Here is a 54,645-nt window from a genome sequence, read left to right on the forward strand (position 1 = left end):
GGCCTTCAGTTCCGGATTGGTTTTCTTGATCGCCGTCGAGACGACGACGACCTCTGCATCGCCAAGATTTTCGGCCTTGTGACCGACGAAGCATTCGATGCCCTTGTCGCGCAGCCGCTGAACATTGGCGCTGTCGGCCTGGTCGGATCCTTGCACCTTGTAGCCGAGATTGTGCAACACCTCGGCAATGCCGCTCATGCCGATGCCGCCAATGCCGATGAAATGCACAAGGCCGATGGTCTGCGGCATCTTCATGCGTGCGTCCCCTTCCTGAAGTCCGAAATGTTCTTTTTGGACGCAATAGCCTCTGTGAGATCGGCGAGCAACCGTGCCGCGTTGGGCCGGCCGGCCGATTTTGCTCCCGCGGCCATGGCCACCAGCCGCTCAGGGCTGTCCATCAACCCGCGGAGGAGGGTTGCGATGCGCTCGGGCGAAAGCGAGGATTGCGGGTGCACTTCGCCACCGCCGGCGGCGGCAAGGGCGGCCGCGTTCGCCGCCTGGTCGTGGTCGAGCGCATAGGGATATGGCACCAGCAGCGCCGGCCGGCCGATGACGGCGATCTCCGAAACGGTCGAGGCGCCGGAGCGCGAGATCACCAGATGCGCCGCCGCCATGCGCTGCGCCATGTCGGTGAAGAAGGGCGAGACTTCGACGGCGACGCCTAGTGCCGCATAGGCCGCCTTCACCCGCGCCACATCATCGGCGCGCGCCTGTTGCGTGATCACCAGCCGCTTGCGTTGCACTTCGGAAAGCATGGCGACAGCTGCCGGCACGGCGTCGGAGAAGAACTGGGCACCCTGGCTGCCGCCGAACACCAGCAGCCTGAACGGCTGCTCTCCGCTCGATGCCGCATAAGGCGTCTTGGCCGCTTCCAGCACGGGAGGCCGGACCGGATTGCCTGTCGTCACCGTCTTGGCGCCGGCCGCACTGCTCTCGTCGTGCGGCAGGAAGCCGCCGGCGATCGCATCGACGCGGCCGGCCAGCGCCCGGTTGGCGCGCCCCATCACCGCGTTCTGCTCATGGATCAGCGTCGGCACCTTGCGCCTTGTCGCCGCATAGAGCGGCGGCAAGGTCGGATAGCCGCCAAAGCCGACGACGGCATCCGGCTTGATCCTGGCGATGGTGGCGGAGGCCTGGCGCACGCCGCGCCAGATTTTCCAGAAGGCGCCGAGCATGGCGAAAGGATTTTTCGAGCCCATCGTCGCGGACTGGATCGGATGGATGGCCGCGGCCGGGAAGCGGGCGGCAAAGCGCTCGGCGCGGTCGTCGGTGGCCAGATGCACCGTCCAGCCGCGCTCGTTCAACTCATGCGCCAGCGCTTCGGCCGGGAAGAGATGCCCCCCGGTTCCGCCCGCGGCGAGAAGGATGACGCCTCTCGCCATATCACTCCGCCGGCAGGGCGCGTTGCGACAGGGCAAAGCCCATCTGCTTGCGCTTTTCAGGCCGCTTGCGCGTCAGCGCCAGCACCATGCCCATCGAGATGGCGATGGCGATCTGCGAGGAGCCGCCATAGGAGATGAAAGGCAGCGTCATGCCCTTGGCCGGCACCAGCTGCAGGTTGACGCACATGTTGATGACGGCCTGCAGGCCAAACACGGTGACCAGCCCGCCGACCGCATAACGGGTGAAGTCGTCATGCTCCTTCAGCGCCGTGTTGAGGCCGCGCAGCACGATGAAGGCGAAGATCGACATGATGAAGAAGCACATGATCAGCCCGAACTCCTCGCCGGCGACCGAGAAGACGAAGTCGGCATGGCTGTCGGGAATGACCCGCTTGACCGTGCCCTCGCCCGGCCCGACGCCGAACCAGCCGCCATTGATCAGCGCCTCGCGCCCCATGTCGACCTGGAACGTGTCGCCTTCGCCGGTGAGGAACTTGTCGATGCGCAAGGCAACGTGCGGAAACACCGAATAGGCGGCGAACACGCCGCCGACGCCGGCGCCGCCAAGCGCGATGATCCACAACCACGGCAGTCCCGCCATGAAGAACATCACACCCCAGGTTCCGGTGATCAGCATGGTCTGGCCGAGATCCGGCTGTGCGACCAGCAGCGAGACGACCAGGGCAAGCAGCAGCATGGCGAACAGATTGCCCGGAATGTCCGGCTGGCGCTTGTGTTCGGCAAACAGCCAGGCGCACATGATGACGAAGGCCGGCTTGAGGAACTCGGACGGCTGGATCGACAGGCCGGCAAGCGAAACCCAGCGGCGCGCGCCCTTCACCTCGACGCCGATGTAAAGCACCGCCACCATCAGCACCAGCATGATGCACAGCATCACCAGCGCCATGCGCCGGATTTGCCTGGATTCGAGGAAGGAAACCGCCAGCATCACGCCAAGCGCCGGCACGGTGAAGATGATTTGCCTGGTGGCGAAGTGGAAACTGTCGAGGCCAATGCGTTCGGCCACCGCCGGGCTGGCGGCGAAGGACAGGACGATGCCCAGCCCCATCAGCGACAGGAACGCCGCCAGGAACCAGCGGTCGATCGTCCACCACCAGGTCGCAACCGGGCTTTTGTCGAGACGGCTCTGCATTATCGTGCCCCTCCGATGGGTTTCACACCCTCGATAGCATTCGCAGCTTGCCTGAAGGCTTCGCCGCGGACTTCGAAATTCTTGAACTGGTCGAAACTGGCGCAGGCCGGCGACAACAGCACCACCACCTCGCCGCTGTCGTCGCGAGCCGCATCGTGTGCGGCATGCTCGACCGCGGCACTCAGCGTGCCCGATATTTCGTAAGGCACGGCCTCGCCCAGGGTCGCCGAGAAGGCGGGCGCGGCCTCGCCGATCAGATAGGCCTTGGCGATGCGCGGGAAGAAGCCCCGCAACGGCTCGATGCCGCCCTCCTTGGGCAGTCCGCCGGCGATCCAGTAGATGCGCGGAAAGCTCGACAGAGCCGGTGCCGCCGCATCGGCATTGGTCGCCTTGGAATCGTTGACGAACAGCACATGGTCCTTGCGGCCGACCTGCTCCATGCGGTGCGCCAGGCCGGGAAAGCTTTCCAGCCCCGACTGGATCTCGCCAAGCTCCAGCCCGACCTTGAGGCAAGCAGCGACCGCGGCCAGCGCGTTTTGCGCATTGTGCTGGCCGCGCAGCGAGCCGATGCCTTCGAGGAAGGCGACGCGGCTGTAGCGGCCGTGCACGGCCTCCATCAGATTGCTGCCGTCGGCGAAATAGCCGTCGGTCAGCGGCAGCCGCTTGGAAATGCGGATGACATGCCGCCCCGCCCGTTCCAGCCGCTCGGCGATCTGCGCGCACCAGGAATCGTCGATGCCGATGATCGCCGTCTCGCTGCCGGCCACCAGCCGCTCCTTGATCGCCGCGTAATGCTGCATGGTGCCGTGCCGGTCGAGATGGTCGGGCGTCAAATTGAGCAGGATGCCGGCCGTCGGGTTGATCGAAGGCGCGAGGTCGATCTGGTAGGACGAGCATTCGACCACATAGTGCCGATTGGGCTCAGGCGGATCGAGCGTCATCACCGCGCGGCCGATATTGCCGCCCATCTGGGTGTCGCGTCCCGCCGCTTTCAGGATATGCGCGGTCAGCGCGGTCGTCGTCGACTTGCCGTTTGTGCCGGTGATGGCGATAAACGGTGCTGCCGGCGCGGCGAGCACCCGCTCGCGGCAGAAAAGCTCGATGTCGCCAATGATCTCGACGCCGGAACCGCGCGCCAGCTCCACCGTCCAATGCGGCTTGGGATGCGTCAGCGGCACGCCCGGCGACAGCACGAAAGCCGAGAACTTCGCCCAGTCGGCGCCGCGCAGATCGCCGGTCGCGATGCCGACCGCCGCCGCCTTGGCAACGCTGTCGGGATTGTCGTCCCAGGCCAGCACGTCTGCCCCGCCTGCGATCAGCGCGCGCGCCGTCGCAATCCCCGAGCCACCGAGCCCGAAGAGCGAAACGCGCTTGCCTGCGAAGGATGCGGCGGGGATCAAGCGGCCTCCTATCTCAGCTTCAGGGTGGACAGGCCGACCAGCGCCAGGATGACGGCGATGATCCAGAAGCGGATCACCACCTGGCTTTCGGTCCAGCCGAGCTTCTCGAAATGATGGTGGATCGGCGCCATCAGGAACACCCGCTTGCCGGTCATCTTGAAGTAGCCGACCTGGATGATGACAGACAGGATTTCCACGACAAACAATCCGCCGACGATGACCAGCACGATCTCATGCTTGGTGGCGACGGCGACCGTGCCGATCAGGCCGCCCATCGCCAGCGAGCCGGTGTCGCCCATGAAGATCGCCGCCGGTGGCGCGTTGAACCAGAGGAAGCCGAGACCAGCGCCGATGACCGAGCCAAGCACGACCGCCAGTTCGCCGGTGCCCGGCACGAAATGGATCTGCAGATATTCGGCGAACACCGCGTTGCCGGAGAGGTAGGCAATGACGCCGAAGGAGGCCGCCGCGATCATGATCGGCACGATCGCCAGCCCGTCGAGGCCGTCGGTCAGGTTCACCGCATTGCCGGCGCCGACGATGACGAAGCAGGAGAACGGAATGAAGAACCAGCCGAGATTGACGATGAATTCCTTGGCGAAGGGGAATGTCAGCGATGAGGAGAACGGCGCCTGCCCGTTATGCATGATCGCCCAGGCGGCGATGCCGGCAATGACGAATTCGAGCGCCAGCCGCGCCTTGCCGGAAAAACCGAGATGCGACTGCTTGGTTACCTTCAGATAGTCGTCGTAGAAGCCGATCAAGCCGAAGCCCAGCGTCACCAGCAAAACCACCCAGACATAGATGCTCGACAGGTTCGCCCACAGCAGCGACGAACCGATGATGCCGGAAAGGATCATCAGCCCGCCCATAGTCGGGGTGCCCGCCTTCTTGAAATGCGTCTGCGGCCCGTCGGCGCGGATCGGCTGGCCCTTGCCCTGGCGCAGCCGCAGCGAATTGATGATGGTCGGTCCGAAGATGAAGACGATCAGCGCCGATGTGATCAGCGCCCCGCCGGTGCGGAAGGTGATGTAGCGGAAGACATTGAAGACCGAGATCTTGTCCGCAAAATCGACGAGCAGTGTGAACATGCGCTTATCGTCCCCCGACCTGGGTCTGTTTGCTGGTTGTCGTTTCAGCCGGGAACTTACCCAGCAGCGCATCGACCAGTTTTGCGAAACCGATGCCTTTCGACGATTTGATCATCACCACGTCGCCCGGCTTCAAAGCGGCAAGCAGCAACGGCTTCAACTCCTCGACGCCGGCGCGGTATTCCGTCTTGATCTCGGCCGGCAACGCCTGCGCCAGCGCCCGCATTTCCGGGCCGCCGAGAAAGACGATCTGCGTCCCGGTGCCGACAATGAGATCGGCAAGGGCGGCATGCAGCTTGGTCGAATGGTCGCCGAGCTCCAGCATGTCGCCGAGCACGGCGATGCGGCGGCCCTCGCCCGTTACCGGCGTCGCGTTGAGCAGCGCCATGGCGGCGCCCATCGACGCCGGATTGGCGTTGTAGCTCTCGTCGATCAGCGTGATCGGCCCGCCGGGGTGGTTCGAAGTCGAGCCGCCGGGGTGGCGCAGCACATGGCGCTTGCCGCGCCCGCGCTCGGCCGAAAGATTGGCCAGCGCACGCGCCACCTGGTCGAGATCGGCACCGACAAGATGCGCCGCACCGAGCACCGCCAGCACGTTCTGCACCATATGGCGACCGGGCGCGCCGATGCGGGCCGTCACCTCGTGGCCGCTGATCCTGGCGGTGATGTCGGAATGGTCGGCATGGAGTTCGCATTTGACCAGCTTGAAGGTCGAGCGCGCATTCTCGCCGAAGCCGAAGACATGCTCGACGCCTGCGGCATGCGCCATCTTGTCCAGAAGCTTGAAGCGCGCATCGTCGCGGTTGAGGATGGCGGCGCCCTCCGGCTCCAGGCCTTCGAAAATCTCGGCCTTGGCCTTGGCGATCTCGTCGAGATTGCGGAAGAAACCGAGGTGGGCGGCCGCGATCATGGTGACGATGGCGACATGCGGCCTCACCATTTTGACCAGCGGCCGGATCTCGTCGGGATGGTTCATGCCGATCTCGAACACGGCGTAGTCGCAATCATCAGGCATGCGCGCCAGCGTCAGCGGTACGCCCCAGTGGTTGTTGAACGACTGCGCCGAGGCATGCACCTTGCCGACGACCGACAGCACGTGGCGCAGCGCTTCCTTGGTGGTCGTCTTGCCGGCCGAACCGGTGACCGCGATGATCTTGGCCTCAGAGCGGGCGCGCGCCGCGACACCAAGCTTTTCAAGTGCGGCCAGCACGTCTTCGACGACGATCATCGGCGCCGTCAGCCGGCCGAGCGACGGCAGCTTGCCTTCCGCCACCACCAGCACGCCGGCGCCGGCCTTGATGGCTAATGTGGCGAAGTCATGGCCGTCCATCGCTTCGCCCTTGATGGCGAAGAAGGCGTCGCCCGGCTGCAGGCTGCGGCTGTCGATGGAAATGCCTGATATGCCTTCCGGCATCGGCCCGAGCGGCCGCCCGTCCATGGCGGAAACCAGCGCCTCGGAGGTCCACAGCAGGCTCATGCGGCACGCTCCCTGAGCGCGGCGCGGACTTCCTCATGATCGGAGAAATGCAAGGTCTCGGTGCCGATCGTCTGGCCCTCCTCGTGGCCTTTGCCCGCCACGATCAGCGTGTCGCCGGCATGCAGCATGGCGACCGCCTCGTGAATTGCCTGGCGCCGGTCGCCGATCTCGATGGCACCGGGTGCGGCGGCAAGAATGGCGGCGCGGATCGTTTTCGGCACTTCCGAGCGCGGATTGTCGTCGGTGACGATGACGACATCGGCAAGCCGGGTCGCGATCTCGCCCATGATCGGCCGCTTGCCGCGGTCGCGATCGCCACCGCAGCCGAACACGACGATGACGCGGCCGGTCGTGAAGGGACGCACTGAAGCCAGCACATTTTCCAGCGCATCGGGTTTGTGGGCATAGTCGACATAGACCGGCGCGCCATTGGCGGTGGTGCCGACGAGATCGAGCCGGCCCGGCGCGCCCTTCAGTTTCTCCAATGCCATCAAGGCTTTGGCGACGGGCGTTCCGGTGGAAATGGCAAGCCCGGCCGAAACCAGCGCATTCGATATCTGGAAATCGCCGGCCAGCGGCAGGTCGACCTCGTAAAGCACGCCGCCAGCCTCGACCTCGGCGCGCTGGCGATGGCGTTCGTGCTCGACCCGCTTCAGCTTGAGGAAATCGCCATGGCGGCCGACCGTCAGCACGTCGAGCCCGGCAGCCTGTGCTGCCTTGATCGTCGGTGCCGACCACGGATCGTCGGCGAAGATGACGGCCGGCGCGCCTTTCGGCAGCAGCGTGTCGAACAGGCGCAATTTGGCGCGGTGATAGTCCTCGACGGTCGGATGATAGTCCATATGGTCGCGGCCGAGATTGGTGAAGCCGCCGGCCGCCAGCTTGACGCCGTCGAGGCGGCGCTGGTCGAGCCCATGGCTGGAAGCTTCCATCGAGGCATGGGTGACGCCGGCATCCGCCAATTCCTTGAGCAGCTGGTGCAAGGCGACCGGATCGGGCGTCGTCAGCGAGCCATAGTCGTTGCGACCCGGCGCCACCACGCCGGTGGTGCCGATCGAAGCGGCGGCATAGCCGGCCTGCTCCCAGATCTGCCTGGTGAAGGCGGCGACCGATGTCTTGCCGCTGGTGCCGGTCACCGCGACCATGGTCTCGGGCTGCTTGCCGAAATAGCGGGCCGCACTCAGCGCCAGCGCCAGCCGCGGATCGTCGACCGCCAGCACCGGGGCCTGCAGCCCGGCAATGGCGCTGACCGCCACGATCGCGGCAGCACCTCGGCCGGCAGCGTCGGCGGCATAGGTCGCGCCGTCCGCCTTGGTACCGGCGAGCGCGAAGAAGACGACGCCGGGTCTTACCTGGCGGGAATCCGACGAAATCCCGGTAACCTCCAGATCGGCGGAAGCTGTTCCTTCGACTGGCAGGATACCGGCTAGATCTCTGAGCTTCATCGGGTCCCGTTCACCACAACAAAATAGCGCGCAGTTACCGGCGCGCCCTAAGAATCACTGATAGGAAACCAGCGTTGCACCATTTTCATGGCTGAAATCTGGCTTCACGCCAAGCATGGCCGCGGAACGCCTGATGATGTTACCGGCCATAACCCCCGCATTCGCGGCCGCGACGTCTGTCATGCCAGGCTTTTCCGGGTGCGGGGCGTCGGCAATCGTAAACACGAGGTATTGCGGATCGTCCATCGGGAAGGCGGCGACGAAGGTATTGAAATTCAAATCCTTCGAGTAGCGGCCATTGATGACCTTCTCGGCTGTTCCGGTCTTACCGCCAACGCGGTAGCCGGGCACTCTGGCGTTTCTGGCCGAGCCCTTCTCGGCGTTGAGCGTATAGAGGTAGCGCATGCCCTCGACCGTCTTGTCGCTGACCACTTTCTTGGCCACTGCCATCGCTTCTGCCTGTGTGCGGACCAGGAAGGTAGGGTTCATCAGGAAGCCGCCATTCATCAGCGCCGCGCAGCCGACAGCTGCTTGCAGCGGCGTCGTCGACACGCCATGGCCGAAGGCGATGGTGAACGAATTGACCTGTTTCCAGACCTTCGGTTCGGTCGGGCGGGCGACTTCCGGCAGTTCGGTCAGCATCCTGTCCAAAATTCCAAGGCGATGCAGGAATTCGCGGTGCCCCTCGATGCCGACCATCTCGGCCTCCCTGGCCGACCCGATGTTGGACGAATAGAGGAACACTTCCGGCAACGACAGCACACGGTTCTTGCCGTGGAAATCGTGAATGGCCTGATGGCCGACCCGGATTGGATGCGAAGCGTCGAAGCGGCTCGCCATCGTCGCCTTGCCGGAATCGAGCGCCATGGCCGAGGTGAAGCTCTTGAAGGTCGAGCCCATCTCATAGAGACCCGCCGACATGCGGTTCAACCGCTCCTTGTCCTGTGCGTTGTACGGGTTGTTCGGATCGAAGTCCGGCACCGAGGCCATCGCCACCACTTCGCCGGTCTTGACGTTGAGCACGACGGCGCCAGCGCCTATGGCGCGATAGCGCTCCAGGCCGGCGGCGATCTCGTCGCGCACCACATGCTGGACGCGCAGATCGATCGAAAGCTTCACTGGCTTCAGATCCTTGGCGACCGCCAGGCCCGATGCCTGCAGGTCGCTCAAGCCCTGCTCGTCGACATATTTCTCCATGCCGGAGATGCCCTGGTTGTCGATGTTGGTGAGCCCGACAATGTAGGACGAGGTCTCGCCGCTCGGATAGAAGCGGCGCTTTTCGGTGCGGAAGCCGAAGCCGGGAATGCCAAGCTGCATGATGTCGGACTGCTGCTTGGGCGTCAGCTGCCGCTGCAGCCAAACGAAGCCGGCGCCGCTTTTCAGCTTGCGGTAGGTCTGCTCATAGTCGATCTCGGGAAGCACCGTCGACAGCTTCTCGATCGCCTCGTCGGCGTCGACGATGCGGCGCGGCTCCGCGAACAGCGACGCCGTCTTGATGTCCGTCGCCAGCACTTCACCGTTGCGATCGACAATGTCGGGCCGCGAGGCCGTCACCCGGCTCTGCGGACCGCCCGACATGTCGGGGGTCTGGAAGCCGAGATAGACCAGCCGCCCGGAGATGGTCGCGAAGATGCCGAAGAACACCGCCATCGTCATCGCGATGCGCGTCTTGCCCTTGCCGCCGGTCGCCTTGCGGGCGCCGTCGACCACGATCGACCCGCCTTCAACGGTCCTGGCGCGGCGCTTCAGCAGTTTGCCGATCATTGGGCGATGCCTCCGGTCACCACGGGGTCCTTGCCGCCCGCAGGCGCCTTGTCGGAATTGTCGGCCATGCCGCCCTGGCGTCCTTTCAGGATGTCCTGAATGTCCAGGGCCTTGGCCGGCAGGTCGCCGATGCCGACGATCTGGCGGGCGCTGACCGGCTGGAGTTCGAGCTGCGACTTGTAGAGTTCGGCCAGCCTCTGCAGCCGCGATGGCTGGGTGAGCAGGCTCCAATCGGCCTTGAGCAGGTCGATCGTGTCCTCCTCGTAGCGGATCTGCGCATGGATCTTCTGCACCGCCGCCAATTGTTCCTCGGCCTCGCGCTTGGTCTTGTAGGTAAGGGCCGCCGCCGAAACCATGACGGCGATCAGGACGATGTCGCTGGTACGAAACACGTGCTTATCTCTCCCCCGGCCGGTCGATGCCGGGAAGCTTTGGAAGGCCGAAAATCGAAAAATCGGTGTTGCGCGCCGGCGCCTCGGTGCGGATTGCCGCGCGCAGCCTGGCCGAACGGGCGCGCGGATTGACCGCGACCTCGGCGTCGCCGGCAGTCACGCCGCCGCCGGCCTTGCGGAAGGTTGCGGTACGCGCCTGCGCCTCGGGCATATGGCGCGAGCCGGTCACGGCGTCGGCGCGATCTGCGATGAAGCGCTTGACGATGCGGTCTTCCAGGGAATGGAACGTCACCACGGCGAGACGCCCGCCAGGCTTCAGCGCGCGTTCGGCGGCGAACAATGCCTTGGCCAGTTCGCCAAGCTCGTCATTGACGAAGATGCGCAGCGCCTGGAAGACCCGCGTTGCCGGATGGATCTTGTCCTTCGGCGCGCGCCCGACATGCGTCTCGATGGCGTCGGCGAGTTCCAGCGTGCGCTCGAACGGCCGCTTTTCACGGCGAGCCTCGATCATGCGGGCAATGCGCCCGGCATGACGCTCCTCGCCGAGGAAGCCGAAGATGCGGGCAAGGTCGCCCGGCTTGAAGCTGTTGACGACATCGGCGGCGCTCAAACCCGCCTGTGCCATGCGCATGTCGAGCGGCCCATCGGCGCGGAATGAAAACCCGCGCCCGGCCTGGTCGAGCTGCATCGAGGACACGCCGATGTCGAGCACGACGCCATCGACGCTTTCGACGTGCTCATCCAGCGTCGAGAACGGCGCCTGCACCAGCCTCAGCCTGCCGCCCGATTGCGCCTCGAGGTCGCGCCCGGCAGCGATCGCATCGGGATCACGGTCGATCGCCACGACGGAAGCCCCTGTCGCCAGTATGGCCCTGGTGTAGCCGCCGGCGCCGAACGTGCCGTCGATGATGATGTCGCCCTGCGCCGGCACTAGCGCTTCGAGCACTTCGCCAAGGAGGACCGGAATGTGGCGGACCGATCCGCCAACGGCGTGAAGGTCATCGCCGTGGCCCACCGTCATTCCGGTCGCTCCCCAGGCTTCGTCCCCTGCCGAAGCTGCAACAGCCGGGCCCGCGCCTGCGCCCCATAGGCCGCTAGCCGTCCCGGCTCCCAGATCTGAAAGAAATTGCCGCGCCCGACAAAGGCCACTTCCGCCGAAATGCCGGTGTGCTCGCGAATGAAATCGCTCATCGTGATGCGGCCGTCCTGATCGAGCTTCAGGAACGTGCCGTCGCCATGACAGAAGAACGACATGTCGTCCGCCGTCTGCAGGAAGGGATCTTCGAGCGCGATGCGCTGCTCGTAGCGGTCGAGCAGATCGAGCCCGCCGACATCCATCGCCGGCTGGTCGAGGCAACGCAGCGCATAGAGTTCCGAATAGCCGCGCTTCTGCACGACGGCACGGAAATGCGCCGGAACGGACACCCGTCCCTTCGCATCGATCCTGCTCACCGTGTTTGACAGAAACCGGTCCATTGAACGTCACAGCCGCTTGCGCCGCCGCACCCCTCTCCATCTTGTCGCACGCGCCGCCGCGACGCGTTCCCTGCCCCGTATCGGCCTCGTCCACACGGGCAAGAACCGGCAAACGCGCAGCCACCGCGGCTGCCCGATTGGCGTACGCTTTACCCTGACGCGGAACGAAGGCTTTGATGTCTGAATGGGATATCATGGGGCACTATGGGCGTCAACGGGAATAGGCTTCACAAACACGCGCGCCGCGACCAATGGGACAGCCTTGACGGCACGTCTCGTTTTTATGATCCATTAAGCCTAACGAACCGTTTAGACGGATCTTGCAGGCTGACTTGAGGCCGTCGTTGCAGGCACAACAAGACTGGCTCCCGCCATGCAAAATCCGTAATCTCCGATGCGGAGTTGTATCTCCTGGGGATCCAGCATCGCCAAGGTGCGAAACGTCAGGTGCAAGGAAACTGGAATGGACGAGCAGTTACACGCCCCCACAAAGCGTCGTGTCGTATACACCTGCCTGTTTGGCTATTCGGAGAAATTTGCCGATGCTGAATATGAGAGTGACGGCAGGACTGATTTTGTCTGTTTTACGGATGACAAAAGCCTTCACTCGAAGATTTGGAATTTCCGGTACATAGATGCGGATCTCCTTGGGCCCGTCAGGGTAGCGAAGATGGTGAAAATCCTGGCGCATCGTTTCCTGGGCAACTACGAGGCCAGCCTCTATTTGAACAACACGGCTATGCTCAACTCACCGATATCGACTATCTTTGATTATCTGAGGGACGACCAATCCCCGATGATCTGCTTTCAACACTCGGAGCGGTCCTGCATCTACGCCGAGGCCGAGGCGGTTATCGCATTGGAGTACGACAATGCGGCCGTCATTCGGGAGCAAATGAGCCACTACCAACGAATCGGCCACCCAGTGGATGGCGGCCTGATCTTCGGTGGGGTGCTTCTGCGCCGCCACAACGATATCGCCCTGCGGTCAGTAATGGAGCAGTGGTTCTACCAGGTTTGCAGATACTCCTATCGGGATCAGCTTTCCTTCAATGCCGTTGCTAGAAAAATGGCTTTTACGCCGAATTATTTCCCCGGAAATATAAGTGACGGAAAACTTTTTAGGTCTCCGCTGGTGCCGGATAGCATGAGACTTCCACGGGGTTTTAGTGACAATGTCTATCTTGACTTGCACGAGGACGTCAGGCTCTCCGGCATGAACCCGCGCGAACATTATCTGAAACATGGTATGGCCGAGGGGCGCCCCTACCGCCCCGTTCCGCGACCCGAATAGGCGATCAGGCAATTGATGACACGACCGCCGGCTGCCGATAGCCTCATCACCATGACTTGCACTGGAATGAACATCGATGTCTGAAACAGCGAACGCACGCGCTGCGGCACTTCCCCATCTGCGCAACAACGGGCTCGCCAAGGGCGATCCGATCCCCCTGCCGCTGACCATGGCCGCGATCTATCACACGCCCGGCGACGCCACTGGTTTCGACCAGTACGGCCGCTTCAGCAATCCGACCTGGGATGCGGTCGAGCACATGCTGGCGCATCTGGAAGGTGCGCCCTGCGTCGCCTTTCCATCCGGGATGGCTGCGATCTGTTCGGTGTTTTTCGCCCTGCTCAAGACCGGCGACCGTATCCTGCTGCCTTCCGACGGCTATCACACGACAAGGGCACTGGCCGATCGCTTCCTGAAGCCGTTTGGCGTCACCTATGATGTGAGGCCGACATCGACCTTCCTCGATGGTGGCTTCGACGGCTATCGCCTCGCCTTTGTCGAAACCCCCGCCAATCCGGGGCTGGATATCTGCGACATCGCCGCTGTCGCCGCGGCCGCTCACAAGGCCGGCGCGCTGCTTGCGATCGACAACACGACGATGACGCCTTTCGGCCAGCGTCCGCTCGACCATGGTGCCGACATCGTCGTCGCCGCCGACACCAAGGCGCCCAATGGCCATTCCGACGTGCTGTTCGGCCATGTCGCCAGCCGCAATGCCGATATCATCACCGCCGTGACCGGCTGGCGTGAGGTTTCCGGCAGCATTCCCGGGCCGTTCGAGGCGTGGCTGGTGCATCGCGGCCTCGAAACGCTGGATGTGCGCTTCGACCGCATGTGCTCTTCGGCGGAAGTGATCGCACGGCGGCTGAAAGGCCACCGGGCGATCAGCGGCCTGCGTTTTCCCGGACTGGAAAGCGATCCGTCGCACAACCTTGCCCGCGCCCAGATGGAGCGCTTCGGCTTTCTCATCTCTTTCGAGCTCGCCTCGGAGGACAAGGCCGAGGATTTCATCAACAACTGTGCCTTGATGCAGGCCGCGACATCCTTCGGCGGCGTCCACACCTCCGCCGAACGCCGCACGAAAAGAGGCGATGCGGTACCCGCCGGTTTCGTTCGCCTCTCGGTCGGCTGCGAACCGGTGGAAGAACTCTGGAAGGCGATCGAGACGTCGCTGGACAAGATCAGCGGCTGATCAGTCGACTACGAATCGATGTCGTCGGCTTCGATGTTGCGCTTGCCATGCAGCACGCGGATGATTTCGATCACGTCGTTACCGACCCGGTACAGGGTAAGGTAGTCGCCCACGACCAGATGACGGATGCCGGGTGCAATGTCGTCGCGCGGCGCGCCTGAGAAGGGATGCAATGTCAGCAAATCCCACCGTCGTTCCAACGCATCCACGAGACGGACTGCTGCCCGGGGATCGTGGCCGGCAATGTAGTCACCGATATCTTCAAGGTCGACCTCTGCCTGAGGAAGCAGGCGGTATTTCACTCCTGGAGGTCCTTGGCCTCCGCCAGTTTCAGATATTTGGCGCGCAATCGTTCCATGAGTGGCGGCCCCTCCAATGCCGGCCCGCTGTCGATCCCTTCCTGCACCAGCTTGCGCAGTTCCTCGACCGTGTAGCCATACAGATCGCGTCGGTCCTTCCATTGCCTGAGCGCGTCGCGGATCACTTCGCTCGCCGAGGCATATTCGCCGGCGGCGACCACGTCGTCCACCGCCTGCGCCAGTTCCGGCGACAGCGTTATGCTGCGTTTGTCGACCTGTCCCATCGCGGGGCTCCTGATGCCATTTCTGGCGATGGTACGATTTAATCGCACCAATTTCAAGCAACCGGCGGGCTCCCGCTGCTGGGATAAACAGCTGAAGAGCTTGAATCGGCAGGCGCGCCCGAGGGCGCAACCTGCTGATCTCAAAAGACTTCTCTTCGATATCGTAGAGAGAATTGCCAGCTGGCCTGTAAGCCGGGTTCTGTATGGCCCTCGCCCCTTGCGGGGCGATAGCGTGGCGGCCATTCATCTTGGGCGCATGTTGCCATGCGCCTCACGCAACCTACCCGGACGGTGAGCCGGAAACAGCCCTCGAGGGTTTCCCCTCGCACCGCCCCTATTCGGTCTTGCTCCCGGTGGGGTTTACCGTGCCGCTCCTGTTGCCAGTCGCGCGGTGGGCTCTTACCCCACCCTTTCACCCTTGCCCCGAATCCGGCAAGCCGGGTCGTGGCGGTTTGCTTTCTGTGGCACTTTCCCTGGGGTCGCCCCCGCCGGCCATTAACCGGCACCGTGTCTCCATGGAGCCCGGACTTTCCTCACCCGCGGCCTTTCGGCTGTTGCGGGTGCGGCCGCCCAGCCAGCTGGCAAGGCGTATAAAGGGGTTCACGCTCGAAAACGCAAACGAAAAAGCCGGCTATTGCGGCCGGTTCCTCGCAGGCAGTCGGCTAAAGCGCCGCCATCTGCACCTTGACCTTGCTGCAATAGGCGGCCGACACCGGGTTCATCCGCGTTGCGGCGTGGCCGGCATTGTATTTCAGGATCGTGCCGCATGTGGTGCCGCCGCCGAGATCCTGCGCCATGGCGAGGTACTTCATGCCGTATTTGATGTTGGTGTCGGGGTCGAAGAGCCCCTTCGCCGAACCGTTGTAGCCCATCATCCGCGCCGTCGCCGGCTTGATCTGCATCAGGCCGACCTCGCCGGCGCTGCCGACCATGTTCGGCCGGTAGTTGCTCTCGATCCTGATGACGGCGTGTGCGAGCGAAACCGGTACGCCATAGCTTGCGGCATAGCGCGCGACGATCGCCGAATACTGACCGCCGCTGGCCACCGCGGCCGTCGACGCCGCCGCGTTCCTGAGGCCGATCGACGCCGTTGTCGTCATGTCCACGGTCTTGCGGCCGCGCTTGGTCTGCCTTTTGGCGGATTTCTTCGGCTTGGTCCAACTTGCCTTTTCCATTTTCGCGGAAGCCCGCTTCGTCGCCTTGGCGTCGTGGCCTGCCTTGCCGCTTTTTGCGGACACTGTAACGAGCCCTTGATCCACCCGCGGGCTGAGTGACGCGGCATTCGCCGTGCTCAAGGCAAAAGTCATTACGCCGGCAGCAAGAGCTGCCGTTAAAACGGTCAATTTCTGCATGTGATCCTGTTCTGTCTGAACCGCGTGAAGATGTTCACGCAGCAACGCTTAATCAATATCGGAACATCCGGGGGGCTGGGGGTCCGACAACTTGCACGCCAGCCGTTTGACGTTCGAATTGGTGCCAAACAAGGCCAGGCAAGTCACTTTGAGTGACAGCTTGTAATTTAAGGATTTGGAAAGGACTGCTTGGGCGAGGTCTTCCGCAGGGTCAGGACCTTGCGGAACCAAGCAGCCTTTGCAGCGTCCGCAGTGTCGAACCGTCGGCAATGCCATTGACCAGGCGCGGCCGGAAATGCCGCTGAAATGCCTCGACGACAATCTCCGTCAGCCGGTCGAAAGTGCCCGAAATTTCAATACCATAGCCGTAGAGCGCCAGCATCGACTGCAACGCCTCGACATCGGCGCCGGTGTCACCGGCCTTGAGCACGGGGCCTCGCCTGACCGGTGCGGCTGCCACGAGATGGCCGACACCGGCCTCGAACAGCGTCCTCCACGGAAACTTCTCGCCTGGGTCGATCTTGCGTCCCGGCGCCACATCGGAATGCGCCAGCACCCGCTCTGAGACAATGGAATGGCGCTCGGCGATGCCCGTGCACAGGCCGATCACCGCATCGATCTGCCGCCTGGGGAAACCGGGATAGCCCAAAGAATGGCCCGGATTGACGATTTCGATGCCGACCGAACAGGAATTGATGTCGGCGCGTCCGAACCACGAACTCTTGCCGGCGTGCCAGGCGCGGTCGCTTTCCCTGACCATCTGCACGATGTGGCCGTTCTCATGCACGAGATAGTGCGACGAAACCTCGCTGGCCGGGTCGCACAGCCACGCCTCGGCCCCGGCGCCTGTCGCCATACCGGTGTAGTGCAGCACGATCATGTCGGGTCTGAGCGTGTCGCGACGCGGACCGAAATTCGGCGATACCCTGACCTCGGCACTGGGCTCGTCGGGCAGGAAGCCGCTCATGCGTGCCGCAGGCCCCGCTCGATCATCTCATAGGCGGCATTGATCGCCGCCACCCTCGTCGTTGCGATCTTGATGAATTCCTGCGGCAGGCCGCGCGCGATCAGCCGGTCCGGATGATTGTCGGACACCAGCTTGCGATAGCGTTTCCTGACCTCTTCGAACGGCTTGCCGCGTTCGATGCCGAGCACGACATAGGGATCGCCGGCGCCGAGATTGACGTGTCGCGCCAGGATGCTTTCGTAGTGCGCCTCGTCGATGCGGAAAATCTCGGCGATGCGATGCAGGAACAGGCCTTCGCGCTCATGCACCAGCCCGTCAGCCTTGGCGATGTGGAACAGACCGTCGAGTATGTCTTCCAGCATCACGCAGTTGGAATGCCCTGACCCGCACATCTGCGCCATCCGCTCGGCATAGATCTCGAATCCTGCCACGTCGCGCTGAGCAAGATCGAAAAGCCGCGCCACGTTGCGCGTCTCTTTCGCCGGCACCTCGAATATTTCCTGGAAGGCGCGCACCTCATCCTGGGTCACGATGCCATCGGCCTTGGCCATCTTGGCCGACAGCGCGATCATCGCCACCGAGAAGGCGACCCGCCGGCGCAAATCCGCGTCGCCGGAGAAAACCGTGCGCACGGCTTCGACGACGTCGGCGACGCCCGACGAGGCTGACGACGACACGCGCATGATGAAGTCGCCGAGGCGGTCCCAAATCGACATGACCGCTTCTTAGTGCGAGCGCCCGCCGCTATCAAGCCGGGACAGTGCCGCAGGCTCGGCGCATCCGGTCGGCCTGACGCCGAACGGGATGTGGCCGCGGTGCGCGGACAGTGTGAGGAAGGCCAGCGCGGTGCCAGCCTTCCTCATTCATCACACGAAGTACTGCTTACTCACTACTGCGCGGGTGCAGGAGCCGGTGTTGCCGGAGCCGGTTCGGTGGGCTTTGGTGCAGCAGGTGTTGCCGGCTTCATCGGCTGCTCGGCGGCCGGCGGATTGGTGCTTTGGGTGGTGGTGTTGTCCGTGCCGCTGTTGCTGCAGGCAGCAACGCCGAGCAGGGCCAAGGCGGAAACGGACGCAAGAATGAGCTTTTTCATAATTTCTCTCCTTCAATACGCGTTCACGTTGCGGTGAACGGTCGAAGAGGAAATGCATCAGATGGCTATGAGTTTCGTAACATTGCGTTTCCGCATGTAACATCGCCTGGTCCGTTTGCGATTGCCGGCCGGACGGCGGCGAACTAACAGGACGTGTTGCACAGATGAACTGAAAGATGCCGGGAGCCGCCATGACCGCGAAGTGGGATTTCTGGATCGATCGCGGCGGCACGTTCACCGATGTCATCGGCCGCGACCCGCAAGGCGGGCTGCATCCGCGTAAGCTCCTCTCCGAAAATCCCGAAGCCTATGCCGACGCCGCCATTCAAGGCATTCGCGACCTTCTCGGCCTGCCCTCCGGCGGCGCGATCCCGTCCGGCCTGATCGGCGACATCAAGATGGGCACCACGGTCGCCACCAATGCGCTGCTGGAGCGCAAGGGCGACCGGGTCCTGCTGCTCATCACCAAGGGCTTTCGCGATGCGCTGAAGATCGCCTATCAGGCGCGCCCGGACATCTTCGCCAAAGAAATCATCCTTCCCGAACAGCTCTACGAGCGTGTCATCGAGATCGACGAGCGCGTGCGCGCCGATGGCTGCGTCGAACGATTGCTCGACATCGCCGCTTGCCGGCCGGCGATCGAACAGGCCAGGGCCGATGGCATCGACGCCGTCGCCATCGTCTTCATGCACGCCTGGAAATATCCCGATCACGAGAAGGCGGTGGCAAGAGTCTGCCGGAAGCTCGGTTTTGGCCAGGTCTCGGTCAGCCATGAGGTGTCGCCGCTGATCAAGCTGGTCGGCCGCGGCGACACCACCGTGGTCGACGCCTATCTGTCGCCGATCCTGTCGAGATATGTGCGCAAGGTGGCGGGGGAACTGGGGATTATTGGAAACAGCGGCGGCGCTGCCCCTCATCCGCCTGCCGGCACCTTCTCCCCGTATAATGACGGGGAGAAGGGAGAGGCTCCAACGCTGGCGCCCCCCTCTCCCCGTCCTTCACGGGGAGAGGGTAAGGGAGAGGGGCAGCACCAACCCCACCTCATGTTCATGATGTCTTCCGGCGGCCTCACCGCCGCTGACATGTTCCAGGGCAAGGACGCGCTGCTGTCAGGGCCGGCCGGCGGCGTTGTCGGCATGGTCGAGACGGCGAAGCTCGCCGGCTTCGGAAAAGTCATCGGCTTCGACATGGGCGGTACCTCCACCGATGTCGCCCACTATGACGGCGAGTATGAGCGCGCCTTCGACACCGAGGTCGCCGGCGTGCGCATCCGCGCGCCGATGATGCGCATCCACACCGTCGCCGCCGGCGGCGGCTCGATCCTGCACTACGAGGCCGGCCGCTTCCGTGCCGGACCGGACTCCGCCGGCGCCAATCCCGGTCCGGCAGCCTACCGCCGCGGCGGCCCGCTCGCCGTCACCGACGCCAATGTCATGCTGGGCAAGCTGCAACCCGATTTCTTCCCGGCCATTTTCGGACCCGGCCAGGACCAGCCGCTCGATGTAGAGACCGTGCGCGCAAAATTCACCGCATTGTCCGCCGAAATCGGCGATGGCCGCACGCCGGAGGCTGTCGCCGAAGGGTTCGTCACCATCGCCGTCGAAAACATGGCTAACGCCATCAAGAAGATTTCCGTCCAGCGCGGCTACGACGTCACCGAATATCTGCTCAATTGCTTCGGCGGCGCCGGCGGCCAGCATGCTTGCCTGGTTGCCGACGCGCTCGGCATGGAGGCGGTGCTGATCCATCCCTTTTCCGGCCTGCTGTCGGCCTATGGCATTGGCCTGTCCTCGGTCTTTGCCTCGCGCCAGCAGGCGCTGCTCAAGCCTCTTGCCGAAGAGTCCAGAACCGAGATCGGCAACCTCATCGCCATCTTGAGAAAAGCCGTCATCGCCGAGCTCGCGGCGCAAGGCATCGCCGAGGATGCGGTTGCCGCCAAGCCGGTGCTGCACATTCGCTATGACGGCACCGACACGACCCTGCCGGTGAATTTCGAGGAGGACTCGATTTTCCAGGCCAAGCGCGACTTCGAAATCGCCCACAAGGCGCAGTTCGGTTTCGTTTATGACGACAAGCCGATGATCGTCGAGACCGTTGGCGTCGAAGGCACCGAAATCAGCGAGAGCAGGCCAGAGGCCTGCGCACCTGCCGGACCTGCACGGGTCGAGGCCATATCTTCAGAAAGCCGGCGCATCTATTCCGAGGGCCGGTGGCACGAGGCCGGCGTCTACCGCCGCGAAACCCTGCGTCCGTCCAATCTGGTCACCGGCCCTGCCCTGATCATCGAGCCGAACCAGACCATCGTCGTCGAGCCAGGCTGGCGGGCCGAAATCACCAATCTGAACCATGTGGTTGTACGCCGTGTGGAAAAGAAAGCGCGCACCGCGGCGCTCGGCACCGAGGCCGATCCGGTGATGCTGGAAGTCTTCAACAATTTGTTCATGTCGATCGCCGAGCAGATGGGCGTGACGCTGCAGAACACCGCCTATTCCGTCAACATCAAGGAAAGGCTGGATTTCTCCTGCGCCGTGTTCGACCGCAACGGTGCGCTTGTCGCCAATGCGCCGCACATGCCGGTGCATCTGGGCTCCATGGATCGTTCGGTCGAAACCATCATCCGATTGAATTCCGGCGACATCCACCCCGGCGACGTCTTTGCCCTCAACGCGCCTTACAATGGCGGCACGCATCTGCCCGATATCACCGTGGTGACGCCGGTTTTCGACGACACCAAGCAGAAAATCCTCTTCTGGGCCGCCTCGCGCGGTCACCATGCCGATATCGGCGGCACCGCCCCTGGCTCGATGACGCCGCTTGCCACCACGGTCGACGAGGAAGGCGTGCTGTTCGACAATTTCCGCATCGTCGACCGCGGCCGCTTCCGCGAGAAGGAGCTGGAAACGCTGCTCACCGACCACCTTTGGCCGGCGCGCAATCCGCACCAGAACATTGCCGACCTCAAGGCGCAGATCGCCGCCAACGAGAAGGGTGTCGCCGAACTGCGCAAGATGGTCGCGCATTTCGGCCTCGATGTCGTCGAGGCCTATATGGGCCATGTCCAGGACAATGCCGCCGAAAGCGTGCGCCGCGTGCTGGAGCGGTTGCCGGACGCCTCCGAATATGAATATCCGACCGACACCGGCCAGCTCATCAAGGTGAAGATCACGGTCGATCGGCAAAAGCGCGAGGCGACGGTCGACTTCACCGGAACGTCGAAGGTCGAGAAGAACAATTTCAATGCGCCGGAGCCGGTCGCCCGCGCGGCCGTCCTCTACGCCTTCCGTGTCATGGTCGAGGACATGATCCCGATGAATGCCGGCTGTCTCAGGCCGATCAACATCATCATTCCCGACGGATCGATGCTGAAACCCGCCTACCCGGCTGCCGTCGTCGCCGGCAATGTCGAGACCTCGCAGCACGTCACCAATGCCCTGTTCGGCGCCATGGGCGCCATGGCCAACGCGCAAGGCACGATGAACAACCTGACCTTCGGCAACAAGACGTACCAGTATTACGAGACGATCTGCTCCGGCTCGCCCGCCGGCCAAATGAACTCCGGCCGCGGCTTTGCCGGAACCTCCGGCGTCCACACCCACATGACCAATTCGCGCCTGACCGACCCGGAAGTCCTGGAATTGCGCTTTCCCGTGCTGCTCGAGGATTTCCACATTCGGGAGGGTTCCGGCGGCAAGGGCAGATGGAGCGCCGGCGACGGCACCAAGCGCACCATCCGCTTCCTCGAGAAGATGGAATGCGCGATCCTGTCCTCGCATCGCAACCGCCCGCCACAGGGACTAGACGGTGGTGGCGACGGCGAGGTCGGCTCGACCAGGGTCCGCCGCAAGGACGGCACGATCGACATGCTGAAGGCCTGCGACCAGACCGTGCTAGAAGCGGGCGACGCTGTCATCCTGACGACGCCGACGCCGGGCGGATTTGGCAAGGCCTGAACTCACGTCAACAGGCTGTCACCGGCCTGTCATGACCCTGCGCTACCCGCTTGCGGCAAAGCAAATGGGGAATCACCTTGCCATGACGGACGTTTCCGCAGATCTGGTTTTTCGCCGCGGTAAGGAAGTTGGAAAAGCCGTCTACCAGAACCGCCCGCTGTCGAAGGCAGGCATTTCTGAACGGCTGTTCGCCTTCCTGTTTTCCGGCCTCGTCTATCCGCAGATCTGGGAAGATCCCGATGTCGACATGGAGGCGATGCAGCTTGGCCAGGACCATCGCGTCGTCACCATCGCCTCGGGCGGCTGCAACATCCTGGCCTATCTCACCCGCTCGCCGGCACGGGTCGACGCGGTCGACCTCAACGCCGCCCACATCGCGCTCAACCGCATGAAGCTGGAGGCCGTGCGCCACCTGCCTTCGCAAGGTGACCTGTTCCGCTTCTTCGGCGCCGCCGACACCAGCCACAATTCGGAAGCCTACGACCGTTTCATCGCGCCGCACCTCGACCCGGTCAGCCGTCATTACTGGGAGCGCCGCAACTGGCGCGGCCGCCGGCGCATCGCTGTCTTCGACCGCAATTTCTACCAGACCGGACTGCTTGGCCTGTTCATCGCCATGGGCCATCGCACGGCAAAGTTCTTCGGCGTCGATCCTGCCGGCATCATGCAGGCCCGCAACATCGGCGAGCAGCGCCGCTTCTTTTACGAGGAGCTGGCGCCGGTCTTCGACAAGCCACTGCTGAAATGGGCGACATCGCGCAAGGCCTCGCTGTTCGGCCTCGGCATTCCGCCGGCGCAGTATGATTCGCTGATCACTTCAGGTGACGGCACCATGGCCAGTGTCTTGAAAGCCCGGCTGGAAAAGCTCGCTTGCGATTTTCCGCTGGAGAACAACTACTTCGCCTGGCAGGCTTTTGCCCGCCGCTACCCGAACCCCGGCGAGGCCGCCCTCCCCGCCTATCTCGAAAAAAAGAACTACGAGACCATCCGCGGCAATGTCGACCGCGTCGCCATCCACCATGCCAATCTGATCGAGTTTCTTGCCGGCAAGGACGCCGGCGCGGTCGACCGTTTCATCCTGCTCGATGCGCAGGACTGGATGACCGATGACCAGCTCAATGCGCTGTGGGCGGAAATCACCCGCACCGCCTCAGTCGGCGCCCGCGTCATTTTCCGCACCGCCGCAGAGCCCAGCCTGTTGCCCGGCCGGGTCTCCAGCTCGCTGCTCGACCAGTGGAATTATCAGGACGAGGCGTCACGCGAATTCTCGGCCCGCGACCGTTCGGCCATCTATGGCGGCTTCCACCTCTACGTGAAGCGTGCCGCATGAGCACGACCGAGCTGCCGGCCAGCCATGCCGAACTGATGGATGGGGTCTACCGCTGGCAGCGCCACATCTACGACCTGACCCGCAAATACTACCTGCTCGGTCGCGACCGGTTGATCGCCGGGCTCGACGTACCGCCCGGCGGCACCGTGCTGGAACTCGGTTGCGGTACCGGCCGCAACATCATCCTGGCCGCCCGTCGCTATCCCGATGCCCGCTTCTTCGGCCTCGACATTTCGGCCGAAATGCTGGAGACGGCCGGCGCGGCGATTGCCCGCGAAGGCTTGTCGGGCCGCGTCATGCTGGCCAGGGGCGACGCCACCGATTTCGATGCGGCCGCGCTTTATAGCATCGAGCGGTTCGACCGCATCTTCGTATCCTATTCGCTGTCGATGATCCCCGGCTGGGAGAAGACGGTGTCGGCAGCACTTGCCGCACTCGCCCCCAGCGGTTCCCTGCATGTCGTCGATTTCGGCCAGCAGGAAGGCCTGCCAGGCTGGTTCCGGGCAATGCTGCGCGGCTGGTTGAAAAAATTCCACGTCGCGCCGCGTGAATCGCTGCGTGAGGTTCTGGAATCGGAATCTCGGCGGACCGGCGCAAGCTTCCGTTTCCGCACGCTTTATCGCGGCTATGCCTGGCTGGCCGTGGTTGGGCCGAGCATCTTCACCTCCCCCTCGATGGCGGAGGCCGCGCCAAAGGCGCGGGTTGGGTGAAGCGCTAGGCACCCCACCCCGGCGCTGCGCGCCGACCCTCCCCATGATGGGGAGGGTAAGGAAGTTAGTGCAGCGCCGTCACCAGCGCCCCTACCATCGTCTGCGGGCGGTAGCCGAGCTTGGCCGGCGTCAGGCCGAGCCGCACCACCACCAGCTGCTCCGAGGGAATGATGGTGACCGTCTGGCCGTCATGGCCTTCCATCCAGATGGTGTCCTTGGGTAATCCCGCCGCAACGCCGGCGCCGGGATTTTCCTCATCGCCCGGTGCCTCGATCCACAATTGGCCCTTGCCGTAGACTTTCGAGGCGGGTGCCGGCTCCCGCATCCAATCGACGAAGCCGGCCGGAAGCACCTGGTTGCCGTTCCACATCCCACCTTGCAGCAGGAACTGGCCGAAGCGCGCCCAGTCATGCGCCGTCGCATAGAGGTAGGATGAGCCGACGAAGGTGCCCTGCTCGTCCGTCTCCAGCACCGCGCTGTGCATGCCGAGCGGCTCGAACAGCGCGGTGCGCGGCCACGTCAGCGCCTTGCCCTTGTCGCCGATCGCGTCCTGCCAGAGGCGCGACAGCATCACCGCCGTGCCGCTCGAATAGGAAAACACCTTGCCCACCTCGGCCGCCAGCGGCTTGGCTGCGGCGAAGCCCGCCATGTCGGGTTCGAGATAGAGCATGCGCGTGACGTCGGCGACGTCGCCATAATCCTCGTCGAACTCCAGCCCGCTCGACATCGCCATCATGTCGGCAAGGCTGATCGCGGCGCGGCCATCCGCCTTCCAGGGCGCGAACAGCCCCTTGTTGTCGACCGCCATCTTGCCCTCCTTGACCAGCGTGCCGATGACCGCGGCGTTCACCGTCTTGGTCATCGACCAGCCGAGCAGCGGCGTCTTTGCCGAAAAACCGGCGCCATAGCGCTCGGCGACGACGCGGCCGTTCTTGACCACCACCACCGCGCGCATGCCGGTGCCGGTCAGCGCCGCATCGTCCAGCAGCTTTGCAATCACCGGGTCCTGTGATGCTTCGACCCGTTCACCCTCCGGCCACAGCGCGTCCTGGTTGACCGCCGATGGATCGGCATGGATCGCGGTGCGCCGCACCTTGCCGACATCGCCATCGGGAACCGAGGCGCAGCCCAGCCCGTCGCGGGCGACGGCGATGCTCTTGCCAAGGAAGCCTAGCAGGCCGGCAGAGACAGTACCCCGGTTCTTGTCCACCGACACCCGCATCAACCGCAGCAGCGGGTGCCCCGGGGCCTGCACGTCGACGGCGAGCACCTCATTGGGGTCACGCCCGGCGATGAAGACGTTCGAGCAGACGATCTTGGCCGAATAGCCCGAGCCGACGCGGATCAATTCAGGCGGCGCGATATAGAGCCAGGCAAACAGCGCGGCGACCGCCAGCACGATCAGGCCAAGCAGCCATTTGACGATCTTGACGACGATCCGCATTTTTCACCCTCGTTCGACCGGAGCTCCGCCCCGATGACATCGATTTGCCGCCATTGCTTCAGCAAATCGGAGCTCTTGTCGAGCGCCGTGAACCGATTATCAACCATGATCGGCGATCACAGGACATACCGGACGATCCTGTGGGGTGATCGTCCAGTGGGCCAGGCCGAGGGGCCATCAGTGCACAGACCCATCAGCGACCGGCTGAATCCGGCTCGGGAGTTGCCATGCGCCGTCTTGCGGCCCTCTTCATGCTGACGCTGCTTGGCGCCTGCTCGACCGTGGACGATCTCACGCCGCTGTCGCCATCATCGAGCAGCCCGACGGTTGCCGTCCGCGCGCCTCGCTTCTCCGATTCCAAGCCGCATGAATGGGTAAGCGGCGCGCCGTGGAACTACGCCGTTCACGGCACCGACGTCTCCAAGTACCAGACCTCGGTCGACTGGCCGGCGGCCAGGGCCAGCGGCATCTCCTTCGCCTTCATCAAGGCGACCGAGGGCGGCGATCGCTTCGATGAATATTTCAACGAACACTGGGCACGCACGAAAGCCAACGGGATCCCGCGCGCGGCCTATCATTTCTTCTATTTCTGCACGCCCGCCGCCCAGCAGGCGCGCTGGTTCATCCAGAATGTCCCCGTCGATCGCTCGGCGATGCCGCCGGTCCTCGACATGGAATGGAACCCGAAATCGCCGACCTGCAGGCTGCGTCCCGATACCGCCACGGTGCGCGCGGAGATGACCACCTTCCTCGAAATCGTCGAACGGCACTATGGCAAGAAGCCGATCATCTACACCTCGGTCGACTTCTTCGACGACAACGAGCTGTCGACCTTCCGCGGCTATCCCTACTGGCTGCGCTCCGTCGCCGGCCATCCGCGCGAAAAATATGGCAGCCACCCCTTCACCTTCTGGCAGTACACCGGAACCGGCATTGTTCCCGGCATGACCGGCAAGTCCGACATCAACGTTTTCAACGGCAGTGAAACCGCCTGGAACAAGTGGCTGCGGCAGAACACCCGTTGAACACCGGGGCAACGGCAGCGAAGCCGCCTGGAACAAGGGCTGCGGCAGAACACCCGTTGACACCGGGGCAACGGCACCGAAGCCGCCTGGAATAATGGCTGCGGCAGAACAACCGTTGACACCGGGCGTGCCGCCTGCTTTTCGACACAGCCGGCGGTAAGGAGTGCAACCGCCGGTAATTCAGGGCGTTGGGCTTCCGAGGGGAGCATGATAAATGCCCTCATTCGTTTCGAAAGGAAGCTGATGCGACTGCGTTCCCAAGCCCTCGCGGCGCTGTTCCTGTGCGCCACGGCGTTGCCGGCGATGGCGCAGGAATGCGGCGGCGACTTCGAAGCCTGGAAGCAAGGCGTGGCGGCGGAAGCCAAGGCGGCCGGTGTCGGCGCCGTCGGTCTCGACGCGCTGGAAGATGCCACCCTTGACGACAAGGTGCTGGCGCGCGACCGCGCCCAGGGCGTCTTTACCCAGACCTTCATCGAATTTTCCAGCCGCATGATCTCCGCCTACCGGCTGAAGCAGGGTGCGGCGAACCTGAAGAAATACGCCGATGTCTTCGCCCGTGCCGACCAGCAGTTCGGCGTCCAGGCGCCGATCATCGCCGCCTTCTGGGCGCTGGAGACCGATTTCGGCGCCGTTCAGGGCGATTTCCACACGCTGAGCGCCCTGGTGACTCTGTCCCATGATTGTCGCCGCCCGCAACTGTTCCGGCCTCAGCTGGTGCCGCTTCTGGAGCTGATCGATCGTGGCGTGCTGCCGGCCGACGTCAAGGGCGCCTGGGCTGGCGAGATCGGCCAGACGCAGATCCTGCCTTCCGACTATCTGGCGCGCGGCGTCGACGGCGATGGCGACGGCAAGGTCGACCTGCGAAACAGCGTGCCGGATGTGATCATGACCACCGCCAACAAGGTGCTGTCGCGTGGCTGGAAACGCGACGAGCCCTGGATCCAGGAAGTCCGCGTGCCCGACAACATGCCCTGGGACCAGACCGGGCGCACCAACAAGCTGCCGCTGACGCAATGGGCGCAATGGGGCGTCACCTACCCCAGCGGCGCACCGCTGGTCGACAATGGCCTGAAAGCAGGGCTGGCGTTGCCGATGGGACGCAAGGGGCCAGCCTTCCTCACCTACGACAATTTCGACGTCTATCTCGAATGGAACCAGTCCTTCACCTACGCGCTGACCGCGGCCAACCTCGCCGCCAGATTGGCGGGCGCACCACAATTCGATCCGCGCAACCCCGAGACCGGCCTCAACAACGAGCAGATGAAGGCGCTGCAGACCAAGCTGGAAGCCAGGGGCTATGATGTCGGCACGGTCGACGGCATCCTCGGCACCAACACCCGCGAAGCAATCCGCAAGGAACAGATGCGCCTTGGCTTGCCCGTGGACGGCTGGCCGACGCCGGAGCTTTTGGGAAAGCTGTGAAGAGCGAGTAGCGAGTAGAAGGTAATCCCCTTCTTTCCTGCCGTCTCGGCAAATTTTCGCTATTCCCTATTCGCTATTCCCTAATCCGCCATCGTCTCCAAACTCGCAAACCCTTGCGGCGCGTCGCCTTCGTCGAAGGGCGTCGTCACCTCGACGAAGGTGTCGGGATAGAAGCCGTTGAAGCGGGTCCGGAGCGACAGCGAATAGGCGCCGATGTGGCCGATCTCGATCCAGTCGCCGGTGTCGACCGTCTCCGGCAGCCAGAACGGCCGCGACAGGATGTCGACGGAATCGCAGGTCGCCCCGCAGACCTTGAACGGCACGATGTTCTTTTCCTCGCCGTTGCGCGAGCGGATTGCCGGATCGGGAATGAAACGCGCCGGCAGCGTGATCTTGCCCGTCCATGAATCCGACAGCGATGCCCAGATACCGTCATTGATGTAGAGCCGCTTGCCCTTGCGCAGCAGCACACGCACGATCAGCGACAGGCAGCGTGCCACGATCACCCTGCCGGGCTCCGCCACCAGAGGTATCTGGTCGAACTGATATTCCTTCAGATCACCCGACAGCCGTGACATGATCTGCCCGAGCGATGGCATCTCGATCTGCTTGCGGTTGGGATCATGCCCATATTCGGCTGGAAAGCCGCCACCGACATCGAGCCCGGCAATATCGAAGGTCAGCCGGTTGCGCACCCAGTCGGCCGAAGCCAGCGCCCGCTCATAGGTGTCGGGATCCTCGATCTGGCTGCCGACGTGGAAACACAGGCCAACCCTGTAGCCGGTGCGGTTCAGCCGCTCCGCCAATTCGACGGCATAGGCCGGCCCGGCGCCGAACTTCTTCGACAGTTCGTAGGCGGCATGCCCCTTGGTCTGCACCCGCACGAACACGCTGATCGAGCCCGGATCGATGTCGAGCGCCCGCACCACCCGGGTCAGCTTGGTGATCTCGTCCTCATGGTCGAGCGAAATGACGCGGATGGCGTACTTCTCCAGCGCCAGCTTGATATCCGACTGCGCCTTGACCGGATGCATATAGAGCATCTCGGCATCGGGTGAGACCGCGCGCACGGCGGCGAACTCGCCGGGCGAGGCCACGTCGAAAGCTGTAACGCCGGCCTCGACCAGCGCCTTGAGCACGATCGGCTCGCCATTGGTCTTGACCGCATAGGCCGTCTTGCCGGGAAACATGCCCATGAACTGCCTGGCATCCGCCATCAGCACCTGCGGGCGGAAACAGTAGACCGGATCGTCCGGGCGAAGCGCCAGTGCCGCCTCGCGGGCATTCTCGAATCGCTGCATGGACGAATCCTCACCTCGGCTGCGCACAATTAATCCAAGCTAGCGGCTAATGAAAACAATTCTGTGTCTCGTGCACCTGGCGCAGCGGCGCTAGGTCATTGGGGGGAACGTTTGCCATCAGTCAGGTTTCGGGTGGCCCTTGTCGCCGGATCCGATATGCGTTCTGCCTGACCGGCTGGCATTCAGGCCGTCTGGGAGGACGATCACATGGCAATAGCCGCGACATCAGCACCACGTGGGCCGATGGTGCTCAAGGACTGGGGACAGCTCCTGCTGCTTGGCGCGATCTGGGGCGGCTCGTTCTTCTTCGCTCGCATCGCGGTGGCGGAACTTCATCCGCTGGTGCTGGTGCTGTTTCGCGTCGCCATCGCGGCGATCGCTCTCCAGCTCTATCTGGCCATTCGCGGACCATCCTTCCGCCTCGCGCTTCCCCATGCCGGCCTGTTCTTCCTGCTGGCGTTCACCAACAATGTCGTACCCTTCTCGCTGATCTTCGCCGGCCAGACGCAGCTTGGCGCCGGTGTCGCCTCGGTGCTCAACGCAACGACGCCGTTCTGGACATTGATCCTCGCCAACGCGCTGACATCAGATGAAAAGCTCTCGTGGAACAAGCTTGCCGGTATTGCGCTCGGCGTCGCCGGCACGGCCGTGATGATCGGCCCCGGCCTGCTTGCCGGGCTCGGCGGTCCGGTCTGGGCCAAATTCGCGCTGATCGGCGCTTCGCTGTCCTATGGCATCGCGCTGATGGTCGCCCGCCGCTTCAAGGGCGTGCCCTCGCCGGTCCTCGCCACCGGACAATTGACCGCGTCGACCATCATCATGATCCCGATCGTGCTGTTCACCCATGGTCCGGCCGGCCTGTTCTCGGCCTCGCCCCCGGTCTGGGCCGCAGTGCTGGCGCTGGCGCTTTTGTCCACGGCCTTCGCCTACATCCTTTATTTCAACCTCGTCGCTTCGGCCGGCGTCACCAACGCCTCGCTGGTCACGCTCATCGTGCCGGCCAGCGCCATGCTGCTCGGCTTCCTGTTCCTTGGTGAACGGCTCGAATGGTTCGAAATCGGCGGCGTGGTGCTGATTGCACTAGGCCTCATCACCATCGACGGGCGGCTGTTCGGCCGACGTTAGGGCGCCGCGCGTCCAACTGGACGCGCAAAGTACACTCTGACCACTTTGATTGAATCTCCGCATCGTGCTTTCCGAAAGTCGAATTCGACGTTAGGGGCCGATGCGGTAGCGCTGCCATGACACGGCAACGACACGAGTCCGCCACAATTTATTCACAGGCCCTAAGCGGGTTTTTGCCGAAGAGTTTCAATGCTTAACGGCAAAAGGCGGGTCGCAAATCTAGCAATCACGTCGCAATGCAGCACATTTTCCGCTTGCCTGTGGCACAAATGAACCTAGACTCTTAGGCATAGCTCTTTAAGAGGAGGCTATGTCATGGGACTTACGAGGCCTATCAACGCATTGATGATCTGTGCTGCGTTCGCCTTCATCGGAGCCCTCATTATGGGCTTTCTTCCCTGACCCGCCAAGACGGGGAAGACCAGCACCAAATAGTCTAACCAATTTAAAAGGCCGGGTTTTTACCCGGCCTTTTTGCATTTCCGACGCTCTTGGGGCCTAAAGCGTGTCGCGATTAATTGGCCTCATATCCGGCAGCCTTGAAGAAGTTTCTGCATTCGGCTGGCTCGAACAGGTGGCAGATATCGCCGAGAGCGTCGCAGAGGGCATCGAAAGTTCTGGCCGCCTTCTTTCGCAGCCGCGCCTTGAGTTTTGAGTAGGCCATCTCGATCGGATTGAGATCGGGTGAGTATGGCGGCAGGAACAGGAGCCATGCGCCCCTTTGGCGAACCAGTTGGGCAGCGCGCTCGTTCTTGTGGAAGCCGACATTATCGAGAATGACGACATCGCCGGGCGACAGTTCGGGAGCGAGCTGCGTTTCGACGTAGCGTTCGAAGATGGCGGCATTCATCGGCGCGTTGACGATCCACGGCGCGACAAGACCGTGACATCGCAGCCCGGCGATGAAGGTCTGCGTCTGCCATTTGCCGAATGGCGCATGCGTCCTGAAGCGCTCGCCCTTCGGCGCCCAGCCGGTGCGTTTGGTCAGTTTGGTATTGGTCGACGTCTCATCGATGAAGATCAGCCGCGCCAAAGCCTTGTTGAAGAAGCGCTTTCGCCGCCCGATCCACAGTTCACGCGCCTGGCGCACGTCGGCCCGCTGCTGCTCGCTGGCCAGTAGAGTTTTTTTTATGACTGAGCCCAAGGCGATTGAGCAGGCGACCGACATTGGAGCGGTGCACGCTCACCCCGCGCACCTCCAGCTCGACGCAAAGCTCATCTAGCGTCAGTTCGCCGGTCTCGGCCAACCGCGAGCGGACAAACTCGGCATGCGGCTCAAGCTTGCCGCCGCCCACATGGCCCTGCCGACGCGCTTCAAGCGAACCGGTCTGCCGCCGCAGGTTGATCAGATTGTTCACAAAGCGAGGCGAAACGCGGAAATGGCGCGCAGCCTCGCGGTGACCATGTCCCTCATCGACATACGCAACAACACGCCGACGCAACTCAAGCGGTAGCGGCTTGCCCATCGCGGTCTCCTTTCAGCCGCAATGAATCACGAACTCAAATCTATGGGAATCCTGAATCCCTTAAATCGCGACACGCTTTAATGCATGTCGCCCAAAAGTGGCCCCGGTTTTGGGGCAACGACATGCATAAAAACAAAGACTTAAAGCGCGTCGCCTGAATCCGTTTCAATGCGACGCGCTTTAAGCCGCAGCCGAGCCCGCCGCCTCTGCTTCGTGCGAACGGATGCCGATCATGTGGCAGATGGCAAAGACCAGATCGGCTCGGTTCATCGTGTAGAAATGGAAATCGCCGACCCCGCGCTCGACCAGATCCATGACCTGTTCGGCCGCCACCGCCGAAGCCACCAGCGCATGCGTCTGCGGGTCCCGGTCCAGGCCCTCGAACCGCTCCGCCAGCCAGCCAGGCACATGCGCGCCCGCTCTCGCGGAAAAATTTGCGACCTGCTTGAAACTGTGAACCGGCTGGATACCCGGCACGATGGGGATGTAGATGCCGGCGCGGCGGACGCGCTCGACATAGCGCTCGTAGAGATCATTGTCGAAGAAGAACTGGGTGATGGCGCGCGTCGCGCCATTGTCGACCTTGCGTTTCAGCATCTCGATGTCGGTGGCGAAATCGGGGCTTTGCGGATGCTTTTCCGGGTAAGCCGCGACCGAGATGTCGAAATCCGAGATCGCCTTAAGCCCGGCGACCAGTTCGGCGCCATTCTCGTAGCCGCCTGGATGCGGGCGATAGGGTTCGCCGACACCGGAAGCCGGGTCGCCGCGCAGCGCCACGAACCGGTTGATGCCGATCGACTTGTAATCCTGGATGACCGTATCGACCTCTTCACGCGTTGCACCGACGCAGGTCAGATGCGCCGCGGCCGGAATACCGGCTTCCGTCAGGATGCGCTTTACGGTGCGCGCGGTGCGCTCACGCGTCGAGCCGCCGGCGCCATAGGTCACCGAGACGAATTTCGGCTTCAGCGGCTCCAGCCGGGTGACCGTATCCCATAGCCTCGCTTCCATCTCGTCGGTCTTTGGCGGGAAGAATTCAAAGGAAACCCGGACCTTGTCACCAATGTCGGGGCGGCGGGAAAAGCGGAACTGGTTCATCAGGCAACTTCCCTTATCTGCCTTGTGTCGTTGGAAGGATCGGCGATCAGCAGCCGCCGGTCGCGGCCAAGCCAGAGTTTTACGGTGAGCCTGGCCTCGTTGCCGCCGCGCGGCTCGAACTCCTGGCTGTCTTCGAGATCGAGGCCGGCTTCCGAAAACCAGTCGGCGATCTGCCGGTCGGAAAAGCCGAGCCGCATATGCGCGTGCTCGTCGCGCAGGAACTCCAGCGCATGCGGCGCGAAGTCGACGATGACCAATCGCCCGGCCGGGCGCAAAAGCCGCGCCGCCTCGTGGATGGCGCGGGCGGGATCGTCGAGATAGTGCAGCACCTGATGGATGGTGACGAGATCGAAGGCATCGCGCTCGACCGGCGGCGCGAAGATGTCGCCTTGCCGCACCTGCGCGTTCGAAACACCGGCCTTGTCGAGATTGGCGCGCGCTACCGTCAGCATCTCGCGCGACATGTCGATGCCGACGCCGCGCCGGTAGAGCGGCGAGAAGATTTCCAGCAACCGACCGGTGCCGGTGCCAAGATCAAGCATCGACTGGAACGGCCGCTTGCCGACCAGCTTCAGCATCGCGGCTTCGACGGCGCGGTCCGGCACGTGCAGCGAACGGATATGGTCCCAGCTCGCCGCGTTCACCGAAAAATATTCGGCCGCGCGGTCCTGCCGCTTGCGCTTGACCGAGCCGAGCCGCTCTTGATCGCGCTCGACCTGCGGATCGGCGCCGCGAATGCCGGAAACCAGCCCCAGCACGAAATCGCGCGCTGAATCCGTATCCGACAGCCGGAAGAAGGCCCAAGACCCTTCCTGGTAGCGGCAGATCAGCCCGGCCTCCAGCAGCAGCTTGAGATGCCGCGAAACGCGCGGCTGCGACTGGCCGAGAATTTCGGTAAGATCGGAAACGGTGAGGTCGCCGCGCGACAACAGTGCCAATATGCGCAAGCGGCTGGATTCGGCCGCCGCCTTCAATGTGTCCACCATGGTGTCGAGCGAGACATGCATCAGCGTATTCTCTTTGAAAAAGATATAAACATATGTTTATGTCGATTTTCGAGACCTTGCAAGCACTATGTCGCTTCCGGACAAGAAAATGCCGCTTGCGTGGCGTTCGCGGAAACCTGGACCAAATGACCGGACCGCTCAAAATGTTCGAAATGCGCGAAGGCGAGCAGAGGCTGGAACATGATCCAGCGCTGATGCCGCCGGATGGCGGGATCGTCTTCATCGGTCGCATCGCATCGCCATGGACGACACGGGAGACCTGCCCGAAGAACATGCGCACCGCGCGCGAGACCGGGCAACCGGCGGTTCTGATCATCGACGCGCCCTATCGCAGCGGCCTGCAGGGGCTGGAGCGCGCCAGCCACGTCATCATCCTGTCCTGGCTGCACCATGCGCCGCGGTACCTGATTGTGCAGAAACCCCGCCATGCGGCTGAAGCGAAAGGCGTATTCGGCCTGCGCTCCCCTGCCCGGCCGAATCCGGTCGGCCTGCATGTAGCAAAACTCGTCGGGCTCGATATCGGCACCGGCCGCATTGATCTCGACGCCATCGACGTGCTCGACGGCACGCCGGTCATCGACATCAAACCTTACTTCGCCTCGCCACCGACGCCGTTGCCGAGGCCACCATCGAAGGGCGCGACGAGCCCAATCGGATTCGGCGATGAAAGCGCCGACCGGCCGACGCCGCGCCATCGCCAAGGGGCTGACGGCACTTCTTCCGCTGGCGCCCTATGCCGACATGGAGAAGATCCGCGCTGATGCCGGCTCGGTTCATATGAAGACGTTGCCGCCGACCATCGCCGTGTGGCTGGCGACCATTGCCCACATCCGCCACGTGCACACCGATTACGAAAAGCTGCTGAGCGAAGGCTACGACCGCGATTCGGCACGATTCTTCGTCATCGAGCAGACCAACATCGTGCTCACCCGCTGGCGCGCCACACGCCTGCTCGATGCCGACGACGACGAAGAATGAGGCGGTAAGTCAGTTTATTGCCGCGTCAGCACGGCGACCGCATTGTAGGGCTGGCCGTCGGCCTGGCCGACCCACGTCCAGGACAGATTTCCCTTGAAAAACCTGACGGTGACGGTGCCGCCGTCGATGCACTTGTCCCGACCGTAGGTGATGCTCTCATGGTATTCCGCCGATGTATTGTCCCTGGACGTCTGCGACAGGGGCCCGCCGCAGCCGAGCGACGGATAGTCGATCGACGCGCCGCCATCGTTGATCGTCATGGCGATCGACCAGTCGGCGCCGGCATCGCCGGCCGGGCTCTGATGGCCGCTGCCGACCCACGTGCCCGTCAGGGAGGGCACATTCACCACGCAAGGCACGTTCTGGAAGATCGGCGTCAATTCGCTGCCGGTTTTCTCGCAGCGATAGGTTTGGCCGCTCTGGCACAATTCGTCGCCTTCTTTCGCGCATTGCGCGCCGGCTTCGCCTGCAACGGCGAAAATCATCATGGCTGCTATGACGGCCCCAAGCCTGCCCATGTTCCCCCTCCCGTTCAGAATGGAATTGTAAGCCAATTCCAATCTGATGTATCGGCCAGATCGTCATGGAGGACGAACAGCGCCGGCCAGGTGGCTCTATGCCTTCCGCGTGGCGTCGATAGCCTGCGGATCCCGCTTCGCGCGAGAGGACGCCCCGATGAGCCAGACGATGGCAACCAAGGATGCAAAGCCACTGCCGACGGTCGGCGACCGCCACGTCGACCCGCATTCCTATCCCGACGGCGTCGCCTTCCTCGACGGCCAGTACCTGCCGATGGCGCAAGCCAAGATTTCGGTGCTGGACTGGGGTTTTCTGCATTCCGACGCTACCTACGATACCGTACACGTCTGGAACGGCCGCTTCTTCCGCCTCGACCTGCATCTCGACCGCTTCTTCGGCGGGCTGGAAAAGCTGCGCATGACGATCCCGTTCGATCGCGCAGGCGTGACGGAGGTCCTGCACAATTGCGTGACGCTGTCCGGCCATCGCGCCGCCTATGTCGAAATGCTGTGCACGCGCGGCGCCTCGCCGAACTTCAGCCGCGACCCGCGCCAGGCGGTCAACCGCTTCATGGCGTTCGCGGTGCCATTCGGCTCGGTCGCCAATGCCGAGCAGTTGCAGCGCGGCCTGCGCGTCGCCATCAGCGACAAGGTGCGCATTCCGCCGGCCTCGATCGACCCGGCGATCAAGAACTACCACTGGCTCGATCTGGTGCGCGGTCTCTATGACGCCTACGACCGCGGCGCCGAGACCGCGCTGATTCTCGATTTCAACGGCAATGTCGCCGAAGGTCCGGGCTTCAATGTCTTCTGCGTCAAGGACGGCAAACTGTCGACGCCGGCCATTGGCGTGCTGCCCGGCATCACCCGGCGCACCGTCTTCGATCTCTGCGCCGAAGACGGTCTTGCCGCCGCCGCCGTCGATGTCAGTGTCGCCGCGCTGCACCAAGCGGACGAGGTCTTCATCACCTCGACCGCCGGCGGCATCATGCCGGTGACAGAGATCGACGGCACGCCGGTCGCCGACGGCAAGGTCGGGCCGATCACCAGCCGGCTGATGACGCTCTATTGGCAAAAGCACGACGACCCGGCATGGTCGAGCCCGGTGAAGTATCCCTGATCAACCCAATTTCTTGTTCTGCGGGGCGTCTTGTTCAAAAAGATTCCCCCTCGCCTCTGGAAAGTCACGGGACAGGCCGTATATGCCCGAAAGCGGAGAAGCCTCCGCTTTCGCCCGAAATTCACGCCCGCAGGGGCAAGGACTCCACATCATGACAAACAAGGTTTGGTTCATCACCGGATCGTCGAAAGGCTTTGGCCGCGTCTGGGCCGAGGCAGCACTGGCCCGTGGCGACCGTGTCGCGGCGACCGCCCGCGATGCCGGCACGCTCGCCGATCTCGTCGACAAGTATGGCGACAATATCGCCGCGATAAAGCTCGACGTCACCGACAAGAAAGCCGTCGACGCCGCTGTCGCCGAGGCGCACAAGCGCTTTGGCCGGCTCGACGTGGTCATCAACAATGCCGGCTATGGCCATTTCGGCGCTATCGAGGAAGTCAGCGAACAGGAGGCCCGCGACCAGATCGAAACCAACGTGTTCGGTGCTCTGTGGGTCACCCAGGCCGCGCTGCCGATCATGCGGGCGCAGCGCTCCGGCCACATCATCCAGATCTCGTCGATCGGCGGCGTCAACGCCTTTGCCTCGCTCGGCCTTTACCACGCCTCGAAATGGGCGCTGGAAGCCTTCAGCCAGTCGCTCGGCATCGAGGTCGCGGAATTCGGCATCCATGTGACGCTGGTCGAGCCCGGCGGTTTCTCCACCGACTGGTCCGGCGCGTCGGCCAAGATTTCCAAACCGATCGAGGCCTACGCGCCTGCCCGCGCCAAGATGGCCGAGCGCCGCGCCAATTCGGTCGCCGGCGATCCCGAGGCCACCGGACCGGCGATGCTGGCCATCGTCGACGCCGCCGAGCCGCCGCTACGCGTGTTCTTCGGCGATGGCGGCCTGCCGATGACCAAGCAGGAATACGCCAACCGCATCGCCACCTGGGAAAAGTGGGACAACGTTTCCATCATGGCACAAGGCGCGAAGAAGAACCGCAAGGGTTGAGGCCAGCGCTTTTGCTACGCCGTCCCGGCGGCGCAGCCCCTGTCCTTGGTTGGGTGCGATCGATGAAGACTCGTAGCTACGTCCGATAAATCCACTGTTCGGGCACCCGCACCGAAATCTCTTCGCCGACCTTGATCGTTCCCGGCTTCTCGACCCAGGCGACAACGCCACGCAGCCGCTTCGCGGCTTTCGGGAACAGCAGCGCGCCGGCCTCGACGTCGGCCATGCCGACATGTTCGGCGATCGAACGGCCGGCGATGCGGCAGGGTCCGTTCTGCGCGTCGACCTTGATGGTCACACCGCCCTTGAAGAACAACAGCGTGCCGGCCGGCAGCATCGACAAATGCGGCACACCTTCGATCAAAAGGTTGGCGCCAATCCATTCCGGCTTGATCTCGACCAGGCCCATGCGTTCGGCAACGATGGCCAGTTCGTCCGCCGCCACGACAGACAATTGCCGCTCGTTGCGCATTTCGGTGCCGCGCGGATACCAGGGTTCGCGCCCGCCCGAGCGCCGCGTCGCGCCGGCGTGGAAATCGCCTGATATGCCTTCGAAGCCGAGCCCCAAGGCGTCCACCGGGCGCGTCTCGAAATGGTCCGATGGCGCGACGTAAAGCGCTGCCGCTTTGGCGACCAGCTTACGCGCCGGCACGATTTCGATCGGCTTTTCAGCCTCGGGGAAGAGATCCAGCATCGGCTTCATTCCTTGGATGATGCACCCTGTTTTTGCCCTTCGACCGCGAACGCCGCAAGAGCGGTTCGGGCCAAATCACGCAACTCTTCGGCCGAGGCGCCGTCGCGCGCCTGGATCGACATGCCGTTCATGACGCCCGCCAGATATTTGGCGAAGCCCTCGACCGAGAGATTTTCAGGCAGATCGCCCATTGCCAGGCCCTTGGCCAGCCGATCGGCGATCGCCGCTTCACTTGCCTTGCGATAACCCTTGAGTTCATCCGCGATGGCTTGCGCCTGCGGCGAGGCCGCGAGCGCACCGCTGACGAACAGGCAGCCACCCGGCTTGCCGGGCCTGGAATAGGCATCCGCCGCGCCGAGTAGCAACCTCCGGACCGCCTCCCCCGTCGCCACCGGCGCGCTCAGCGCGTCGAGCGCAAAACCGATCTCGGTCTGGTGGTAGCGTGTCAGCGCCTTGCGAAACAAAGTCTCCTTGTCGGTGAAGGCGTTGTAGATCTGCGGCGGCGTCAGCCCCATCGCCTCGCGCAACATGGCCAGCGACGTCGCCTCATAGCCATGCTCCCAGAACAGATGCATCGCCGCATCCAGTGCCCTATCGGGATCGAATGCGCGCGGCCGGCCACCCCTAGGTCTTTCCAAATTATCCATAGTGATCGATACGAAACCTATTGACTCGCCTTCTCCGCATAACGTAACAATTGATACGAAACATGGCAAGCCGGAAGACATATGCCGGAAAGACCATGGAAGCCGGCGAAAAGGAGAGCCAAATGCCAATCACCGTGACCGCGCCGGAAGGCGTACTGACCCCAACTGGCGAGCGCGAGATCCTGCCACGTCTCAGTGCCGCCCTCATCGAAGCCTCCGGCGCCACCGGCAATCCATTCTTCACCGCGATCGTCGGCGGCACGGTCCACATCCTGCCGCTGCATCGCATCTATGCCGGCGGCATCAATCGACCCGTGGTCATGGTCGAGCTGAAGCTGCCGAACATCGGCCTTGGTTCGATCGAAGCCCGAAATGCCTTCATCACCGCGGCCGCCGGCATTGTTGCCGAGTTTTGCGTGCCGAACCACAGGCCCGAGAACACCTGGATCAACATCGTCAATGCGCCCGACGGCGGCTGGGGCATCGGTAGCAGGCAATATTCAGGCGAGGCACTTATCGCCGCCGTAACCGCCGCCGCGCATTGATTGACAGCCGCGATGAACAGGAACGAACCGATGCGGCTCTCCCCTTCGTTGTTCTTCACCACAAATTGCGAGCCGGCATTGGCCTTCTACGAACAGTGCGGGCTCGGCCGGGGAACGATCCTGCTGCGCTGGGGCGACAACGACATGCCGGTGCGAACCGAAGCCATGCGCGGAAAGGTGTTGCATGCGCGGTTCGAAGGCCCGGGCGTGCTGTTTCATGCCTCGGACAATGACGATGCGGAGCCGATGAAGGGCTCCGCCATGATGCTGGAGTTCGACAGCCTGCCGGCCATGCAGGAGCTTTTCGCGCGCATCGCCGCGGGCGGCCGGATCACCGTGCCCCTGGCGCGGCAAAATTGGGGAACCAGCTTCGGCATGCTGGTCGACGCCTTCGGCGTGCAGTGGATGTTCAGCTGTCCCAATGAATGAGATCCAGTGCGGATCACGATCTTCTTACCTGAAATGGAACCAATCCTGTCGCAGCGCCGCATTGCCGCCGCGCTGCGCCGGCAACATGGTGGCGTCCAGGCAAGTCTGCGGAGGGTCTCTCATGCGTCCCGGAACGGCGATCGCGCTGCTTTGGCTGATCTGGGTGGTGTCATGGGCCGCTGCCGCCTTCTGGGCTGACCGTGTCGAAAAACGCGCCGGCTTTCGGGCCGAGTTCCCCTACCGGGCAGTGCTGGTGATCGGCACGATCCTATTCTTCATTCCGGCGCATGGCTATGCCGGGCGATTTCGCCTGTGGTTTCCAAGCCTTGCCGAAGCCTGGATCTGCGTCGCGCTGATTGCCGTCGGCCTCGCCTTCTGCTGGTGGGCGCGCGTGCATCTTGGGCGGCTGTGGTCAGGCACGGTAACCGCCAAGGCAGCACATCATGTCGTCGACACCGGCCCGTACGGCCCTCGTCCGCCACCCGATCTACACGGGACTGCTGTTGGCCTTCCTCGCCACCATGGCGGCGAAGGGCACCGTATGGGGCGTTGCCGGCGCCATTCTGTTGACCATCGGCATCGTCATGAAGGCAAAGCTCGAGGAGCGCTTCCTGCGCGGCGAACTCGGCAGCGCCTATGACGACTATGCCAAGCGCGTCCCGATGCTGGTGCCGTTCGCACCCGCCTGACGCGCCAGGGTCAAAGCATTCTGAGAAGCGCGCCGCCGATCGAATACCCCGCGCCAAAGGCGCAGATCAGGCCGAAGTCGCCGGGCTTCATGTCGGCATGGTTTTCCGACAGCGCAACGATGGCGCCGGCGCCCGCCGTGTTGCCCAGCCGCTCCAGCACCATCGGCGCGCGATCGTGATCGACCTCGTGGCCGAACGACAATTTCAGGATCATCGCATTCATGCGCGCATTGGCCTGATGCAGCCAGAAACGCCGGACGGCCTGCGGCGTCAGTCCGTGCTCGGCGAGGAACTCGACGATGAATTTGTGCCCGGCGACGGTGACTTCCTTGAACACCTTGTTGCCGACCTGCTTGATCAGATTGCCTTCCAGATTGATCATGTAGGGATCGTCCTGGGCGGTGCGGGTGTGGTAGCCGAGATTGGTGCGGATGTTGTTCGACATCTGCGTCCAGGTGCGCGTGTCCAGTACCTCGAAGCGCCCTGGCCGCTTGTCACCCCGCGCCAACCCTTCGACCACCATCGACACCGAAGCGTCGCCGAAGATGAAATGCGTCTGCCTGTCGCGGAAATTGAGATGGCCGGTGATGATCTCGGGTGTCGTCACCAGCACGCGCTTGTGCGCGCCCGACCGCACCAGGTTGACGGCAATGTGCAAGGCCGCCGCCGCCGAAGAGCAGCCAAGCCCCATATCGAAGCCGGCGCCCCTTGTCCCCAACGCCGCCTGCATTTCGATGGCGATCGCCGGATAGGGCCGCTGGTGATGCGAGGCCGAGCAGATCACCAGATCGATGTCGGACGGCTTCAGCCCGGCATGGTCGAGAGCTTTTCTCGCCGAAGCGATGCCGAACTCGGCCTCCAGCGACAGCGCGTCGTCGGGCCGCGCCGCAATGCGCGGCGCCATGCGGGTCGGATCGAGAATGCCTTCGCGTTCGATCACATGGCGGCTGCGCACGCCAGAGGCGTGGACGATGAAATCGCTGTCCGATTTCGCCAGCGGCGGCTCGTCGGTGCCCTGGCGGCGCGCATTCTCCATGTCGACCCAGGCATTGAAGCTGGCGACCAGTTCTTCATTGGTGATCGTGGGTTCAGGGATTTCAACGCCAATGCCGCTGATGATGACGCGATGCATGTCCAGTCCGTCCCATCCGCAGGCGTTGCGGGTTTTCATGTGGGCGCCGGAACGCTCCGGCGCAACACTTTTCTCACCGAGCCGGTTTACGCCGGCTTAAACCAAAGGTTTAGGCCGACTTAACCGGATTTCACCAGGCGCAGAGCTTGGTGCTGGTCTGCGGGTTGCTCCAGCAGGCGCCGTCGTCGCGGCTGCGCACGGACTGTCCCGGCAACGGCACGTTGCGGCGGCCGAGATTGACATAGCCATAGGCGAAGCCCGGCCCGTCGATCTCCAGGACATAGGTCGGGTAGCCCGGCGCCGAGATGCGGAAACTGCCGGCATCGTCGATCGCCCTGTAGCTGCATGAGAAATAGCCGTCATCGCTGGTATAGCGGCGCGCCCGCTTGGCCTCCGCCGAGATCGAGAACGCCAGCAGTGCCGCCGCGCACACGCCACCGCCGAAAAGCATCTTTTTCAGTGTCATCATTCACCCCCTGCCACGTGGGCCATCGTGATCCCAACGTGATGAAATGCGCATGGCGACGAAACCGGGTCAAGCGCGCCGCGAGCGCTCAAAGCGTCCACCTTGGCGCCGCCGACCTTAGGCGTTTACGCCCGCTTGGCGACAATGAATATCCGCGGAAAGCGCAGCAGCACCTTGCCGTTCGCCGTCCTGGGGTAGGCCTTGGCGATCTTGGCCGTGTAGCTGTCGAGGAATACCTTGCGCTCGTCCGCTTCGAGTGGGTCGAGGAACGGCTTCAACCCAGTTGCCTTCACCCATTCGACGATCGCCTCGGCGTCTGCCAGCGGATGATTGTAGGCCGTATGCCAGATATCGAGCCGATCGGAGAATGGCGACAACAGGTCATAGTAGAACGAGACCGGCGGCAACGGTCCGCGCGCCGCGCCCTTGAGCTTCTCGGCAAACGGCATTTCGGCTGCCGTGTCGCGCATCAGCTGATGCGACGGCTCACCAAGATTGTCGGGCATCTGGATGGCGAGCGCACCGCCTGGGGCAAGAAAACCCATCAGCCGTTGGAAGACCGCGGGATGCTCGGGCAGCCACTGGAAAACCGCATTGGCGAAGATCACGTCGACCGGCTCCGTCGGCTGCCATGTGGAGGCATCGGCGAGATCGAAGGTGACATCCGGCAGGCGCGCCCTCGCCTTCTCGATCATGTCTGGCGAAGTGTCGAAGCCGCTCACCTGCGCATCCGGCCAGCGCTCGACAAGCAACTCGGTCGAGTTGCCCGGCCCACAGCCGATGTCGACGACCCGCCGTGGAAAATCCACCGGCACTTGCGCCGCGAGGTCGCGCGCCGGTCGCGTGCGCTCGTCCTCGAATTTCAGATATTGGGCGGCGGACCAGTCAGGTTTTTTTAGAAGGGCGCTGTTGTTCATCGATAGACCTCGCGACGATTGCCTATTTCCACGACCAGGACGACAAGACGGCTATCCCAGAACTGGACGATGATCCGGTAGTCGCCGACGCAGAATCGCCAGGCGTCTTCCTTGGTCGTGGTCAGGCGTTTGGCTAGAACTTTCGGATCGGGATGCGCCGAAACTCTCCCGGAGAGGAATTCGAGGACACGGCGCTGGTCCTTCGTCGAAAGCCGCTCAATATCCTTCTTGGCCCGCGACGTGAACTCTACACGCCAGTTCATTCAGCGGCGGGCTTCTTGCTGCGCTCCTCGACTTCGCGACGTTCAAGTTCGCCGATCATCTCCTCCAGCGGGACACGAACGCCATCGTCGTTCCTGACGCGCTCCTCGGCAATCCTGGCGTCCTGCCAATCCTCGATCGCCTCAAGGATCGCATCAACCGCGACCTGATCGGCGGTGCGACCGCTGGCCTTGGCCATGTCAGCCAGCAGCTTCTCGGTCTTTTGCGGCAGTTTGACTGTGATCATCGAAAACTCCGTCAGGCCAATTTAGGTCAAACGTCGATCACCCGCAACGGACCCGATCCCTCTACCTTGTCAGCCTCTTGTAGGTCATGCGGTGCGGGTTGACGGCATCCGGCCCCAGGCGGCGGATCTTGTCCTGCTCGTAATCCTCGAAATTGCCCTCGAACCATTCGACATGGCTGTCGCCCTCGAAGGCAAGAATGTGCGTCGCCAGGCGGTCGAGGAACATGCGATCGTGCGAGATGATGACCGCGCAGCCGCCGAAATTTTCCAGTGCATCTTCAAGCGCCGCCAACGTTTCCGTATCGAGATCGTTGGTCGGTTCGTCGAGCAGCAGCACGTTGCCGCCGGTCTTCAGCATCTTGGCTAGGTGCACGCGGTTGCGCTGGCCGCCGGACAGGTTGCCGACCTTCTGCTGCTGGTCGCCGCCACGGAAGTTGAACGAGGCGCAATAGGCACGCGTGTTGGCCTCGAACTTGCCAAGCTTGACCACTTCGGCACCGCCGGAAATCTCTTCCCACACCGTCTTTGACGGATCGAGCGCATCGCGGCTCTGGTCAACATAGCCGAGCTTGACGGTCTCGCCGACGCGGACAGAGCCGGCATCCGGCTTTTCCTGGCCCGTGATCATGCGAAACAGCGTCGTCTTGCCGGCGCCGTTGGGGCCGATGACGCCGACGATGCCGCCGGGCGGCAGTTTGAATTCCAGGCCGTCGATCAGCAGCGTGTCGCCAAAGCCCTTCGACAGGCCTTCCGCCTCGATCACCACATTGCCGAGCCGCTCGCCATGCGGAATGACGATCTGCGTATCGCTCGGACGCCGTTTGTCGGCGGCATCCAGGAGATCCTGGAACGCCTGGATACGCGCCTTGGACTTGGTCTGGCGGGCCTTGGGGCTGGACTGGATCCACTCGCGTTCGCGGCCGATGGCGCGCTGGCGGGCATCGTCCTCGCGACCTTCCTGCTTGAGGCGCTTGGCCTTGGCTTCGAGGTACTTGGTGTAGTTGCCCTCATAGGGGATGCCGCGGCCACGGTCGAGTTCGAGGATCCATCCCGTGACATTGTCGAGGAAGTAGCGATCGTGGGTGATGATCATCACCGCGCCCGGATAAGCGCGCAGATGCTTTTCCAGCCACGCCGTGGTCTCGGCGTCGAGATGGTTGGTCGGTTCGTCGAGCAGCAGCAGGTCAGGCTGGCGCAGCAGAAGCTGGCAGAGCGCGACGCGGCGACGTTCACCGCCCGACAGCTTGGTGACGTCGGCTTCCTTGGGCGGACAGCCCAGCGCTTCCATCGCCATTTCGACCTGCTGTTCGAGGTCCCACAGGTTCAGCCGGTCCATCTCGTCCTGGAGCTTGGCCGATTCGTCGGCCGTCTCGTCGGAATAGTTCATCATCAGTTCGTTGTAGCGTTCGATGACGGCGGTCTTGGCTGCCACGCCTTCCATGATGTTCTCGAACACGGTCTTGCTCGGATCAAGCGCCGGCTCCTGCGCCAGGTAGCCGACGGTGGCGCCTTCGGCCAGCCACGCCTCGCCGTTCCACTCCTTGTCGAGCCCGGCCATGATCTTGAGGATCGTCGACTTGCCCGAACCGTTAGGGCCGAGGATACCGATCTTGGCGTCGGGATAGAAGGAGAGATGGACATTCTCGAGCACCTTCTTGGTGCCATAGGCCTTGTTGAGGCCGGCCATGTGATAGATGAACTGGCGTGCCACGCGCGCTTTCCCTGAAAAACTGACTGGCCCAGAGAAACTGACTGGATTTGTCAAATTGAATGGAGGTTGGCCGCTATGTAGGCGATGCGGCGGCGAACGGCAATCGCTTTTGCCGCATAGAGCCGGTCACAGGCGGAAGTGTCCGCCAACCCTGACGTTTTTCCACCGGTCACCGGGCGCGATGAAAGCTCCGGTTAACCCTTCCGCGTCAAAACAGGGTCGGGTGGAATCGCTGGTTTGCGATTTCAGCAGAGAGATCGGATCGACGGCATTGCTGAACAGTTTCCTGCTCCTTGCCGAAGCGGTCGTCTACTTCAGCGTCATGGTGACGCTTTTCCGCTTCAGGAAACGCATCGGCCTCGGCGTGTTCGTCTGCGCGCTCGGCGTCATGCACTTTCTGGAGACCTATCTCGCCAGTGTGTTCTACGTCGCCTTGCCGTTCGGCATGGTCTCGCCGGGCTCGGCGGTGCTGTTTTCCGGCAAGCTGGTGATGCTTTTGCTGCTCTACATGAAGGAGGACGCCGCCACCGTCCGCCAGCCGATCTATGGCCTGCTGCTCGGCAATGCGTTGATGATCGGGCTGGTGCTGCTGCTGCGTCTGCACGCCATCGCCCCGCTTCCCGACGGCAGGCTGCCCGACATCGGCTTCATCGACGAGATGGGCTGGCTGATGGTGTGGGGCACGACGCTGCTCTTCATCGACGCCATCCTGATCATCCTGCTCTATGAAAAGCTCGGTCGCACCCTGCGCAAGGCACAGTTCGCGCGCATCCTGATTTCGGTCGCCTGCGTGCTGACCTTCGACCAGGCCGGCTTCTTCACCGCGCTGCATTTCGTCGCCGGCGCGCCGATCGCGGTGTTTTTCGGCGGCTGGTTCGCCAAGATGGCCGCTGCATTGACCTTCAGCACCTTGCTCGTGGCCTATCTCAGATGGTTCGAGGAACGCCAGATCCCGGTGCCGCGCGGCCTGACCGACATCTTCGACACGCTGACCTATCGCGAACGCTACGAAGCGCTGGTCGAACATGTCGGCCGTGACGGCCTGACCGGCCTGCTGCACAGGGGTCGCTTCGACAGCGACGGTGAAGCCGCCGTTCAGGTCAGCCTGCGCACGGCCAGGCCGCTCAGCCTGCTGATCATCGATGTCGACCATTTCAAGTCGATCAACGACCGTTTCGGCCATGCCGAAGGCGACAAGGTGCTGAAGGCCATTGCGGCCCTGCTTGGCGAGGTGGCAAGCGCCGAAGACCAGGTGTTCCGGATCGGCGGCGAGGAATTCGCCATCCTCAGCTCGCGTCCGCACGCGGTCGCCAGGCTGTTTGGCGAGAGCATCCGCTACGCGGTCAAGGCCTCCGCCGGCACCAGCCGCTTCGAGCTGACCGTCAGCGCCGGCGTTTCCAGCGTCAGCGAAACGACGCGCTGCCTTGCCGATCTCTTCGCGCTTGCCGATCAGCGCCTCTACAAGGCGAAGTCGACCGGGCGCGATCGCGTCGTCGGCGAGCCAGGCAGTCACGAGGCCGACCCCGCCGTTGCATGGACCAAATCCGCGCAGATTTAGAGAAGATCGTGCTCAAGCTATGTGCGCTTACGGAGACTTTTTCTGCCGCCGAATGCCGGCCACCGTGGAGATCGCCATCAGCGCGATCGCCAGCCATTTGAGGGCGGTGATGATCGGCCCGGCCTGAATGTCATAGGCGATGAACAGCAGGATGCCCGGCACCAGCAGGCCGCACATGATCAGCATGATGCGGTTGATTTGCCACGACACCTTTGACGCCAACGCCTCGTCGCCGGGCGCGGGAACCAGTGCCGCACACACCGCCTTGCTGGCCACCAGCACAGCCGAAAGGCGCATCGAGATCGGCAGGCCGAGCCCGATGATCAGAAAGGCGCAGGCAGCCAACAGAAGCGAGAATTTCAGCGCGCTGGTTTCCGCTGGCACGGGGAACAGCACCGTCGCCAGCGGCAGGAAGACACCGAAAATGCCAATCGCCGCGATAGTGATGAAGATCACGGCATTGACGATGGTGAACAGCTGGTAGGTGCCGGCGCCGATCGGCTCGGAGAGCGTTCGCATCCGCGCCCACTCGGCGTTGGTATAGGAAAAGCCCGGCCATTCCATGCGGGCGTCGTTTATCGCGACCATGCCCCTGGCCCAGAAAGCCAGCCGCGCCAGCGCGCTGCTCGTCATGCCATCCATTGCGATCCCCGCCCGCCCGAATGATGCGCGATGCAGCATAGCACCACGACGCGGCAAGGCGACAGTCCGGCGTCCGCGTTCAGTCGGTGCCTACTGGAATCCGATCGGGTCGACGGTGCCGGTCGGGCAGCCGGCCTTGTTGGTCGGCACCGAAGCCAGCAGCAGGTCCTTGAGCGAGCTGTTCGGGCCGATTGGGCCGGCAAGGCCGAGCGTCAGTTCGCCGATCAGCCGCCTGCCGCTCGACGGATCGATGACGCAGGAAACGCGCACGCGGTCCCCTGCTCCAGTGCCGAAGGCTTGGTCGAAGGCACCGCGGATCTGATCCGCCGTCAGCTTGCCGCCAATGTTCTTGGCGAAGAGGTCGCGTACCGGCGAGTTGTTCACCGCCCGCATCAGATTGAGCGCGTCGGAGAAGTACTCCTGCTGGCTCTTGCCGTAGCAGGTACCGTGCTTGATCCATTCATGCCGCTCGAGATGGGAAGCGGTACCCGGCATCACCTGATCGAGTTCCGTGCGGGTGTTGGCGTCCAGATTGACCGGCGGCAGGTCCTTCCAATGGGCCGGATTGTCGTTGGCCTTGTCGCTTGCCGTCGCCTGGCAATAGAAATTGCCGTTCGGCTGCGGCCACAGGCCGTGCAGGGTGAAATGCGTGGCATCGAAATCGCTGGCGCTCTGCGCGTTGCATTCGGTCTTGCTCGGCTTGGTCTCGCAAAAGGCCGGCTGCCAGCTCAGCGCGAAGACATATTCGGGTTTTCCCGAAGCCGCCGGCTTGCCTTGCACGCCCGGCGCGGCCGGCGCCGTCGCGGCGCTGCTGCCGGAGACATGGCCGCAGCTGACCTTCACCCAGCGGCGCTCCGGATCGGCGCCCGGCACCAGGATGAGGTAATGCGTCGGTGCATCCTTGTTGCCGGCAAGCAGCTGGTAGCTCTGTCCGGCATCGGTCGAGACATTGCCGGGGTTCTTGCCGTTCTTGATGGCCTGCGTTGCCGGACAGGCGGCGTCGGCGACGAAGCTGCCGCTCATCTTGACGTCGGCATGCGCCACACTGGCCAGCGACGCCGCCAGCATGGCCAATCCGAAAACAACTCCAATGCGCATACGGAATCCCCGGCTGAAGAAGGTGGGCGGCACACTGCCGCTGTCTCCATGTCAGAATTGCGATATTTCAACGGCCAAAAGCAAGAAACATCGTCGCCTAAAAGCCGGCATGGCGGATTGACGCAAAACCGGTGCCGGCGCAAACAAGGCTGCGCCACGACGGCGGCCAGAGCGTGGAGACCGAGCGGCATGTCATTCAGCCAGCAGCGCGTGGTTCGCTCGCCAACGGGTGCCGACCTCAATCTTTTCGTCAGGCAGTCCGATGGCCGGCCGCGTGCCGTCGTGCAGATCAATCATGGGCTGGCCGAGCACGCCGCGCGCTATGCCCGTTTCGCCGATTTCCTCTCCCAGCGGGGCTTTCACGTCTATGTCCACGACCATCGCGGCCATGGCGCGACCAAGGCGCCCGACGCGCCACTCGGCAGGTTCGCCGACAAGGACGGCCCCGCCAAGGTGATCGCCGATGTCGACGCCATTCACGATCTCATCGCCAGCGAACAGCCAAACCTGCCGGTCATCCTTTTTGGCCATTCGATGGGTGCATCCGTCGCGCTGAACTACCTTCTGAGCCACTCGCCACGCGTTCATGCCGCCGCGATCTGGAACGGCAATTTTTCACAAGGCCTGCTCGGCCAACTGGCCTTGGGCATCCTTGGCTGGGAAAGGATGCGGCTGGGCTCGGATGTCCCCTCACGCCTGCTGCCGAAACTCACCTTCCAGGCCTGGGGCAAGGCGGTGCCCAACCACCGCACGCTGTTCGACTGGCTGTCGCGCGACGAGGCGGAAGTGGCAAAATACATCGCCGATCCGCTGTGCGGCTGGGATGCGTCGGTGTCGATGTGGCGCGACGTCGTCGGCATGGCGCTGAATGGTGGTAAGGACGCCGGCTTTGCCGGCATCAAGCGCGACCTCCCCGTTAGCATCGTCGGTGGCGAGAAGGACCCCGCCTCGGATTATGGCAAAGGCATCACCCATCTTGCCAATCGCATGCGCAAGATGGGCTTTTCGAATCTCGTTTCAAAGGTTTACGCCGACACCCGCCACGAAAGCCTCAACGAGGTGAATCGCGACATCATCATGGACGATTTCGCCGCCTGGGCCGAAACCGTGCTGAAGGGGTGAAAGGGATTGGCCTATCGCAAGAGCCGTGACAGCCGTTGCAGGGCTTGATAGAGGCTCTGCTTTCGCAGCAATCAAAGTGATTGCGGCAACCACGGTGATTTATGACTGAGCCCCCGCTGAAAGGCGTCCGCGTCGTCGAACTCGCCCGCATCCTTGCCGGGCCTTGGGCCGGCCAGTTGCTGGCCGATCTCGGTGCCGATGTCATCAAGGTCGAAAGCCCCGATGGCGGCGACGACACCCGCAAATGGGGCCCGCCCTTCGTCATGGGCAAGGACGGCGAGAACCTGTCGGCCGCCTATTACCATTCCTGCAATCGCGGCAAGCGCTCGATCGCCATCGATTTCTCGACGCCGGAGGGTGCTGAGACCGTGCGCCGGCTGGTCGCGACATCGGATGTGCTGATCGAGAACTTCAAGCTAGGCGGCCTCAAGAAATACGGCCTCGATTTCGACAGCCTGCGCGAGATCAACCCTCGCCTCGTCTACTGCTCGATCACCGGCTTCGGCCAGGACGGACCCTACGCCCCACGCGCCGGCTATGATTTCATCATCCAGGCCATGGCCGGCATGATGTCGATCACCGGCGAGGTTGGCCGCGAGCCGCAGAAGGCCGGCGTCGCCATTTCGGACATCTTCACCGGTCTTTATTCGGTCATCGCCATCCAGGCCGCCTTGCGCCATGCCGAACAGACCGGCGACGGCCAGCACATCGACATGGCGCTGTTCGACACCCAGATCTCGGCGCTCGGCAACCAGAACCTGAATTATCTCGTCTCCGGCAAGTCGCCGGTGCAGATGGGCAACGCGCACATGAACATTGCCCCTTACGAGGTGGTGCCGGTCCGGGACGGCCACATCATCCTGGCGGTCGGCAATGACGGCCAGTTCGCCAAATTCTGTGCCGCAGTCGGATTGGACGATTTGCCCGCAAATCCCGACTTCGCCACCAACCCCGCGCGGGTTGCCAACCGGGTCAAGCTGCGCGAACACATGATCGAGGCGCTGAAGATTTTTGATCGCGACCCGCTGCTGGCAAAGCTGGAAGCGGCCAGCGTGCCGGCGAGCCCGATCAACACGATCGGCCAGATGTTTGCCGACCCGCAGACGATCGCGCGCGGCATGCGGCTCGACCTCGACGACGGCCACGGCAACCTTCTGCCATCAGTCCGCGCACCGATGGTGATGTCGGGCACGCCGCTCGTCTATGAGCGCCCCTCGCCGCGCCTGGGCGAGCACACGCAAGAAATCCTTGCCGAACTGGAGAAGTCTGGACAATGAAGACCGGCGGACAACTGATCGTCGACGCGCTCGAGGCCAACGGCACCGACCGCATCTATTGCGTGCCCGGCGAATCCTACCTCGCGGTGCTCGACGCGCTGCACGATTCGACGATCCGCACCATAGTCTGCCGCCAGGAAGGCGGTGCCGCCATGATGGCCGATTGCCATGGCCGCCTGACCGGCAAGCCCGGCATCTGCTTCGTCACCCGCGGCCCCGGCGCCACCAATGCGTCTGCCGGCGTCCACATCGCCATGCAGGATTCGGTTCCCCTGATCCTGTTCATCGGCCAGGTCGCCAGCCACGCCAAGGAGCGCGAGGCTTTCCAGGAAGTGGACTATAAGAGGTTCTTTGGCGACATCGCCAAATGGGTGGTCGAGATCGACGACGCCTCGCGCATCCCGGAATTCGTCACCCGCGCCTTCGCGGTGGCAACATCGGGCCGCCCCGGCCCGGTGGTCATCTCGCTGCCAGAAGACATGCTGACCAGTGTCGTCGAGGCGCCTGTTGCCTTGCCGCACACGCCGGTCGAAACCCGGCCGGGCGAAGCCGAACTCGACGCACTGGAAGCACTGCTGGCCAAGGCCAAGCAACCTTTCGTCATCCTCGGCGGCACGCGCTGGGATGCCGAGGCCGTGGCGCGGATGCGCTCGATCGCCGAGGTGTGGGCGCTGCCGATCGGCTGCTCCTTCCGCCGCCAGATGCTGTTCGATCATCTGCATCCGAACTATGCCGGCGATGTCGGCATCGGCATCAACCCGAAGCTGGCAACAGCGATCAAGCAGGCCGACCTCGTGCTGCTGATCTGCGGCCGCATGGGCGAAATGCCGTCGTCCGACTACACGCTGCTGAAAAGTCCCTACCCCAACCAGACGCTGGTCCATATCCATGCCGACGCCGGCGAACTCGGCCGCGTCTACCGGCCGACACTAGCGATCAACGCTTCGCCATCTGCCTTCATCGAAGCCTTCGCCAAGCGCAAGCCGGCCTCCGCACCCGTCTGGGCGGACGAGACGCCAAAGCTGCATGCGGCCTATCTCGACTGGTCGACGCCCCCGGAAAGCGGCCCCGGCCCGGTGCAGATGGGACCGATCATGAATTATCTGGAAAAGATGTTGCCCGACGACGCCATCCTCACCAACGGCGCCGGCAACTACACCACCTGGGTGCATCGCTTCCATCGCTTCCGCCGCTTCGCCACGCAGGCAGCCCCGACGTCAGGCTCGATGGGTTACGGCACCCCGGCGGCGGTCGCCGCCAAAGAGCTGTTTCCGGATCGCACCGTGGTCGCCTTCGCCGGCGACGGCTGCTTCCTGATGAACGGGCAGGAATTCGCCACCGCCGTCCAATATGATTTGCCGATCGTCGTCGTCGTCGTCAACAACGGCATCTACGGCACCATCCGCATGCATCAGGAGCGCGAATATCCCGGCCGGGTCGTCGCCACCGATCTCAAAAATCCGGACTTCGCGGCCCTCGCCCGTGCCTATGGCGGCCATGGCGAAACAGTTGAAAAGACCGCCGATTTCGCCGCGGCCTTCGAGCGTGCCCGCGCCAGCGGCAAACCAGCGATCGTCGAGATCAGGCTCGACCCCGAGGCGATCACGCCGACCCGGACGATGACCCAGATACGCGACAAGGCGTGATCGAATAAGAAAGGGGCGGTCGCCCGCCCCTTTTAGTCGACACGGCTTGCGCTATTTCGCCGCCTCGATCTGGCCGCGGATTTCGCCGTCCTTGTTGGCCGCCGTGTGCACGTTGACATAGTCCTTGCCGGCCATCAGGTCGGCGGCCTGCGCGTCGGTCAGGACAGCCGAACCCTTGATCGGGCTCTTGAGCTTGCCTTTAAACGGGATCGCCACCCCGGCGTTCTCGCCAATCGCGGCCGGGCCGTGAATGTGTCCGGCCGTGGCCGGCCCGCTCAGCCCGGAATATTTGACGTTCCAGCTGAGCTTCTTCGTGGTCGTGTCGAAGGTGAGAGTGGCCGTTCCCTTGCCTTTCGTGGTGACCGGCGGGTTCTGCTGGCCGCCGTCGAGCGTTGCCTTCATCTTGACCGTCTCGGCCAGGGCTGGTGATGCCATAAGGAAGGACGCCGAGATGGCCAGTGCCGAAAACATTGGTGCCAAGGATTGGATACGCATGAGAATCTCCGTTGCTGGATGACATCCTCCGCGGCTCCCCGGCGCGTGGATGTATCAACATAACGATTGCGAGCCCGGATGGCTCCATCCGGGTGACGCTTATTTGCAAACTGCCGAGGCCGCAGGATGACCCGGATACGCGAAAGCCAACGGTCAGACAGCCGCCAGCGCCTGCGTCAGGTCGGCGATCAGGTCGTCCGGGTGCTCGACACCGATCGACAGCCTGACCGTGGTCTCCAGCACGCCGATACGCTGGCGCACATCGAAGGGAATGCCCGAATGGGTCATGGCCGCCGGGTGGCTGGCGAGCGATTCCGTTCCGCCGAGGCTCACCGCCAGCTTGAAGATCTGCAGGCCGTTGAGAAAGGCGAAGGCCGCCTTCTCGCCGCCTCTGATGTCGAAGGAGAAGGTCGAGCCGGCGCCGGTGCATTGCGCCCTATAGGCACGGCCGCCCGCCGTGTCCTCGCCCAGGAATGGCAGGTAATGCACCTTCTCGACCTTGGCATGATCGCGCAGGAATTCGGCGACCAGCCGCGCATTGTCGTTGGCGGGCTCCATGCGGATTGACAGCGTCTCCAGCGAGCGGCCGAGCATCCAGCAGGAATGCGGGTCGAGTTGCGTACCGATCGCGCCGCGCAGCGCCTTGATCGGCTTGGTGACCGCCTTGCTGCCCATGGCGGCGCCCGCGATCAGGTCGGAATGGCCGCCGACATATTTGGTCAGCGAATAGACGGATACATCGGCGCCGTGTTCGATCGGCCTCTGGAACACCGGGCCGAGCAGCGTGTTGTCGCAAACGACGATCGGCGTCGAGCCTTGGCCCACGCCGATCTCGTCGGCGATCTTGCGCATCAGCGCGATGTCGACCAGGCTGTTGGTCGGATTTGACGGCGTCTCTATCAGGATGACCGAGACGCGGCCCTTCGCGACTGCCGCGTCGGCAGCCGCGCGCACCGCCATCTCGTCGACACCATCCGCGAAGCCGACCGCGCCGATGCCGAAGCCCGAAAGCGTGCGCGTCAAGAGCGTCTCGGTGCCACCGTAGAGCGGCTGCGAGTGCAGGATGACGTCGCCCGGGCGAGCATAGGCGAGCAGCGTCGTCGCGATCGCCGACATGCCTGATGAAAACAGGATGCAGGCGTCCGTCCGCTCATAGATCGCCAGCCGGTCCTCGACGATTTCGCTGTTGGGATGGTTGAAGCGCGAATAGACCAGACCCGACGCCGTGCCGCTCGGCGGCTCCTTGCGGCCGGAGGTGTAGTCGAAGAAGTCGCGTCCCTCTTCCGCGGACTTGAACACGAAGGTCGAGGTCAGGAAGACCGGTGGCTTGACGGCGCCCTCCGAAAGCTGCGGATCGAAGCCATAGCTCAGCATCAGCGTCTCCGGATGGAGCTTGTGGTTGCCGATATGGGTCTTCGACGGGCGTGGGGCGGTCATGGCTTGTCCTGCTTTTCCGAGGGGTGTCGCCCGGCAATTTATGCGATCCTCTTCAGACAGTCCTTGCTATTCTTGGGCTTGCATGGCTG

At 63.4% G+C, this 54,645-nt stretch carries 54 protein-coding genes, 1 other RNA gene and 1 pseudogene (1 of these 56 running past the window's edge); 19 read left to right on the top strand and 37 right to left on the bottom strand.

Annotated elements, in window-relative coordinates:
* The 11 genes in view from murC to mraZ are tightly spaced (at most 54 nt apart) and all read right to left on the bottom strand, a layout consistent with a single transcriptional unit that may run on beyond the window.
* Positions 1 to 255 carry the beginning of a UDP-N-acetylmuramate--L-alanine ligase gene (gene murC, locus BPNPMPFG_RS08505; protein ID WP_258594681.1) on the bottom strand. The gene continues 1,152 nt to the left of window position 1, outside the view, so the window shows 255 of its 1,407 coding nt (coding positions 1–255); its start codon is at positions 253 to 255; the stop codon falls past the left edge of the window.
* Positions 252 to 1,382 (bottom strand): undecaprenyldiphospho-muramoylpentapeptide beta-N-acetylglucosaminyltransferase, encoded by a 1,131-nt coding sequence (gene murG, locus BPNPMPFG_RS08510; RefSeq protein WP_258594683.1) that lies wholly within the window; start codon positions 1,380 to 1,382, stop codon positions 252 to 254. Before murG ends, murC begins: the two co-directional genes overlap by 4 nt.
* A 1-nt stretch (position 1,383) precedes the next feature.
* The gene (ftsW, locus tag BPNPMPFG_RS08515) at positions 1,384 to 2,535 is read right to left on the bottom strand and encodes a putative lipid II flippase FtsW (RefSeq protein WP_258594685.1); all 1,152 of its coding nucleotides are present in this window, start codon (positions 2,533 to 2,535) and stop codon (positions 1,384 to 1,386) included.
* Positions 2,535 to 3,935 carry a UDP-N-acetylmuramoyl-L-alanine--D-glutamate ligase gene (gene murD, locus BPNPMPFG_RS08520; protein WP_258594686.1) on the bottom strand — a complete coding sequence of 467 codons (1,401 nt, stop codon included), beginning with the start codon at positions 3,933 to 3,935 and terminating at the stop codon, positions 2,535 to 2,537. The genes ftsW and murD overlap by 1 nt, the downstream gene beginning before the upstream one ends.
* A gap of 8 nt (positions 3,936 to 3,943) precedes the next feature.
* On the bottom strand, positions 3,944 to 5,026 hold the full coding sequence (gene mraY / locus BPNPMPFG_RS08525) for a phospho-N-acetylmuramoyl-pentapeptide-transferase (protein ID WP_258594688.1): 1,083 nt from the start codon (positions 5,024 to 5,026) through the stop codon (positions 3,944 to 3,946).
* Positions 5,027 to 5,030: 4 nt separating this feature from the next.
* A complete protein-coding gene (locus BPNPMPFG_RS08530; protein WP_258594690.1) occupies positions 5,031 to 6,503 on the bottom strand; it encodes a UDP-N-acetylmuramoylalanyl-D-glutamyl-2,6-diaminopimelate--D-alanyl-D-alanine ligase in 1,473 nt (490 codons plus the stop codon).
* Positions 6,500 to 7,948, bottom strand: a complete 1,449-nt coding sequence (locus BPNPMPFG_RS08535; protein ID WP_258594691.1) for a UDP-N-acetylmuramoyl-L-alanyl-D-glutamate--2,6-diaminopimelate ligase — start codon at positions 7,946 to 7,948, stop codon at positions 6,500 to 6,502. Before BPNPMPFG_RS08535 ends, BPNPMPFG_RS08530 begins: the two co-directional genes overlap by 4 nt.
* A 54-nt stretch (positions 7,949 to 8,002) precedes the next feature.
* Positions 8,003 to 9,712 carry a peptidoglycan D,D-transpeptidase FtsI family protein gene (locus BPNPMPFG_RS08540; protein ID WP_258594692.1) on the bottom strand — a complete coding sequence of 570 codons (1,710 nt, stop codon included), beginning with the start codon at positions 9,710 to 9,712 and terminating at the stop codon, positions 8,003 to 8,005.
* Entirely contained in the window at positions 9,709 to 10,104 is a 396-nt protein-coding gene (gene ftsL / locus BPNPMPFG_RS08545) for a cell division protein FtsL (protein WP_258594693.1), read from the bottom strand. Before ftsL ends, BPNPMPFG_RS08540 begins: the two co-directional genes overlap by 4 nt.
* A gap of 4 nt (positions 10,105 to 10,108) precedes the next feature.
* A complete protein-coding gene (gene rsmH, locus BPNPMPFG_RS08550) occupies positions 10,109 to 11,125 on the bottom strand; it encodes a 16S rRNA (cytosine(1402)-N(4))-methyltransferase RsmH (protein ID WP_258594694.1) in 1,017 nt (338 codons plus the stop codon).
* Positions 11,122 to 11,580 carry a division/cell wall cluster transcriptional repressor MraZ gene (gene mraZ, locus BPNPMPFG_RS08555; protein ID WP_258594696.1) on the bottom strand — a complete coding sequence of 153 codons (459 nt, stop codon included), beginning with the start codon at positions 11,578 to 11,580 and terminating at the stop codon, positions 11,122 to 11,124. Before mraZ ends, rsmH begins: the two co-directional genes overlap by 4 nt.
* A gap of 463 nt (positions 11,581 to 12,043) precedes the next feature.
* On the opposite strand from mraZ, the gene BPNPMPFG_RS08560 reads away from it, so the two are divergent.
* Complete coding sequence (locus tag BPNPMPFG_RS08560; RefSeq protein ID WP_258594698.1) at positions 12,044 to 12,874, top strand: glycosyltransferase domain-containing protein; 831 nt, start codon at positions 12,044 to 12,046, stop codon at positions 12,872 to 12,874.
* A 76-nt stretch (positions 12,875 to 12,950) separates the two neighbouring features.
* Complete coding sequence (locus tag BPNPMPFG_RS08565; RefSeq protein WP_258594700.1) at positions 12,951 to 14,066, top strand: cystathionine gamma-lyase; 1,116 nt, start codon at positions 12,951 to 12,953, stop codon at positions 14,064 to 14,066.
* An 8-nt stretch (positions 14,067 to 14,074) separates the two neighbouring features.
* Here BPNPMPFG_RS08565 and BPNPMPFG_RS08570 read toward each other — a convergent pair whose 3' ends face one another.
* The 7 genes from BPNPMPFG_RS08570 to BPNPMPFG_RS08600 all read right to left on the bottom strand — a co-directional run bounded on the left by BPNPMPFG_RS08570 (position 14,075) and on the right by BPNPMPFG_RS08600 (position 18,058).
* Positions 14,075 to 14,368, bottom strand: a complete 294-nt coding sequence (locus tag BPNPMPFG_RS08570) for a type II toxin-antitoxin system RelE/ParE family toxin (protein WP_258594702.1) — start codon at positions 14,366 to 14,368, stop codon at positions 14,075 to 14,077.
* Positions 14,365 to 14,649, bottom strand: a complete 285-nt coding sequence (locus BPNPMPFG_RS08575) for a type II toxin-antitoxin system ParD family antitoxin (RefSeq protein WP_258594703.1) — start codon at positions 14,647 to 14,649, stop codon at positions 14,365 to 14,367. Before BPNPMPFG_RS08575 ends, BPNPMPFG_RS08570 begins: the two co-directional genes overlap by 4 nt.
* 172 nt (positions 14,650 to 14,821) lie before the next feature.
* Positions 14,822 to 15,231: RNase P RNA component class A (gene rnpB / locus BPNPMPFG_RS08580), an RNA gene on the bottom strand.
* Between the two features lie 80 nt (positions 15,232 to 15,311).
* On the bottom strand, positions 15,312 to 16,001 hold the full coding sequence (locus BPNPMPFG_RS08585) for a lytic transglycosylase domain-containing protein (protein WP_258594704.1): 690 nt from the start codon (positions 15,999 to 16,001) through the stop codon (positions 15,312 to 15,314).
* 211 nt (positions 16,002 to 16,212) lie between these two features.
* The gene (locus BPNPMPFG_RS08590; RefSeq protein ID WP_258594705.1) at positions 16,213 to 16,968 is read right to left on the bottom strand and encodes an N-acetylmuramoyl-L-alanine amidase; all 756 of its coding nucleotides are present in this window, start codon (positions 16,966 to 16,968) and stop codon (positions 16,213 to 16,215) included.
* Positions 16,965 to 17,684: a J domain-containing protein gene (locus BPNPMPFG_RS08595; RefSeq protein WP_258594707.1), complete on the bottom strand. Its 720-nt coding sequence runs from the start codon at positions 17,682 to 17,684 to the stop codon at positions 16,965 to 16,967. Before BPNPMPFG_RS08595 ends, BPNPMPFG_RS08590 begins: the two co-directional genes overlap by 4 nt.
* Before the next feature lie 173 nt (positions 17,685 to 17,857).
* The gene (locus BPNPMPFG_RS08600; protein WP_258594709.1) at positions 17,858 to 18,058 is read right to left on the bottom strand and encodes a hypothetical protein; all 201 of its coding nucleotides are present in this window, start codon (positions 18,056 to 18,058) and stop codon (positions 17,858 to 17,860) included.
* A 191-nt stretch (positions 18,059 to 18,249) separates the two neighbouring features.
* Between BPNPMPFG_RS08600 and BPNPMPFG_RS08605 the strand changes: the two genes are divergently transcribed.
* The 3 genes from BPNPMPFG_RS08605 to BPNPMPFG_RS08615 are packed head-to-tail and all read left to right on the top strand — an operon-like array spanning position 18,250 to position 24,048.
* On the top strand, positions 18,250 to 22,008 hold the full coding sequence (locus tag BPNPMPFG_RS08605) for a hydantoinase B/oxoprolinase family protein (protein ID WP_258594710.1): 3,759 nt from the start codon (positions 18,250 to 18,252) through the stop codon (positions 22,006 to 22,008).
* Between the two features lie 31 nt (positions 22,009 to 22,039).
* Positions 22,040 to 23,338, top strand: coding sequence for a BtaA family protein (locus BPNPMPFG_RS08610; RefSeq protein WP_258594711.1), 1,299 nt, complete (start codon positions 22,040 to 22,042; stop codon positions 23,336 to 23,338).
* Entirely contained in the window at positions 23,335 to 24,048 is a 714-nt protein-coding gene (locus tag BPNPMPFG_RS08615) for an SAM-dependent methyltransferase (RefSeq protein ID WP_258594713.1), read from the top strand. The genes BPNPMPFG_RS08610 and BPNPMPFG_RS08615 overlap by 4 nt, the downstream gene beginning before the upstream one ends.
* Positions 24,049 to 24,112: 64 nt before the next feature.
* On the opposite strand, the gene BPNPMPFG_RS08620 is transcribed toward BPNPMPFG_RS08615, so the two are convergent.
* A complete protein-coding gene (locus BPNPMPFG_RS08620) occupies positions 24,113 to 25,492 on the bottom strand; it encodes a serine hydrolase domain-containing protein (protein ID WP_258594714.1) in 1,380 nt (459 codons plus the stop codon).
* 227 nt (positions 25,493 to 25,719) lie between these two features.
* Here BPNPMPFG_RS08620 and BPNPMPFG_RS08625 point away from each other — a divergent pair, with 227 nt between their 5' ends.
* Together BPNPMPFG_RS08625 and BPNPMPFG_RS08630 are read left to right on the top strand one after the other, a co-directional pair.
* Complete coding sequence (locus tag BPNPMPFG_RS08625) at positions 25,720 to 26,517, top strand: glycoside hydrolase family 25 protein (protein WP_258594716.1); 798 nt, start codon at positions 25,720 to 25,722, stop codon at positions 26,515 to 26,517.
* Between the two features lie 243 nt (positions 26,518 to 26,760).
* The gene (locus BPNPMPFG_RS08630) at positions 26,761 to 27,939 is read left to right on the top strand and encodes a lytic murein transglycosylase (protein WP_258594717.1); all 1,179 of its coding nucleotides are present in this window, start codon (positions 26,761 to 26,763) and stop codon (positions 27,937 to 27,939) included.
* An 80-nt stretch (positions 27,940 to 28,019) separates the two neighbouring features.
* On the opposite strand, the gene BPNPMPFG_RS08635 is transcribed toward BPNPMPFG_RS08630, so the two are convergent.
* Positions 28,020 to 29,240, bottom strand: a complete 1,221-nt coding sequence (locus BPNPMPFG_RS08635) for an alanine racemase (protein ID WP_258594718.1) — start codon at positions 29,238 to 29,240, stop codon at positions 28,020 to 28,022.
* Positions 29,241 to 29,447: 207 nt separating this feature from the next.
* Here BPNPMPFG_RS08635 and BPNPMPFG_RS08640 point away from each other — a divergent pair, with 207 nt between their 5' ends.
* Complete coding sequence (locus tag BPNPMPFG_RS08640) at positions 29,448 to 30,365, top strand: DMT family transporter (protein WP_258594720.1); 918 nt, start codon at positions 29,448 to 29,450, stop codon at positions 30,363 to 30,365.
* A gap of 514 nt (positions 30,366 to 30,879) precedes the next feature.
* On the opposite strand, the gene BPNPMPFG_RS08645 is transcribed toward BPNPMPFG_RS08640, so the two are convergent.
* From BPNPMPFG_RS08645 to BPNPMPFG_RS08660, 4 genes are all read right to left on the bottom strand, one after another.
* Positions 30,880 to 31,455 (bottom strand): IS630 family transposase, encoded by a 576-nt coding sequence (locus tag BPNPMPFG_RS08645; RefSeq protein WP_258592110.1) that lies wholly within the window; start codon positions 31,453 to 31,455, stop codon positions 30,880 to 30,882.
* Positions 31,439 to 31,831, bottom strand: a complete 393-nt coding sequence (locus BPNPMPFG_RS08650) for an IS630 transposase-related protein (protein ID WP_258592109.1) — start codon at positions 31,829 to 31,831, stop codon at positions 31,439 to 31,441. The genes BPNPMPFG_RS08645 and BPNPMPFG_RS08650 overlap by 17 nt, the downstream gene beginning before the upstream one ends.
* Before the next feature lie 180 nt (positions 31,832 to 32,011).
* Entirely contained in the window at positions 32,012 to 32,929 is a 918-nt protein-coding gene (gene metF, locus BPNPMPFG_RS08655) for a methylenetetrahydrofolate reductase [NAD(P)H] (RefSeq protein ID WP_258594721.1), read from the bottom strand.
* A complete protein-coding gene (locus BPNPMPFG_RS08660) occupies positions 32,929 to 33,936 on the bottom strand; it encodes an ArsR/SmtB family transcription factor (protein WP_258594722.1) in 1,008 nt (335 codons plus the stop codon). The genes metF and BPNPMPFG_RS08660 overlap by 1 nt, the downstream gene beginning before the upstream one ends.
* 143 nt (positions 33,937 to 34,079) lie before the next feature.
* Between BPNPMPFG_RS08660 and tsaA the strand changes: the two are divergent.
* A pseudogene (gene tsaA / locus BPNPMPFG_RS08665) lies at positions 34,080 to 34,603 on the top strand (tRNA (N6-threonylcarbamoyladenosine(37)-N6)-methyltransferase TrmO).
* Complete coding sequence (locus tag BPNPMPFG_RS08670) at positions 34,600 to 34,914, top strand: DUF2293 domain-containing protein (RefSeq protein WP_258594723.1); 315 nt, start codon at positions 34,600 to 34,602, stop codon at positions 34,912 to 34,914. The pseudogene tsaA and the gene BPNPMPFG_RS08670 overlap by 4 nt, the downstream one beginning before the upstream one ends.
* Before the next feature lie 14 nt (positions 34,915 to 34,928).
* On the opposite strand, the gene BPNPMPFG_RS08675 is transcribed toward BPNPMPFG_RS08670, so the two are convergent.
* Positions 34,929 to 35,432 carry a hypothetical protein gene (locus BPNPMPFG_RS08675; RefSeq protein WP_258594724.1) on the bottom strand — a complete coding sequence of 168 codons (504 nt, stop codon included), beginning with the start codon at positions 35,430 to 35,432 and terminating at the stop codon, positions 34,929 to 34,931.
* Positions 35,433 to 35,589: 157 nt separating this feature from the next.
* Here BPNPMPFG_RS08675 and BPNPMPFG_RS08680 point away from each other — a divergent pair, with 157 nt between their 5' ends.
* Together BPNPMPFG_RS08680 and BPNPMPFG_RS08685 are read left to right on the top strand one after the other, a co-directional pair.
* Complete coding sequence (locus BPNPMPFG_RS08680) at positions 35,590 to 36,552, top strand: D-amino acid aminotransferase (RefSeq protein WP_258594726.1); 963 nt, start codon at positions 35,590 to 35,592, stop codon at positions 36,550 to 36,552.
* 151 nt (positions 36,553 to 36,703) lie between these two features.
* The gene (locus tag BPNPMPFG_RS08685) at positions 36,704 to 37,543 is read left to right on the top strand and encodes an SDR family oxidoreductase (protein WP_258594728.1); all 840 of its coding nucleotides are present in this window, start codon (positions 36,704 to 36,706) and stop codon (positions 37,541 to 37,543) included.
* A 76-nt stretch (positions 37,544 to 37,619) separates the two neighbouring features.
* Here the strand turns inward: BPNPMPFG_RS08685 and BPNPMPFG_RS08690 are convergent, their stop codons facing one another.
* Together BPNPMPFG_RS08690 and BPNPMPFG_RS08695 are read right to left on the bottom strand one after the other, a co-directional pair.
* Positions 37,620 to 38,237 (bottom strand): MOSC domain-containing protein, encoded by a 618-nt coding sequence (locus BPNPMPFG_RS08690; RefSeq protein ID WP_258594730.1) that lies wholly within the window; start codon positions 38,235 to 38,237, stop codon positions 37,620 to 37,622.
* Positions 38,238 to 38,242: 5 nt separating this feature from the next.
* Complete coding sequence (locus BPNPMPFG_RS08695; protein WP_258594731.1) at positions 38,243 to 38,812, bottom strand: TetR/AcrR family transcriptional regulator; 570 nt, start codon at positions 38,810 to 38,812, stop codon at positions 38,243 to 38,245.
* A 194-nt stretch (positions 38,813 to 39,006) separates the two neighbouring features.
* Between BPNPMPFG_RS08695 and BPNPMPFG_RS08700 the strand changes: the two genes are divergently transcribed.
* From BPNPMPFG_RS08700 to BPNPMPFG_RS08710, 3 genes are all read left to right on the top strand, one after another.
* Entirely contained in the window at positions 39,007 to 39,429 is a 423-nt protein-coding gene (locus BPNPMPFG_RS08700; RefSeq protein WP_258594733.1) for a tautomerase family protein, read from the top strand.
* Positions 39,430 to 39,459: 30 nt separating this feature from the next.
* On the top strand, positions 39,460 to 39,858 hold the full coding sequence (locus tag BPNPMPFG_RS08705) for a VOC family protein (protein ID WP_258596672.1): 399 nt from the start codon (positions 39,460 to 39,462) through the stop codon (positions 39,856 to 39,858).
* A 443-nt stretch (positions 39,859 to 40,301) separates the two neighbouring features.
* Complete coding sequence (locus tag BPNPMPFG_RS08710; RefSeq protein WP_258594734.1) at positions 40,302 to 40,547, top strand: methyltransferase family protein; 246 nt, start codon at positions 40,302 to 40,304, stop codon at positions 40,545 to 40,547.
* 10 nt (positions 40,548 to 40,557) lie between these two features.
* Here the strand turns inward: BPNPMPFG_RS08710 and BPNPMPFG_RS08715 are convergent, their stop codons facing one another.
* From BPNPMPFG_RS08715 to ettA, 6 genes are all read right to left on the bottom strand, one after another.
* Positions 40,558 to 41,679, bottom strand: a complete 1,122-nt coding sequence (locus tag BPNPMPFG_RS08715) for a beta-ketoacyl-ACP synthase III (RefSeq protein ID WP_258596674.1) — start codon at positions 41,677 to 41,679, stop codon at positions 40,558 to 40,560.
* A gap of 130 nt (positions 41,680 to 41,809) precedes the next feature.
* A complete protein-coding gene (locus BPNPMPFG_RS08720; RefSeq protein ID WP_258594735.1) occupies positions 41,810 to 42,148 on the bottom strand; it encodes a hypothetical protein in 339 nt (112 codons plus the stop codon).
* A 122-nt stretch (positions 42,149 to 42,270) separates the two neighbouring features.
* Positions 42,271 to 43,062: a trans-aconitate 2-methyltransferase gene (tam, locus tag BPNPMPFG_RS08725; protein ID WP_258594736.1), complete on the bottom strand. Its 792-nt coding sequence runs from the start codon at positions 43,060 to 43,062 to the stop codon at positions 42,271 to 42,273.
* On the bottom strand, positions 43,059 to 43,325 hold the full coding sequence (locus BPNPMPFG_RS08730; RefSeq protein WP_258594738.1) for a type II toxin-antitoxin system RelE family toxin: 267 nt from the start codon (positions 43,323 to 43,325) through the stop codon (positions 43,059 to 43,061). Before BPNPMPFG_RS08730 ends, tam begins: the two co-directional genes overlap by 4 nt.
* A complete protein-coding gene (locus BPNPMPFG_RS08735) occupies positions 43,322 to 43,570 on the bottom strand; it encodes a DUF6290 family protein (protein WP_258594740.1) in 249 nt (82 codons plus the stop codon). Before BPNPMPFG_RS08735 ends, BPNPMPFG_RS08730 begins: the two co-directional genes overlap by 4 nt.
* A gap of 61 nt (positions 43,571 to 43,631) precedes the next feature.
* On the bottom strand, positions 43,632 to 45,281 hold the full coding sequence (gene ettA / locus BPNPMPFG_RS08740; protein WP_258594742.1) for an energy-dependent translational throttle protein EttA: 1,650 nt from the start codon (positions 45,279 to 45,281) through the stop codon (positions 43,632 to 43,634).
* 271 nt (positions 45,282 to 45,552) lie between these two features.
* On the opposite strand from ettA, the gene BPNPMPFG_RS08745 reads away from it, so the two are divergent.
* Entirely contained in the window at positions 45,553 to 46,839 is a 1,287-nt protein-coding gene (locus BPNPMPFG_RS08745) for a GGDEF domain-containing protein (protein ID WP_258594744.1), read from the top strand.
* A 27-nt stretch (positions 46,840 to 46,866) separates the two neighbouring features.
* Here BPNPMPFG_RS08745 and BPNPMPFG_RS08750 read toward each other — a convergent pair whose 3' ends face one another.
* The gene (locus BPNPMPFG_RS08750; protein WP_258594745.1) at positions 46,867 to 47,481 is read right to left on the bottom strand and encodes a hypothetical protein; all 615 of its coding nucleotides are present in this window, start codon (positions 47,479 to 47,481) and stop codon (positions 46,867 to 46,869) included.
* Positions 47,482 to 47,571: 90 nt separating this feature from the next.
* Positions 47,572 to 48,579 carry a ribonuclease T2 family protein gene (locus tag BPNPMPFG_RS08755; RefSeq protein WP_258594746.1) on the bottom strand — a complete coding sequence of 336 codons (1,008 nt, stop codon included), beginning with the start codon at positions 48,577 to 48,579 and terminating at the stop codon, positions 47,572 to 47,574.
* 189 nt (positions 48,580 to 48,768) lie between these two features.
* Between BPNPMPFG_RS08755 and BPNPMPFG_RS08760 the strand changes: the two genes are divergently transcribed.
* The 3 genes from BPNPMPFG_RS08760 (at position 48,769) to BPNPMPFG_RS08770 (ending at position 52,624) form a co-directional block, all read left to right on the top strand.
* Positions 48,769 to 49,701, top strand: a complete 933-nt coding sequence (locus tag BPNPMPFG_RS08760; protein WP_258594748.1) for an alpha/beta fold hydrolase — start codon at positions 48,769 to 48,771, stop codon at positions 49,699 to 49,701.
* 101 nt (positions 49,702 to 49,802) lie between these two features.
* On the top strand, positions 49,803 to 50,978 hold the full coding sequence (locus BPNPMPFG_RS08765) for a CaiB/BaiF CoA transferase family protein (RefSeq protein WP_258594749.1): 1,176 nt from the start codon (positions 49,803 to 49,805) through the stop codon (positions 50,976 to 50,978).
* Positions 50,975 to 52,624, top strand: a complete 1,650-nt coding sequence (locus tag BPNPMPFG_RS08770) for a thiamine pyrophosphate-binding protein (protein WP_258594751.1) — start codon at positions 50,975 to 50,977, stop codon at positions 52,622 to 52,624. Before BPNPMPFG_RS08765 ends, BPNPMPFG_RS08770 begins: the two co-directional genes overlap by 4 nt.
* Positions 52,625 to 52,675: 51 nt before the next feature.
* Here the strand turns inward: BPNPMPFG_RS08770 and BPNPMPFG_RS08775 are convergent, their stop codons facing one another.
* Together BPNPMPFG_RS08775 and BPNPMPFG_RS08780 are read right to left on the bottom strand one after the other, a co-directional pair.
* Positions 52,676 to 53,119 (bottom strand): CHRD domain-containing protein, encoded by a 444-nt coding sequence (locus BPNPMPFG_RS08775; protein ID WP_258594752.1) that lies wholly within the window; start codon positions 53,117 to 53,119, stop codon positions 52,676 to 52,678.
* A 153-nt stretch (positions 53,120 to 53,272) separates the two neighbouring features.
* Positions 53,273 to 54,556 (bottom strand): cystathionine gamma-synthase family protein, encoded by a 1,284-nt coding sequence (locus tag BPNPMPFG_RS08780; protein ID WP_258594753.1) that lies wholly within the window; start codon positions 54,554 to 54,556, stop codon positions 53,273 to 53,275.
* Between the last annotated feature and the right edge of the window lie 89 nt (positions 54,557 to 54,645).

The sequence above is a fragment of the Mesorhizobium sp. AR07 genome (genome assembly GCF_024746815.1).
In the GTDB taxonomy this organism is placed as follows: Bacteria; Pseudomonadota; Alphaproteobacteria; order Rhizobiales; family Rhizobiaceae; genus Mesorhizobium.

What these genes read in the sequence shown, in the direction of transcription:
- murG (WP_258594683.1), bottom strand. Translation starts at nt 1,382, where the DNA reads ATGGCGAGAGGCGTCATCCTTCTCGCCGCGGGCGGAACCGGGGGGCAT.
- ftsW (WP_258594685.1), bottom strand. Translation starts at nt 2,535, where the DNA reads ATGCAGAGCCGTCTCGACAAAAGCCCGGTTGCGACCTGGTGGTGGACG.
- mraY (WP_258594688.1), bottom strand. Translation starts at nt 5,026, where the DNA reads ATGTTCACACTGCTCGTCGATTTTGCGGACAAGATCTCGGTCTTCAAT.
- BPNPMPFG_RS08530 (WP_258594690.1), bottom strand. Translation starts at nt 6,503, where the DNA reads ATGAGCCTGCTGTGGACCTCCGAGGCGCTGGTTTCCGCCATGGACGGG.
- BPNPMPFG_RS08535 (WP_258594691.1), bottom strand. Translation starts at nt 7,948, where the DNA reads ATGAAGCTCAGAGATCTAGCCGGTATCCTGCCAGTCGAAGGAACAGCT.
- BPNPMPFG_RS08540 (WP_258594692.1), bottom strand. Translation starts at nt 9,712, where the DNA reads ATGATCGGCAAACTGCTGAAGCGCCGCGCCAGGACCGTTGAAGGCGGG.
- rsmH (WP_258594694.1), bottom strand. Translation starts at nt 11,125, where the DNA reads ATGACGGTGGGCCACGGCGATGACCTTCACGCCGTTGGCGGATCGGTC.
- mraZ (WP_258594696.1), bottom strand. Translation starts at nt 11,580, where the DNA reads ATGGACCGGTTTCTGTCAAACACGGTGAGCAGGATCGATGCGAAGGGA.
- BPNPMPFG_RS08560 (WP_258594698.1), top strand. Translation starts at nt 12,044, where the DNA reads ATGGACGAGCAGTTACACGCCCCCACAAAGCGTCGTGTCGTATACACC.
- BPNPMPFG_RS08565 (WP_258594700.1), top strand. Translation starts at nt 12,951, where the DNA reads ATGTCTGAAACAGCGAACGCACGCGCTGCGGCACTTCCCCATCTGCGC.
- BPNPMPFG_RS08575 (WP_258594703.1), bottom strand. Translation starts at nt 14,649, where the DNA reads ATGGGACAGGTCGACAAACGCAGCATAACGCTGTCGCCGGAACTGGCG.
- BPNPMPFG_RS08585 (WP_258594704.1), bottom strand. Translation starts at nt 16,001, where the DNA reads ATGCAGAAATTGACCGTTTTAACGGCAGCTCTTGCTGCCGGCGTAATG.
- BPNPMPFG_RS08590 (WP_258594705.1), bottom strand. Translation starts at nt 16,968, where the DNA reads ATGAGCGGCTTCCTGCCCGACGAGCCCAGTGCCGAGGTCAGGGTATCG.
- BPNPMPFG_RS08595 (WP_258594707.1), bottom strand. Translation starts at nt 17,684, where the DNA reads ATGTCGATTTGGGACCGCCTCGGCGACTTCATCATGCGCGTGTCGTCG.
- BPNPMPFG_RS08600 (WP_258594709.1), bottom strand. Translation starts at nt 18,058, where the DNA reads ATGAAAAAGCTCATTCTTGCGTCCGTTTCCGCCTTGGCCCTGCTCGGC.
- BPNPMPFG_RS08605 (WP_258594710.1), top strand. Translation starts at nt 18,250, where the DNA reads ATGACCGCGAAGTGGGATTTCTGGATCGATCGCGGCGGCACGTTCACC.
- BPNPMPFG_RS08610 (WP_258594711.1), top strand. Translation starts at nt 22,040, where the DNA reads ATGACCCTGCGCTACCCGCTTGCGGCAAAGCAAATGGGGAATCACCTT.
- BPNPMPFG_RS08615 (WP_258594713.1), top strand. Translation starts at nt 23,335, where the DNA reads ATGAGCACGACCGAGCTGCCGGCCAGCCATGCCGAACTGATGGATGGG.
- BPNPMPFG_RS08620 (WP_258594714.1), bottom strand. Translation starts at nt 25,492, where the DNA reads ATGCGGATCGTCGTCAAGATCGTCAAATGGCTGCTTGGCCTGATCGTG.
- BPNPMPFG_RS08625 (WP_258594716.1), top strand. Translation starts at nt 25,720, where the DNA reads ATGCGCCGTCTTGCGGCCCTCTTCATGCTGACGCTGCTTGGCGCCTGC.
- BPNPMPFG_RS08630 (WP_258594717.1), top strand. Translation starts at nt 26,761, where the DNA reads ATGCGACTGCGTTCCCAAGCCCTCGCGGCGCTGTTCCTGTGCGCCACG.
- BPNPMPFG_RS08635 (WP_258594718.1), bottom strand. Translation starts at nt 29,240, where the DNA reads ATGCAGCGATTCGAGAATGCCCGCGAGGCGGCACTGGCGCTTCGCCCG.
- BPNPMPFG_RS08640 (WP_258594720.1), top strand. Translation starts at nt 29,448, where the DNA reads ATGGCAATAGCCGCGACATCAGCACCACGTGGGCCGATGGTGCTCAAG.
- BPNPMPFG_RS08650 (WP_258592109.1), bottom strand. Translation starts at nt 31,831, where the DNA reads ATGGGCAAGCCGCTACCGCTTGAGTTGCGTCGGCGTGTTGTTGCGTAT.
- metF (WP_258594721.1), bottom strand. Translation starts at nt 32,929, where the DNA reads ATGAACCAGTTCCGCTTTTCCCGCCGCCCCGACATTGGTGACAAGGTC.
- BPNPMPFG_RS08660 (WP_258594722.1), bottom strand. Translation starts at nt 33,936, where the DNA reads ATGCATGTCTCGCTCGACACCATGGTGGACACATTGAAGGCGGCGGCC.
- BPNPMPFG_RS08670 (WP_258594723.1), top strand. Translation starts at nt 34,600, where the DNA reads ATGAAAGCGCCGACCGGCCGACGCCGCGCCATCGCCAAGGGGCTGACG.
- BPNPMPFG_RS08675 (WP_258594724.1), bottom strand. Translation starts at nt 35,432, where the DNA reads ATGGGCAGGCTTGGGGCCGTCATAGCAGCCATGATGATTTTCGCCGTT.
- BPNPMPFG_RS08680 (WP_258594726.1), top strand. Translation starts at nt 35,590, where the DNA reads ATGAGCCAGACGATGGCAACCAAGGATGCAAAGCCACTGCCGACGGTC.
- BPNPMPFG_RS08685 (WP_258594728.1), top strand. Translation starts at nt 36,704, where the DNA reads ATGACAAACAAGGTTTGGTTCATCACCGGATCGTCGAAAGGCTTTGGC.
- BPNPMPFG_RS08690 (WP_258594730.1), bottom strand. Translation starts at nt 38,237, where the DNA reads ATGCTGGATCTCTTCCCCGAGGCTGAAAAGCCGATCGAAATCGTGCCG.
- BPNPMPFG_RS08695 (WP_258594731.1), bottom strand. Translation starts at nt 38,812, where the DNA reads ATGCATCTGTTCTGGGAGCATGGCTATGAGGCGACGTCGCTGGCCATG.
- BPNPMPFG_RS08700 (WP_258594733.1), top strand. Translation starts at nt 39,007, where the DNA reads ATGCCAATCACCGTGACCGCGCCGGAAGGCGTACTGACCCCAACTGGC.
- BPNPMPFG_RS08705 (WP_258596672.1), top strand. Translation starts at nt 39,460, where the DNA reads ATGCGGCTCTCCCCTTCGTTGTTCTTCACCACAAATTGCGAGCCGGCA.
- BPNPMPFG_RS08710 (WP_258594734.1), top strand. Translation starts at nt 40,302, where the DNA reads ATGTCGTCGACACCGGCCCGTACGGCCCTCGTCCGCCACCCGATCTAC.
- BPNPMPFG_RS08715 (WP_258596674.1), bottom strand. Translation starts at nt 41,679, where the DNA reads ATGCATCGCGTCATCATCAGCGGCATTGGCGTTGAAATCCCTGAACCC.
- BPNPMPFG_RS08720 (WP_258594735.1), bottom strand. Translation starts at nt 42,148, where the DNA reads ATGATGACACTGAAAAAGATGCTTTTCGGCGGTGGCGTGTGCGCGGCG.
- tam (WP_258594736.1), bottom strand. Translation starts at nt 43,062, where the DNA reads ATGAACAACAGCGCCCTTCTAAAAAAACCTGACTGGTCCGCCGCCCAA.
- BPNPMPFG_RS08730 (WP_258594738.1), bottom strand. Translation starts at nt 43,325, where the DNA reads ATGAACTGGCGTGTAGAGTTCACGTCGCGGGCCAAGAAGGATATTGAG.
- BPNPMPFG_RS08735 (WP_258594740.1), bottom strand. Translation starts at nt 43,570, where the DNA reads ATGATCACAGTCAAACTGCCGCAAAAGACCGAGAAGCTGCTGGCTGAC.
- BPNPMPFG_RS08750 (WP_258594745.1), bottom strand. Translation starts at nt 47,481, where the DNA reads ATGGATGGCATGACGAGCAGCGCGCTGGCGCGGCTGGCTTTCTGGGCC.
- BPNPMPFG_RS08755 (WP_258594746.1), bottom strand. Translation starts at nt 48,579, where the DNA reads ATGCGCATTGGAGTTGTTTTCGGATTGGCCATGCTGGCGGCGTCGCTG.
- BPNPMPFG_RS08760 (WP_258594748.1), top strand. Translation starts at nt 48,769, where the DNA reads ATGTCATTCAGCCAGCAGCGCGTGGTTCGCTCGCCAACGGGTGCCGAC.
- BPNPMPFG_RS08765 (WP_258594749.1), top strand. Translation starts at nt 49,803, where the DNA reads ATGACTGAGCCCCCGCTGAAAGGCGTCCGCGTCGTCGAACTCGCCCGC.
- BPNPMPFG_RS08770 (WP_258594751.1), top strand. Translation starts at nt 50,975, where the DNA reads ATGAAGACCGGCGGACAACTGATCGTCGACGCGCTCGAGGCCAACGGC.
- BPNPMPFG_RS08775 (WP_258594752.1), bottom strand. Translation starts at nt 53,119, where the DNA reads ATGCGTATCCAATCCTTGGCACCAATGTTTTCGGCACTGGCCATCTCG.
- BPNPMPFG_RS08780 (WP_258594753.1), bottom strand. Translation starts at nt 54,556, where the DNA reads ATGACCGCCCCACGCCCGTCGAAGACCCATATCGGCAACCACAAGCTC.